Below are 57671 nucleotides of genomic sequence, written 5' to 3'. Positions count from 1 at the left end.
ACAGCCCCGGGCTGACACTTCGCAAAGTCGCTACTTAGGCAGCGAGGGCGAAGGAATCGCGCTTGGTGTTGGCGATTATTGGTTGCGACATATGGTTTACGAGATCATTGCCGCTTCCTCGGCTCGCTTCCCCTGCTTCGACAGCCGCTGTCGAAACCGATCATCCCCATGTTGATTTTTCAATCGTGGTGCCACGCCCTCCGAGGGGCGCAGAGCCATCATAGGTGAACAACGCGCTACGGGGCCACATCATTCCCGCCGGGGCGACGTCCGAGGTCAGAGTCGGCCGCGCTCGCGGCGGCGGGCCGCCGAGATCGCCCGTTCGGCCTCGCGGCGGTCCTGCTTCTCGCGGAGGGTCTGGCGCTTGTCGTAGTCCTTCTTGCCCTTGGCGAGCGCGACCTCGACCTTGGCGCGGCCGTCCTTGAAGTACAGGGACAGCGGCACGATGGTGTGGCCGGTCTCCTGGGTCTTGTGGAGCAGCTTGTCGATCTCGGCCCGGTGCAGCAGCAGCTTGCGGCGGCGGCGCGCCGAGTGATTGGTCCACGTCCCCTGGCTGTACTCGGGGATGTGGACGTTGTGCAGCCACGCCTCGCCGTTGTCGAGCTGCGCGAAGCCGTCGGCGAGCGAGGCGCGCCCCTGGCGCAGCGACTTCACCTCCGTGCCGGTCAGCACCAGACCGCACTCGTAGGTGTCGAGGATGTGGTAGTCGTGCCGCGCCTTCTTGTTCTGCGCGATCAGTTTGCGACCCGTCTCTTTAGCCATAGCGAGGTCATTCTCGCACTAGGACCCGCCCCCGAGGCCACTCAATACCGTCCGGGCGCGTGCCTCGGCGCTCGCCCCGTCGTCGCCGTGGACCTTGAGGTCGGGGGTGATGCCCTGCCCTTCGACGGTGCGGCCGGCGGGGGTGCGGTAGTGGCCGACGGTCAGTTCGGCGACCGAGCCGTCGGAGAGGGTGCTGGGCATCTGCACCGAGCCCTTGCCGAAGGTGCGGGTGCCGACGACGATGGCGCGGCCGCGGTCCTGGAGGGCGCCGGTGAGCAGTTCGGCGGCGCTCATGGTGCCGCCGTCGACGAGGACGACCAGCGGGGTGCGGGTGTCGCCGCCGGAGCGGGCGTCCAGGACGCGCTGCTCGCCCCGTACGTCGTACGTGGCGACCAGGCCGCCGTCGAGGAAGGAGGAGGCGGCGGTGACGGCCTCGGTGACCAGGCCACCGGAGTTGCCGCGTAGATCGAGGAGGATGCCGTCGCCTGGGGGTACGTCCCGCACCGCGCGGCGCACCTCCTCGCCGGACCCCTTGGTGAAGGAGTCGACCTTGATGCGGACGGCGCCCGGTCTGCGGTCGCCGACGCGGTCGACGGTGACCGGCTCGGTGGCCAGCCGCGCCCGGTGCAGGGACTGCCGCCACCGGTGGCCGTCGCGCTCCAGGCCGAGCGCCACCGGGGTGCCCGCCGAGCGGCCGGTGTGTCCGCGCAGCCGGGAGACGACCTCGGTGACGGGGCGGCCGGTGGCCTTCATGTCGTCGACGGACAGCAGCCGGTCGCCGGCCCGGAGCCCGGCGCGGTCGGCGGGGCTGCCGGACTGGACGTGGTCCACTTCGATCCGGCCGCCGGTTCCGACCCGCGCGGAGACCCCGATGCCGACGTAGGCGCCGTCGAGGTGCTGGCGGAATCCTTCGTACTCGCGGGCGCTGTAGACCGCGCCCCATCGGTCGCCGCTGCGGCTCACCACGTCACGGGCGGCCTGCGAACCGGACTTCCCGTCCTCCTCGGCCTTGGCCGCGGCCGCCTCGACCTGGTCGCTCCCGACGGAGCCGGCGGCGACCGGGCGGATCGGTATCCGCGCGGTCGACGAGCCCCGGTCGGCGGCCCGGGCGGGGCCTTCGGCCCCCCACGAACCGGTGGCGGCGCCGGTGGCGAGCACGCTCACGAAGACCAATGTCAGGGCGGCCCCGTGGCGAATGCGGCGGGGATGGACGAACAAACACGGGCCCGACATGCCGGTGAGTGTAGGGCAAGCCCAGGCGCCGTACGGCTCGTTGTGAGGTACGGCGCCCCAGGCGAATGTCACACCTTGAGGTACTTGCGGAGCGCGAAGAAGGCCGCGAGGGCGGGCATGAGCAGCCCGATCGCCAGCACGAGCGGCAGCTTGGCCAGCACCGCGTCCCACCCGATGAAATTGATCACGTCGATCTTGCCCGCGAGCCAGTTGTTGACCAGGAAGTACTGGCCGCCGACGAGGAGTACGCAGGCGAAGCCCGCGCCCATCAGCCCCGCGATGGCGGCCTCCATGATGAACGGCATCTGGATATAGAAGCTGGACGCGCCGACGAGCCGCATGATCCCGGTCTCCCGGCGTCGGCTGAACGCCGACACCCGTACCGTGTTGACGATCAGCATCAACGCGACCACCAGCATCAGCGTCATCACGCCGAGCGCCGCGTAGTTCATGCCGTTGAGCAGATTGAAGAGATCGTCGACCAGGGCCTTTTGGTCCTGGACCTCCTGCACCCCGGGCCGGGCGGCGAAGGCGGTGGAGATGACGTCGTACCGAGTCGGGTCCTTCAGCTTGATGCGGAAGGACTCCTGCATCTGGTCCGGGGTCAGCGAATCGGCGAGCGGCGAATCGCCGAACTGCTCCTTGTAGTGCTTGTACGCCTGCTCGCTGGTCTCGAACTGAACCGAGTCGACGATGTTCATCTGGTTCAGTTCGGAGCGGATCTCCTTTTTCTGGACCTCGGTGGCGGCACCCTTCGCGCAGTTGGCCGAGGACTCCTTGTCGTTCTTGTTGCAGAGGAAGATCGAGACGTTGACCTTGTCGTACCAATAGCCCTTCATCGTGCTCACCTGCTGGCTCATGAGCAGGGACCCGCCGAACAGGGCGAGGGAGAGGGCTACGGAGACGATCACCGCGAAGGTCATCGTGAGATTGCGGCGGAGACCGACGCCGATCTCCGACAGGACGAACTGGGCGCGCATGGCGTCCTTTCAGTGCTGGTAGCCGTAGACGCCGCGGGACTGGTCGCGGACGAGACGGCCCTTCTCAAGTTCGATCACGCGCTTGCGCATCTGGTCCACGATCTGCTGGTCGTGCGTGGCCATGACGACCGTGGTGCCGGTCCGGTTGATCCGGTCCAGCAGCTTCATGATCCCAACGGAGGTCTGCGGGTCCAGGTTGCCCGTCGGCTCGTCGGCGATCAGCAGCATCGGACGGTTCACGAACGCGCGCGCGATGGCCACGCGCTGCTGCTCACCACCGGACAGCTCGCCGGGCATCCGGTCGTCCTTGCCGCCCAGGCCCACCAGGTCGAGCACCTCGGGCACGGTCTTGCGGATCGCGCCGCGCGGCTTGCCGATCACCTCGAGCGCGAAGGCGACGTTCTCCCCGACGGTCTTGTTGGGGAGCAGCCGGAAGTCCTGGAACACCGTGCCCAGCTGGCGGCGCATCTGCGGCACCTTCCAGTTGGACAGCCGCGCGAGATCCTTGCCCAGCACATGGACCGCGCCGTGGCTCGCCCGCTCCTCGCGGAGCAGCAGCCGGAGGAAAGTGGACTTGCCCGACCCCGAGGAGCCCACCAGGAAGACGAACTCGCCCTTTTCGATCTCGAGCGAGACATCCCGGAGTGCGGGACGGGTCTGCTTGGGGTAAGTCTTGGATACGTTGTCGAATCGGATCACTGATGCACCACGGTCGACCTGGGTAGCGGTACGGGTCGCAGCCGGAGCGGCTCCCGTCGGTGAGCGTGACCATACGCGAAGCGCGCGCGGGCGCGCAGCGCCCATCCGGCTTGGTGCGTTTATTCACGGCACTATTGGGGGCAAACGGTTGACAAAGCGGCCGACGAGCCGTCCAAAACGGCCACAGAACCGGTACGGATGCGGCACGGAATCGTGCGGGGCGCGCCGAACCGGGCGGAAGCTGGCACAGTGGAAGGGGAACCAACCCATTTCCCTGAGCGTTGGCCCCATATCTACTGCGGCACCGCCGCGCGGGAGGAGAAAGCGCATGACGTACGACAGGCTCGTCTGCGCCAACTGCGCGAGCCCGGTCAGCGAGGGCCGCTGCCCGGTCTGCCGGGCCAGCAGGGAGCGCCTCCAGCAGCAGGACGGCCTCTTCGGCGGGCTGACCCCGGCCGCCCTGATAGCGCTCCTGGTGGCGCTGATCGCGGTGGCCGTGCTCGCTCACGAGATGGCGGCCGCGGCGTAACGCAGCGTAATCACACGATCGGTACAGACGCCCGAGGGGCCCGGAGCTCTGCAGCGCTCCGGGCCCCTCGACGTGCGATGCGGCGTATGAATCAGGCCACGTTGTTGTTGCGGTTCGCGAGACGCGGCACGACGCGGAAGCCGATGCCACCCGCGATCATGGTCGCGGCACCGATCAGCAGGAAGGTGGTCTCGGAGGAGGCACCGGTCTCGGCCAGCTCTTCCTTGGCCTTGCCCTGCTCGACCGGCTTGGAGCCGACGCTGTCGGTGTCCGTGTTGTCGTCGCAGTTCGTGGAGTCGAGGTCCACGGTGCAGGTGGAGTCGTCGCCGCCCGCGCCGCCGCCCTGGCTGGGCGAGGAGCTGGGCTGGCCGGAGGGCTCGTCGGTCGGCTGGTCCGTGGGCTGGCCGGTCGGCTGGTCCGTCGGCTCGTCCGTCGGCTCGTCCGTGGGCTCGTCGGTCGGCTCGTCCGTCGGGAGCGTCGGCAGCCCGGTGGGCAGGCCCGTCGGCTCGTCCGTCGGCTCGTCGGTGGGCTCGTCGGTCGGCTCACCGGTGGGAATCTCGGTCGGCTCATCGGTGGGGTTGTCGGGCTTGCCGACGCCGACACCGACGTCCAGGCCCTTCTCGTCCGCCTTGACCGAGGCGTCGACGCCACCGATCCCGACGTCGATCCCCACGGCCGATGCGGCGCCGGCGGCGGTCAGCGACGCCCCGGCGGCTATCACCGCGGCAGCCGCTACGCGCGCGACACGCAGCCGCGTCTTCTTCGTCATCTGCCTGCTACCCCCAGTAGCTGTACTCGTAGTGGAGAGCAGCTATGCACGGGGCCACGGCCGTCAGGGAAGAAATCTCCGCGGGCTCTGCCTGTTCAGGCGATCCGCCGGTCCCCGTTCACACGCGCCCCAGTCATACGCATGCCGCGCGTCAGCCTTCCCAGTTTTCATGACACCGTCAAGCGTCTTAGGGGGCGAGATGTCCGCTATGAAGGCGCTTGTGTGACGCATGGGTACAGGACTGTGACCAAAAAACGTCCTTGAGGGACCACTTGGCGATCGCTGGACCGGGCACAAGGGAGCCCCGGCCGGTGCTCAGCTCCCCTGTTCGCGCTGCTTGCGCCAGCGGATTCCGGCCTCCAGGCTGGGCTTGTCGTTCCTCTCGCAGGGGATCCGCACGGCCGAGTTACTTCTCCTGCTTCTTGCGCCAGCGGATCCCCGCTTCGAGGAAACCGTCGAGCTCGCCGTCGAGCACGGCCTGCGGGTTGCCGACCTCGAACTCGGTGCGCAGGTCCTTGACCATCTGGTACGGGTGCAGGACGTACGAACGCATCTGGTTGCCCCAGGAATTGCCGCCGTCGCCCTTGAGCGCGTCCATCTTGGCCTGCTCCTCCTGGCGGCGGCGCTCGAGCAGCTTCGCCTGGAGGACGTTCATCGCGGTCGCCCTGTTCTGGATCTGCGAGCGCTCGTTCTGACAGGAGACCACGATGCCGGTCGGGATGTGGGTCAACCGCACCGCGGAGTCGGTGGTGTTGACGCCCTGCCCGCCGGGGCCCGACGAACGGTAGACGTCGACCCGCAGCTCGGACTCGTCGATCTCGATGTGGTCGGTCTGCTCGACCACCGGCAGCACCTCGACCCCCGCGAAGGAGGTCTGACGGCGGCCCTGGTTGTCGAACGGCGAGATGCGCACCAGGCGGTGGGTGCCCTGCTCGACGGAGAGCGTGCCGTACGCGTACGGCGTCTGCACGGCGAAGGTGGTCGACTTGATGCCGGCCTCCTCCGCGTACGAGGTCTCGTAGATCTCCGTCTTGTAGCCGTGCCGCTCGGCCCAGCGCAGATACATCCGCTGGAGCTGCTCGGCGAAGTCTGCGGCGTCGACGCCGCCCGCCTCGGCGCGGATGTTGACGACCGCCTCACGGGCGTCGTACTCGCCGGACAGGAGGGTGCGCACCTCCATCTCGTCGACGGCCTTGCGCACGGCCTCCAGCTCGGCCTCGGCCTCGGCGCGCGCGTCGTCGTCGCCCTCGTCGGCGGCCAGCTCGAACAGCACCTCGAGGTCGTCGATCCGGCCGCGCAGCTCCTCGGCCCGGCGCAGGTGCCCCTGGAGATAGGAGAGCTTGCTGGTGACCTTCTGCGCGTTCTCCGGGTCGTCCCACAGGGACGGGGCCGCCGCCTGCTCCTCGAGCACGGCGATGTCGGCCCGCATCTTGTCGAGGTCCAGGACGGCCTCGATCGACCCCATGGTCGAGGAGAGGGACTTCAGCTCTTCGGATACATCGACGACTGCCACGTGCACCAGCCTAACCGCTATAGAAGGATCTCCGGCCCGTCGGTCCCCGGCCGGGACAGCGGGCCCTCAGGGCGTCACTGGGGGCCTGCCCGGCGTCACCGTCCTGAGTCCCCCTGTCCCGCGTCACTGTCCCGGATCACTGTCCCGAGTTCTGCGACGACGAATGCTCGCCGCCCTTGGGCGCATCGCCACCGTCGTCGCCGCCCGCGACCAGCCATCCGCCGACGCCCACGACGACCAGCGCCGCCACCGTCGCCGCGGCGACCTTGAGCCGACGGCGGCGCAGGGCCCCCGAGACCGCGGGATGGCGCGCCGAGCCCGCCCGGCGCTCACCGTGGACGCGGGGGGCGCGGGCGGTGCCGTGTGCGCCGCCCGCCAGCTCGTCCGCGCTGGGCACGCGCATGCTGGTGTGCGTCTCACGGCTGCCGTCCGGCACCGCGCCGGGGACCAGCGGCACCGCGCCGCGCCGCCGCTGCTGGTGCGGCCCGCCGTGCCCGTACCCTTGGCCGTAGGCCTGGCCCGGGCCCGGTCCGGCGGGGGCGGGCCGGTGTCCGCCCTCGGGGGCCTCGCCCTCGCCCTGCTCCTCGGCCTCGTCCGGCTCGTCGATGTCCAGCGGCGGATAACCGGCCAGGGTGGGCAGGATCTCGCGCAGCCGCGCGGCCAGCTCGGAGGCGCGCAGCCGGGAGGCGGGCGCCTTGGCGAGGCACTGGAGCAGCAGCTGCCACAGCTCGTCGGGGATGCCGGGCAGCGGGGCGACGGTCTCCGTCACGTGGCGGCGCAGGATCGCGCCGGGGTGGCCGCCGCCGAACGGGGTGAAGCCCGCCAGCAGCTCGTACAACACCGTGGCCAGCGCGTACACATCCACGCTGGCACGCGGCGGCAGCCCCTCGATGATCTCCGGCGCGAGGTAGTCGGGGGTGCCGATGACGCTGCGCGGGTTGGGCGAGCGGCCCTGGGAGGGCGCCTGCCCGCGGGACGGGCGGCCGCCGCGGGCCCGGCCCGGCTCGTCGACCAGGCGCGCGATGCCGAAGTCGGTCAGCAGGGCGGGGTGGGAGCGGCCGGGGCCGAGCGGTCCCTGCATGTCCAGCAGGACGTTCTCCGGTTTGACGTCCCGGTGCACGATTCCGGCGGCGTGCGCCGCGGCCAGCCCGTCGGCGACGTCCGCGGCGATCGCGACCGCGGCCTCCGGGGACAGCCGCCGCTCGCGGTCGAGCCGGGTGCGCAGATCGGTACCGCGGATCAGGTCCATGACGAGCGCCAGGTCGTTGCCGTCGACCACGAGATCGCGCACGCCGACCACCCGGGGGTGGTCGAGGCTGAGCAGCGCGGTGCGCTCCTGTACGAAACGGCCCACGAGCTCCTGGTCGGAGGCGAGGTCCTCGCGCAGGAGCTTGATGGCGACCGGGCCCTCGGGACCCTCGCCCAGCCACACCGTGCCGGCGCTGCCGCGTCCCAGGACCTGGTGCGCGGTGTACCGGCTGCCGATCTTCCGTGACAAGACTGCTCCGAATCCTCCGACAGGGGCACGTTGGCGACAAAGCTACGCGGCTACTGGCGCGTTGGGGGCACCAGGCAGCGCCAACTGTCACTTCTGAGCGGAAAACACCCCTTGGATGTCGACAAATCACCTGACTCGGCGCATCCGTCGGGGTGTTGAGGGGGTGCCGAAGGGCTCGGCGGATCCTGGCGGATTCAGTCGGGCGTCAGCTCGGGCCGCCGAGGGCGGAGATCCAGTCCTTGACCTCGGTGACCCAGGTCGAGACCGCGTCCCAGTAGCTCTTGCCCTGGGCGACCCAGTCCTTGAGCGGGGTCAGCTCCCAGACCAGCCACGAACCCACGACCAGGATCAGGATCACGAACAGGCAGCCCTTGAGGCAGCCGAGCCCGGGGATCTTCATCTTGTTGGGGTTGGACCCGCGCTGCCGGGGCTCGCGCCGCGGCTCCGGCTGCTGCGGCGGCGGCGCGTAGCGCTGCGGCTGCGGCTGCTGGGGTTGGGGGGCGTACTGCTGCGGCTGCTGCTGTTGCTGACGGCGCTGCTGACGGCGCGACGGCGGCTGCTGCGGGGGCTGCTGCGGCTGCTGGTACGGCTGCTGTTGCTGCTGCTGGTACTGCTGTTGCTGATACTGCTGCTGGTACTGCCCCGGCGGCGGCGCGGGGCGGTGGGGACGGCGGCGCAGCGGGTCCTCGCTCGGGTCGAGGTACTGGACCTGGGTCTGCTCGTTGCGGTCGCGGGCCGCGCGCATCTGGTTCTGCCAGGGGTGCTGATCGTCCTGGCCGGGCGCGCCGCCGGGCGGCACCGGGGGCATGGCCCGGGTGGGATCCGCCCCGGGGGCGCCCGGGCCGTTCGTGGGCAGCGCCTGGGTGGGATCGGCGTTGGGGCCCGTGGTGGGGAGCACGTTGGTGGCGGCGGCCGGGTCGTACTGGTTGCCCGGGGCGTTCGTCGGCAGCACCTGGGTCGCGTCGCCCGGGTCCGCCGGAGCGGTGTCCGGGACCGGGGCCGGCGCCGGGTCCGGCGCGAGCAGCGCGGCGACGCCGAGCGCGGCCTCCGCCTGCGCGGCCGAGGCGTGCACGCCGATACCGGCGGCGACCACGCGCAGGCCGCGGGCCAGGCTCTCGGCGCTCGGACGTTCGTCCGGGTTCTTGCGCAGGCAGCGCTCTATGACCGTCCACAGCGGCTCGGGCACGGTGGTGGGGCGGCGCGGCTCCTCGCTGAGGTGCCGGTGCAGCACCTCCAGCGCGGTGTTGCCCGCGAACGGCGGACGGCCGGTGACCAGTTCGTACAGCATGATGCCCGCGCCGTAGATGTCCACCGCGGACGTCTGCGGACGGCCCTCGGCGGACTCCGGCGCCACGTAGGCGGGGGTGCCGACGAACTCCTGGGTCCGCGTCAGGCCGGGCGAGTCGGCGAGTCGCGCGATGCCGAAGTCGGTCAGCATCGGGTGCATCTCCTCGCCCTCGCCGGTGCCCGCGAGGAGCACGTTGGCGGGCTTGAGGTCGCGGTGCACGATGCCGTCGGCGTGGCTGGCGGCGAGCGCGTCGGCGATCTGCGCGGTGAGGAGGGACGCGGCGACGGGGGTGAACGGGCCGTTGGCGCGCAGGTAGTTGTGGAGATCCGGACCGTCGATCAGGTCCATGACGAGGGCGAGCAGATCGCCCTCGACGACGAGATCGCGGGTGCGGACGATGTTGGGGTGGGTGAGACGGAGCAGTACGGAACGCTCGCGGAGAAAACGCATGACGATGTCCGCGTCGTTCGCCAGCTCCTCCTTGAGGACCTTGATCGCGACCGTCTCGCCGGGCTGCCCGGCCACGGCCGCCTCGGCGCCCGCCGTCTCCCGCTGGCTGGCCCGCCAGACGGTGCCCGTGGCTCCGCGTCCGAGCGGCTCCTCGAGCAGGTACTTGCTGCCTACCGGCCGCACGTCATGCGCTCCCTGGTCGTGGTCATATCACTTGCATCGCTTGCTGCATCGCTTGTACTGCCTGCCGTACTCGTCCGCCCACTGTAATGGGGACGCACAAGGCGCCCGTACCGATCGCCGCTGATCACCGCGGATCACCGCCCGCGCGGGGCACGGCGGCCCGGGCGGGGCCCCGCCGGCGGGTCCGCCACAGGACCGCGGCGGGGTCTGCCGCGGAACCCGGGGGAAAGACGCGTGATCCGGGGAGTCGGTTGCCCACTCCCGTCCTCCTGACACAGGCGATCGGCCCTCACTCACGCAGCGGATCCGGTCGCAATCAGCCAGTTTCGGCCGACTAGCCGACCAATCAAGATCATGTCGCGCCGGGCGGCGGGCGAAGTGTCAGCGGCAGGTGCGAGGATGCACGCAGCACGGAAGCGCCGAGCGGCGGGGGGCTCACGCTCCGTGACCCGTACGACCCCGTACGGACCTGTACGTGCCGAAGCGCCTGGGGGCGAGACGGTGGGGTTGGCACCCCCGCCCGGCTCCCCGGACAGAAGGGACCGTTGACGGCGATGCAGATTCGGCTGACCGTCCTCGGGCCGCGCAGCGCCCACCCGGGCCGCCCCGGCCATCCTGCGCCCGCGCCGCCGCCGCACGCCCTCGCGGGCGCGGTGGACGTGCTCGTGACCGCTCCCGTCGGCACCGCCCTCGCCTCCGTGACGAGCGGCCTCGCCGCCGCCGTCGCCGCGGCCGGGCACGACGCCGGGGGTGGCACCGGTGCGGTCGTGGTGTACGCGGGCTCGGAGCGGCTCGACCCGCAGCGCTGCGCGCTCGGCGAACCACCGATCGTCGACGGCGCGGTGCTCTCCCTCCACGCCCCCGCCGACCCCGACCACTACCCCGGCTACCCGGGGTATCCGGGCTTGCCCGAGGCGGCGGTGTCCGACGCCACGGTCCACCTGGACGTGATCGCCGGGCCCGACGCGGGCGGCGTCCACCTGCTGCACGGCGGCCAGGTCCGCATCGGCCGCTCCGCCGACGCCGACGTCCCCCTGGACGACCCCGACGTCTCCCGGCTGCACTGCGCCGTGACGGTCACCGAGGACGGCCGGGTGACCATCGCCGACCTCGGCTCGACGAACGGCACCGCCGCCGACGGTGCCCCGGTCGGCCGCGACCCCGTACCGCTCGCGCCGGGCGCCCTGCTCCGGATCGGCGAGTCCGCGCTGCGGCTGCGCGCCCCCGGTGCGGCCCCGTCCTCCCCCGCCCGCCTCCCCGCCCACCCGGACGGCGAGGGCCACCTGAGGGTCACCCCCCGCGCGGACGGCGTGGCCCACGCCACGGGCCCCTGGACCGGCGCCCCGCCCACCCGCCACCCCGGCCGCGGCTGGACCCCGGTCGACGCCGCCACCGCCCACCCCGGAGCCCCCACCACCCACGGCACGGGCACCCAGCCCCACGCGGCGGCGGGCGCCCCGGCGGCGGACCCCGGAGCGCGCCCCTGGGCCGATGGCCCGGCGGGCGGCAGCGCGCCGTACGGCGGCCCGGCCGACAGCGGGCGGGCCCCCGGCGGACCGTCGGCAGCCCCGGCGCGCGGCACGCAAGAGCCGTGGCCGGGCGACGGCAGGCACCCCGCGGACGGCGGCGCGGCCGCCGGGCCAGGGCGCGGCGGCCCGGCGGGCGGCAGCGCGTCGCACGGCGCCACCGGCCGACGCCCGGCCGACGACCGTGGACTCCCGGGACCGTCGGGCACCCCGGCCCCCGGAGACACCGCCGCGGACGGCAACGCGCACTACGGCAATCCCACGGGGAGCAGCCGGGGCGGACGGTCGGGAGCCCCCGCGCACGGCGCGCAGGAGCCTCGGCCGGGCGACGGCAGGCACCCCGCGGGCGGCAGCCGCTCGCCGCACGCCGACCCGGCCGACGCCGGGGCGCGCGGCGCCACCGACCGGCGCCCGGGCGACGACCGCACGATCCCCGGACAGCCTCGCGGGGGCAGGCACCCCGCAGACCACCGCGGCACGCCCGGCAACACGGGCCACCCCGGCGGAACCGACCACGACTCGGCCGGGCAGCGGAGCGGTCCGGCGGGCGGCAGCGCGTCCTACGGCGCCCAGCCCGGCAGCGGACCGCGCGGCACAGCCGACCGGCATCCGGGCGCACACGACCGCGGCCCCACCGGACAGCCCGGCGCGGCCGGTGGCCCGGCCGCGGACGGCGGCGCGTCGTACGGCAGCCAGGGGCCCGACGGTCGGTCCGGAGCCCCCACGCACGGCGGGCAGGAGCGGTGGCCGGGCGCGGGCACGACCCCCGCGGACCGTCGAGGCGGGGCCGGAGGTGCCACCGCGGGTGGCGGGACGCCGTACGGCGGTCCGGTGCCGACCGGACCGCCGTACGGCGCAGCCGACCGGCGTCCCGGCGGGCAGCCGGGTGCAGCAGCGCGTCCCGAAGCGCCGTACACCGACGCGACAGAGCCCGGCCAGCGCGACGGGGGCGGCTGGGGCCCCAGCGGGCAACCGGGCGCAGCAGCGCGCGACGGTGCGCCCGAGGGCTCCGCGGCCGTCGCCAGGACGCCATACGGCGACCGGCGTCCCGAAGCGCCGTACCCCGACGCGCCAGGACCCGGCCACCGTGACAGGGGCGACTGGGGCCCCGACGGGCAACCGGGCGCCACAGCCCGCGACGGCGGGACGCCGTACGGCCGGCGTGATGGCGCAGCCGACCGGCGTCCCGGCGCGTCGGACGCCCGGGCCGCCGACCGGGGTGGGACGCCGTTGCGGGGGACCACCGTGCCGCGGGGGCTTGGCGAGGCGGCGGCGTACGCGTACGACGCTCCCGGGGCGCAGGTCCGGCGGCGGGGGATAGGGGCCTGGGTGCGGCAGTTGACCGGGGGCCGGGGGGCGGACGCGCGGGACGCGGACGAGGCCGCGGGCGCCGAGGAGGCGGCGGCGCGGGCGGCCGAGGAGGCCGCCGCGCTGCACCGGCGGTGGCCGGACCCCGCCGCCGTGCTGATGACGGCGCTGGGGCCGGGGCCGCGGCTGTGGGAGCGCGGGCCGGGCCACCCGGACGCGCTCACCGTGCGGCTCGGCTCCGCCGACCGGCTCTCGGGCGCGGGCGGACTGCTGCCCGCCGCGCCGGTGACGGTGGATCTGCGGCAGGCGGGTTCGCTGGGGCTCGCGGGGCCGCGCGGGCGGCTGGCCGGGCTCGCCCGGTCCGTCGTGGCGCAGCTCGCGGCGCTGCACTCCCCCGGCACGCTGGAGATCGTGCTGCTCAGCACCGAGGACCGGCCCGCCGAGTGGTCCTGGCTGGGCTGGCTGCCGCAGCTTCAGCCGTTGCGCGGGCAGGACTGCCGCCTGCTGCTGGCGTACGACGCCGAGCAGGTGACGGCCCGTACGGCGGAGCTGACCCGGCGGCTGGACGACATCGCCGCGGGCGCCGCGGCGGGCCCGGCCGGGCCGTACACCGTGGTGATCGTGGACGGCGATCCGGGCCCGCCCGCGCTGCGCGAGACGCTCGCGCGGCTGGCGGTCGGCGGTCCGGGGGCCGGGATCCATCTGCTGTGTCTGGCCGAGGCCCCGGCCGCGTCGCCCGCGTCGCCGCTGTCGGTGAGTTACGAGACGGCGTGCGCGGCCTCCGCGTCGTTCGCGTCGTGCGAGGTGGCGGCGCTGCTGAGCGGCGACGTGGCCACCGGGTTGCAGATCGTGCGCCGGGATGCCGCCACGGGCGGCGCGGGCGTCCCCATGTGGGTGGCCGGGGCCACCACGGCGGCCACCGTGGACGCGGTGTCGGGGGCGTGGGCCGAGCGGTTCGCGCGGGCGCTCGCGCCCCTGCGCCCGGCCGCTTCCGGCCACGGCGACGAGGGCGGCCCGGGGCGCCAGTTGTCGGCCCCGCTGCCCGACTCGGCCCGCCTACTGGACGAGTTGGGGCTCGCCCGGGCCACCCCCGCGTCGCTGATGGCGCGTTGGGCGGCCGCCGCGGACGAGGTTCCGGCGGGCGGCCGGGCGCTCGCGGTGCTGGGCGCCGGGCCGCGCGGACCGGTCGCCGTCGATCTGGCCGCCGACGGCCCGCATCTGCTGATCGACGGCGGGCCGGGCGCCGGAAAGACGGAGCTGCTGCGGTCGCTGGCCGCCTCGCTCGCGGCCGCCGAACGACCCGACCGGCTGGAGCTGGTGCTCCTCGACGGCGCGGGGGCGGGCGGCGGCGCGGAGCGTGGCGAGGGGCTGCGGGTGTGCACGGATCTGCCGCACGTGTCGACGTATCTGGCGGCCTCCGACCCGGTGCGGATGCGGGAGTTCGCGCAGGCGCTCAGCTCGGAGCTGAAGCGCCGGGCCGAGCTGCTGGGCCGACTGGACTTCGTCACCTGGCACACCCGGCTCCGGGAGGGCGTGCCCGGCGGCGCTCCCCCGCGGGTGGTCGCGCCCCGCTCCCCCGGCGACATCGACCCGCCGCCCAGTACGACGCTGAGGCTGCGCCCCCGGCGCGGTCACGACGACCAGCACGACACGGAACCGACCGCACCGCGCCCCTTCCCCCGCCTCGTCGTCCTCGTCGACGACTTCGACGCGCTGGTGGCCCCGGCCCTCGGCAGCCCCGGCCGCCCGGCGGCCGGTTCGGTGGTGCGCGCGCTGGAGGCGATCGCCCGGGACGGCGCCCATCTGGGCGTCCATCTGGTGGCGGCGTCCGGCCGCCCGGACCGTACGGCGGATACGGCGGCGGTCGAGCGGGCCGGGCTGCGGATCGTCCTGGAGCCCCGTCCGCTGGGCCCCGCCTCGTCCGAGCGGCCGGAGGCGGAGCCCCACAGCTCGGACGCGTCCGCCGAGTCCGGCGGTGAGCACGCTCCCGGCCGCGGCCGTCTGCTGCGGCCCGACGACGCCGCGGCGACCCCGTTCCAGGCGGGCCGGGTCACCGGGCGGATACCGCGCACCGCGACCCAGCGGCCGACGGTCGTACCGCTGGAGTGGGAGCGGATGGGCGATCCCCCGGCCCGCCGCCCGCTGCGCGAGCTGGGCAACGGGCCGACGGATCTGGCGCTGCTCGCCAGCGCGCTCCAGCGCGCCGCGCAGTCGGCGGACGCGCCGACCGCGCCCGCGCTGATCTGACCGCTGATCCGACCGTCGTACGGACGACCGGGGCGGGCGGGCCGCACCACGGCCCGCCCCGCGCCACGGCCCGCCCCGCGCCACGGCCCGCCCGTATCACCCGCCCCATCCGCCCCACGACTTCATTGACGCTTTAACCGATTACGGATCTGTCCGTTCCGCTCCCCCTTTGCGTTCAGGTGTTCATCACGGCCCGGTCACGACCGTGAGTGAACGCCGATAAGAGTATTGCCACGTTGGGTGACCGGGCGTAGGACTGTCGCACGGGACACGGCCGCGCGCGAGGCGGTCGGCATCGGAGGGAAACGGGGATGCAGAAATCGCTTCGCAGGAACAGGAAACGGAAGAAGCGAACCGCACGAGCCGCGCTGGCCGCGGCATCGGCGGGAGCGCTCATGGTCACCGCCGCGGGCTGCGGCAGCGACGACGGGGACACGGTCAGCGGCGGCCCGGTACCGGTCACCGTGAAGCTGCCCAGCCTCAAGGGCCAGAAGCTCCAGGTCACCGCCGTCTGGACGGGCACCGAGCAGGAGAACTTCACCAAGGTGCTGAAGGAGTTCGAGAAGCGCACCGGCGCCAAGGTCTCCTTCGTGCCCAGCGGTGACGACATGGCGGGCTTCGTCGGCTCGAAGATCGCGGGCGGCTCGCCGCCGGACGTGGCGATGGTCGGCCAGGTCGGGGTCATGCGCGAATTCGCGCAGAAGGGCTGGGCGAAACCGCTCGACGCCGCCGCCAAGGCGGAGGTGAACAAGAACTTCGCCAAGGGCTGGCAGGATCTCGGCTCGTACGACGGCAAGCAGTACGGGGTGTATTTCAAGGCCAGCAACAAGTCCTTGATCTGGTACAACACCTCGGCCTTCGATTACGCGGGTGCGAAGGAGCCGAAGACCTGGAAGGAATTGCTGACCCAGGCCCAGCTGATCTCGGATTCCGGCACCGACGCGGTCGCGGTCGGCGGCCAGGACGGCTGGACGCTGACCGACTGGTTCGAGAACGTCTATCTCTCCCAGGCCGGGCCGAAGAAGTACGACCAGCTCGCCCAGCACAAAATCAAGTGGACCGACCCGTCCGTCAAGAAGGCGCTCGAAACGCTCGCCCAGCTGTGGGGCACCAAGGGCCTGGTCGCGGGCGGCCGGAGCGGCGCGCTCCAGACCGCGTTCCCGGATTCGGTCACCAAGGCGTTCGGCAATGCCGCCGAGCCCGACGCGGGCATGGTCTTCGAGGCCGACTTCGTCGCCGCCAACGTCTCGGACGCGGGCGCGGAACTCGGCGGGGACGCGAAGGTGTTCCCGTTCCCGGCGGTGGGCGCCAAGCCCCCGGTGGTGACCGGGGGCGACGTGGGCGTGGCGCTGAAGAACAGCAAGGCCGCGCAGGCGCTGCTGACGTTCCTGGCCTCGCCCGACGCCGCGACCATCTGGGCCCAGTCCGGCGGGTTCATCTCGGCCAACAAGAACGTCAAATTCAGCGCGTATCCCAATGACCCGATGCGCGACATCGCCAAGGCGCTCATCGCAGCGGGCAATGACTTCCGGTTCGACATGTCCGACCAGGCCCCGGCCTCCTTCGGCGGAAAGCCCGCCCAGGGCGAATGGAAAGCGCTCCAGGACTTCCTCAAGAACCCGAGGAACGTGGAAAAAATCCAGCGCCAGTTGGAAGCCGATGCCGCCAAGGCGTACAAGAACTGACGACTCGACCGGGAGATCCACAACATGTCGACCGCGACTGCGGGCGGCGCGGCCACACCTGGCCGGGCGTCGTCCTCCCCACCCGCCACACCACGCATCGCCAAGAAGAGGAAGAGCGTCCTGGGCACCCGGCCCTGGCTGGCGGCGGTGTTCCTGCTGCCCGCGCTGGCGTTGCTCGGCGCGCTCGTCGTCTACCCGATCGGCTACTCCGTCTACCGCAGCTTCTTCGACGCCAGCGGCAACGGCTTCGTCGGCCTGGACAACTACACGGAGATGTTCTCCGACGACGCCACCAAGACGGCGATCAAGAACAACATCATCTGGCTGATCCTGGCGCCGACCGTCTCCACCGCGCTCGGCCTGATCTTCGCCGTGCTCACCGAGCGGGTGCGCTGGGCCACCGCGTTCAAGCTGATCGTCTTCATGCCGATGGCGATCTCGATGCTGGCCGCGGGCATCATCTTCCGGCTGGTGTACGAACAGGACCCGGACAAGGGCGTGGCCAACGCCATGTGGGTGGGCGTGCATGACTCGTTCAGCGCCTCGCCGCCCTTCCCCGGCGCCCATCCGCGCCCGACCGCCGGGCTGACGGAGTCCGGAGGCGGCTCCTTCACCACCCAGGACACCGTCCGCGCCGGGTCCCCCGCCTCGATTCCGCTGGTCGCCGCCAAGCGCGACGACATCGGCGGCGCGCAGGACGCCCGGGCCGCACGGCCCGAGCCCGGGAAGGTCACCGGCACCGTCTGGTTCGACTTCACCAAGGGCGGTCTGGGCAAGGAAGGCTCCATCGACAAGGGCGAGAAGGCGATGGCCGACCTCAAGATCGAGGCGGTCAAGGACGGCAAGGTCGTCGCGAAGACGACCTCGGCCGCGGACGGTACGTACACCCTCCCCGCCAAGGCCGAGGGCGCCCAGCTGCGGCTGCCCGCCTGGAACTTCTCCGCGCCGTACAACGGCATCGACTGGCTCGGCCCGTCCCTCGTCACCCCCGCCATCATCGGTTCGTACGTGTGGATCTGGGCGGGCTTCGCGATGGTGCTCATCGCGGCGGGGCTCGCGGGCGTACCGCGTGAGCTGATGGAGGCCGCGCGGATGGACGGCGCCAACGAGTGGCAGGTCTTCCGGCGGGTCACCGTGCCGCTGCTGGCGCCGGTGCTCTCGGTCGTCGTCGTCACGCTGATGATCAACGTGATGAAGATCTTCGACCTGGTCTACATCATCGCGCCGGGCCCCTCGCAGGACGACGCCAACGTCCTCGCGCTCCAGCTCTTCCAGTCGTCCTTCGGGACCGACGTCAACCAGGGCCTCGGCAGCGCGATCGCCGTGCTGCTGCTGTTGCTGGTGCTGCCCGTCATGTTCTTCAACCTCCGCCGGATCCGAAGGGAGAGCCGCCGATGACCAGCGCGGACACGGTCGTACAGGCGAAGCGGTCCCTGATCGGACGGATCGCGGAACGGGCCGGGGGCGGGGTGGTGCAGGTCGCCCTCGTCCTCATCGGGCTCTTCTGGCTGATGCCGACGGCGGGGCTGCTGCTGTCCTCCCTGCGCGACCCCTCTCAGGTGGACATCTCGGGGTGGTGGAAGGTCTTCAGCGACCCGTCGCAGCTGTCCTTCGACGCGTACGACAAGCTCCTGAGCAACCAGCAGATCACCGACTCGCTGTGGACCACCCTCGCCATCACCGTCCCGGCGACCCTCCTGGTGGTCATCTTCGGCGCGCTGGCCGGGTACGCCTTCGCCTGGATGGACTTCCCCGGCCGCGACTGGTGGTTCCTGATCGTCGTCAGCCTGCTGGTCGTCCCGGTCCAGGTCGCCCTGATCCCGGTCGCCAAGCTCTTCGGCGAGATCGGCATCTTCCAGACCACGACCGGTGTGGTGCTCTTCCACACCGCCTTCGGCATGCCCTTCGCGATCTTCCTGCTGCGGAACTTCTTCGCCGAGATCCCCCGGGAGCTGCTGGAGGCGGCCCGCCTGGACGGCGCGGGCGAGCTGCGGCTGTTCTTCCGCGTCGTCATGCCGCTGGGCGCCCCGGCGATCGCCTCGCTCGGCATCTTCCAGTTCCTCTGGGTCTGGAACGACATGCTGGTCGCCCTGATCTTCGCCGACAGCGGCAACCCGCCGATCACGGTGGCGCTCCAGCAGCAGGTCCGGCAGTTCGGCAACAACATCGACATCCTGGGCCCCGGCGCGTTCGTCTCGATGATCATCCCGCTGGCCGTCTTCTTCGCCTTCCAGCGGCAGTTCGTGGCAGGCGTGATGGCGGGCGCGGTGAAGTAGCCCACCCGAAGACCCCACCAACCCGGCTGCGGCCCGGCACCCCCTTCGGGCGCCGGGCCGCAGCCATCCCGCCGACGGACCCGCTGGGCCGAACGGGGGCACTTTGGGGGGTGGCCCGCCATGGCGCCGCGGCATCCGGGAGGCGTTCAGATGATGGTGTGAGGAACCACCCGTCCCGCGCCGCCCGTCCCAGGACGCACGATGCCCCTCACCGCACCGCCCGCCGCCCCCCGCCCCCCGTGGCTCGCCGATCCGCCCCTGGTGCGCGGCTACCGGCGTACGGTCCCGCTGCGGATCCGGCGCGCGGTCATCGCCATGACCGGCGTCGAGCTGCGCCGCGCGGCCCTGCACGGGCTGGGGCGGCTGTCCCTCACCTCCGGTGCGCTACGGCTGCGCTGGGCGCGGCGGCGGCTGGGGCGGCTGGTGCGTACGGGGCTGCTGTCCGCACCGGACCGGATGGTGATCGCCGACGACCGCGGCACCCGGATCGCGACCGTCGTCCGCACGCCCACCCCCCTGTTCGCGCGCGCCGAGAACCTGCGGCTGGTGTGCGAGGCGCTGGACCGGGCGCGGCTCGACCACTTCGTCGTCCGCTGCTACAGCAACGTCGCCTCCGCCGTGGGCGTACGGGCGGACCAGCGGGCCGCGGTGGTGACCGCGCTCGGCGAGCTGTGCGAACGCGAGGCGGGCTACGTCTCGCTGCCCCCGCGCCGCAAGGGCGGGGCGGCCCCGCTGCGCCTCGGCGCCACGGCCCGCGCCTGGCGCGCCCTGGCCGCCGCGCCCGTCATCCGCTTCACCCGCTTCCACACCACCCCGCGCGGGGACCTGGTCCTGGGCTCGTCGCACGGCTGCGACATCGAGTTCTGGGACCGCGCCCCGGCGGACGGCCCGGCGAAAGCCCCAGCGGAAGCCCCGGCCGAGACCCTCCACGCCCCGCGCCCCAACCGCACGACCGCCTCCGTACCGCTCACGGGCGACGCCGTCCGCGCACCGGACCACATGTTCACCCGGCTCGCCCCGGCCGAGGGCTGGTCCCCGGGCCCCCTCGTCCGTACGCGCCCCGAGTTCACCACCCGGCTGCCGGACGAGGTCCGCTTCCCCATCGACGTCGTCTACACCTGGGTCGACGGCTCGGACCCGCAGTGGCAGCGGCGGCGCGCCGCCGTGACCGGCACGGAGGAGACCGCGGGCTACCACGAGCAGGCCGCCAACGCCGCCCGCTACGCCAACCGCGACGAGCTGCGCTACTCCCTGCGCTCGCTCCACCTGTACGCCCCCTGGGTGCGCCACATCTACCTCGTGACGGACCGCCAGGTGCCCGACTGGCTCGCGCTCGACCACCCCGGCATCACCGTCGTCGACCACCAGGAGATCTTCGACGACCCGACCGTGCTGCCCACCTTCAACTCGCACGCCATCGAGACCCGGCTGCACCACATCAAGGGCCTCGCCGAACACTTCCTCTACTTCAACGACGACGTCTTCCTGGGCTCGCCCGTCACCCCGCAGGACTTCTTCCTCGCCAACGGCGTCACCAAGTTCTTCCCCTCCCGCGCGCTCATCCCGCTGGCCCCCGCCGACCAGCTGGACGTCCCCGTATCGGCGGCGGGCAAGAACAACCGGCGGCTGCTGGAGGGCCGGTTCGGGGCGACCGTCACGCAGAAGATGAAGCACACCCCGCACGCCGTGCGCACCAGCGTCCTCGCCGAGATCGAGCGGGAGTTCCCGGAGCCGATTCGCGCCACCATGGCCAACCGGGTGCGGTCCACCTCGGACATCTCGCTGCCGTCCTCGCTGCACCACTACTACGCGTTCCTCACCGGCCGCGCGATCCCCGCCCAGCTGCGCTACGACTACTTCGACCTCGCCAGGCCCACCACCCCGGGCCGGCTCGCGCGACTGCTGCGGTCCCGCCACTGCCAGGCGTTCTGCCTCAACGACACGGTCTCCTCCGAACACGACCTCGCCGGTCAACAGGCCCTGCTCGGCCCCTTCCTCGACGCCTACTTCCCCGTCCCCAGCCCGCTGGAGCGGGCCGTCACCCGACAGGAGCCGCGGCAGCCATGCCCCTCGCCATCGCCCTCCCGCTGAACCCGGACGTCCTGGCCTCCAGCGGCCCGTACCCCCGCGCGCTCAATGTGCTCAGCCGCAAACAGACCGCGGTCCAGCGGCAGTTGCGCCGCTCCGGCCTGGCGGGCTACGAACCGACCACCCAGGCCACCCTGCTGGCCCTCGCCGGACAGGCCCCGGCGGGCGGCGCGGTGTACGACATCGGGGCACACATCGGGCTGTACTCGGCCCTGGTCGACGCGGTCTACGGGCGGCGCCCCGGCGGCCCGCGCACCATCGCCTTCGAACCCACCCCGGGGACCGCCGCCCTCTGCCGCCGCATCCGCCACTGCAACGCCCTCGACTACGAGGTGCAGCAGACCGCGCTCTCCTCCCGGCCCGGCACCGCGGAGCTGTACTTCTCCCACAAGTCGGAGTCCTCGAACTCCCTCAACCCGGCCCACCGCAAGCACACCGAATCGGTGACCGTGCCGGTCACCACGGTGGACGCCTTCACCGAGGACCGCGGCCTCGTGCCCCACCTCATCAAGGTCGACGTCGAGACCTACGAGGCGGACGTCCTGACCGGCGCCCTCGCCACCATCCGCCGCCACCGCCCCTGGATCATCTGCGAACTCCTCCCCAGCGCCGACCACGGCACCCTCCGCACCGCCCTGGCCCCCCTCACCGCCATGGACTACGGCCTGCACCCGATCACCCCGGAGTCCCCCTGGCAGCGCTACGACGAGACCACCTACCAGCAGGCGGTCAGCCCCCAGTCCCGCGACTGGCTCCTGGCCCCCCGCCCCCTCACCCCCGCCTTCCACCGCGCCGTACGCCGCTGGCTGATCGCGATCCTGGCCTGCGACGAGACGACGAACCTCCTCGCCCCCGACAAGGCGTCCTTCCCCTACGCCTGGAACGCCCCGTACCGCCCCCGCGCCCTCCGCCCCGCCCTCAGTCCCGCCGGGCCCGCGACGCCTGGCACGCACGCTCGCTGCGTTGTCGGGCCCGTCCAAGTAGGCCCGCCCCCGGACTCCGTCCGGGAGGTGCCCCCCTGAGGACGACCCTCCGCCTTGCGACCGCACGCGCCCCCAGCTTCCGCTGGGAGGTGCCCCCTGACGCCGCGGGCTGATCCGACGCGACTGTGCGGACACCCCCTGGCCCGCCGCGCCTTCCCCTCGGCCGCCCAGCCCCTTACGCCGACGCGCTGACCGCCCGCGACACGTCACGGAGCAGGCTCTCCACACCGGCACCCCAGCGGGAGCTGATGACCAGGTCCCGGGCCGGGTCGACCCACAGCAGGTGGCCGCCCCCGTTGCCGCGGGCGCAGCGCCCGGTCGCCGGGGCGGTCGGCCATACCGTGCGGTGGTCGTTGAGCCACCAGGACAGCCCGTAGTTCGGCTTGACCCGGCACGGCGTCCACATCTGCTCGATCCAGCGGGCGGAGACGACTTGCGTGTGTTCCCAGCGGCCGCCGCGCAGGCACAGCTGCCCGAGGCGGGCCAGGTCGAGCGCGTTGATCCACAGCCCGCCGCCCCAGTGGGCGCCGCCGGAGACCACCGGCACCCGGCTGCCGTCGAGGTCCAGATACGCGTCGGCGTAACCGTGCCAGGACCAGGACGACGACGCCCCGATCGGCGCCATGACACGCTCCCGCAGCACGTCCGGCAACGCGCGGCGGAACAGCACCGTGAGCGCGAGGGCGGTCAGATTCACCCGTACGTCGTTGTACGCCCACCCCTCACCGGGCGGCCCGCCCGCCGACTCGGTCCCCTCCCGCGTGCTCTGCGCGTCCACCGACGTCGGCTTGCCCCACAGCTCGCCCTCCCACTGGCTCGTCTGGTCCAGCAGATGCCGCCAGGTGACGGCCCGCCCCTGGGCCCCGTCGAACTGCGGCAGCCCGACCCGCGCACGGACCGGCTCGTCCAGCTCCAGCAACCCGTCGTCATGGGCGATGCCCGCCACCAACGCCAGCACGCTCTTCGTCGCGCTGTACGCCATCTCCACCCGCGCCGGATCCCCCCACGACGCGATCACCGCACCCCGCCGCGCGACGACCCCACTCGCGCCCCCGCCGTCCAGCAGCGGCCCGATGACCTCCCGATGGGAGGCGTCGGCGACCTGCGCATCGAGGTACGCCGCCATGTCCCCCACCCCCGGCACCGACCGCTCCCCCTGCCGCCGAGCAGCCTCCGCCACACCCCCGGCGTCCACGCCCTCCCAGGGATCCCCGAACCCGCCCGCCTCGTCCATATCCCCGCTCCCCGTAGCCGTCGATTACTGGAAGTTGAGCCGGTGGGGGTGTGCGGGGTCAATGGGGCACGTGAAGATGCGCATCTGACCGCGCCCGACGTATACGCCGGTGGGGTCGTTCGCCCCCATCACGTCCACGATTTCCCGGTCCTCCAGAGGCACCCACGTCAGTGAACCTCCGTTCCATTCCTGGTCGCTGACGGTCAGCAGAGGACGCATGGGCGCGCCGCAGGAGCAGTCGATCCGGGCCGGGCCGGTGAGCCCCCACCGGGCGAAGCCGCCGACCTTCCAGCCCGGCGCGATGGACAGGTCGTGCGTATAGGTGAGTTCGTACTCATCCTCCGCGGCCGCGTCCATGAGGTCCTCCTCCCAGGCATCGATCTTCTCCTGCACGTCCTCGCTCAACAGTTCGGGCCACTCGTACTCGACGACCTGCTCCGGGTCGAGCACGCACGTATTCGGGACGCATTCCGCCCGTCCCACGACGACCGGCTCCGGGTTGTCCGTGAGGACGTCCCCCACGTCCTGCGACCGCCGCCACTTCAGCCGTACGTCCATCGTCCGGTCCGGGCCGTGGCCCTCGAACGGACACCAGAAGACCTGGAGCAGATCGCATCCCTCGGGGCCGGTCAGGTCCGGGATGTCCCGGGTGAAGAGCTGGGCCGCGGCGAGCAGGGGTATCGGTTCGTCGTCCCGCACCCCGCGGCCCTTCTCGTGGACGGCCTCGCACAGGGGCCACGGCTCGTCGGCGGGCCAGAGGAACGGCCCCGCCACCGAACTCTCATGCTGCCCCGGGGAGCCCGGCCGGGGGTGCAGCCGGGTCGTCGTCCTGCGGTGTTCGGCGAGTTCCGGAAACATCGCCTCGATATCGACCGGCCGCTCGGGCGTCGTGCGCGTCATGCGGACAGAGCCTCCCACGGGGGCGGCATCGGCGCGGGCCGGGGGCTGCGCACGCACTCCTTCGGGTGCGACAAAAGGGCGCATATACGGCGTGTCGCCTAGGGTTCAGTGCGTACGACGTATCCGCCGCGAAGGGCAACGCGCCATGAATCGCCTCGGTGTCCGGAGGTCCCGCGGTCTCGCGGCGTTCGCCGTGATGGCCGGGGGGATGGGGGTGATGGCGGGGACCGCCGTCACCGGCGTGGGTGGGGTGTTCGTGGGGGCGGGGGTGGTGGGGGTCGGGGGTGATCTGGTGTTGCAGCGCAGTGCGCCGGGGTTGATGGGGCGTCTGGGGCGGCTGCATGTCGGGGAGACGCTGCGTTTCGAGTTGCGGTGTGTGCTGCTGCTTCTGCTGCTGGGGCGGATGCACGTGACCGGTCCGGTCGGACTGGCGTCGGCGATGGCGCTGGTGCTGTGTCTGCTGGGCGGTCAGGCGCTGCATGCCGCGATATGCACGCTGATCGGCCGTCGGCGGCGGCTCGCGGTCGCGGCGCGCCATATCGATCTTCGGCGGCTGGGCATCAGCGACCGGCCGCCGCGGCGGCTGACCGAGTGGCCGGGGCTGCGGATGCTGGCGTACGAGGTGGCGGCGCTGGGCGGGCTGGGGGCGACGCTGGTCACCGGGGACGCCCGCTGGGTGGTGGCGGGGCTGACCGCGGCGGCCGGGGGGTGTGCGGTGACGGTGCTGGCGCTGCTGCCGTACCTCGTGGGGGCGCTCCGGCTGCCGGGACCGACGCGGGTGCTGGGCGCGGTGAACGCCTGGCTGGTCCGGCACCGGCCGGAGACGGTGCTGTACTTCTCGGGGCCGCGGACGTCCGCGTACCAGGTCGGCATGTGGCTGGAGACGGTGGCGGCGCTGCGCGCCCCGGCGCTGGTGATCGTGCGGGAGCGGCATCTGCTGGAGGTGCTGGCGCCGACCGCGCTGCCGGTGCTGTGCGTGCCGGACGGGACGCATCTGCGGAGGCTGGATCTCGGCAGCGTGCGGGTCGCGCTCTATCCGGCGAACGTCGGCGAGAACATCCATCTGCTGCGCATCCCCACCATGCAGCACGTGTTCCTGGACCATGGCGACGGTCATGGCGACGGCGAGTCGGCCGCCGGGGTCGATCCGTACAGCAAGGTCTACGACCAGGTATGGGTCGCGGGCCGGGCCGGGCGGCAGCGGTACGCGGAGGCGGCGGTCGGCGTCGAGGACGCGGACATCGTGGAGGTGGGGCGGCCCCAGCTGGACGGCCTCCAGGTCCAGGAGGAGGACCGCGCCCCCATACCCCTCCCCACCGTGCTGTACGCGCCCGGCCCCACCTCGCTGACGGCCGAAGGCGAGACGCTCGTACGGCGGCTGCTGGAGAGCGAGCCACCGGTCCGGGTCCTCTACCGGCCGCACCCCGCCACCGACCGCCGGTCCGCCGCGCACCGGCGCATCGTCGCCCTGATCGGCGCGGCGAACGAGCGGCGGGCCGGGCAGGGGACGGACGAGCCCGAGGAGGCCGGGGCGCTGCGCGCCGAGGCCGCCCGCTGCCGGGCCGAGCTGACACGACGTATCGCCGCGCTGCACGCACGGCTGCGACCGGCCTACGCCGACGAGGCCATGCTCACCCGCGACAGCGCCGCCCCCGATCCGGCGGCGGTGGCCGAGGCCGGGGAGCTGGGAGAGCAGTGGCACCGGGCGCACTGGGCGGCCTCGCCGCCCTGGCTGCACCAGGTGGTGGAGGCGGACACTCCGGCGCTCCATTCCTGTTTCGACCAGGCGGATCTGCTGATCGGTGACCTCTCCGGCGTGGTCGCGGACTTCATCGCCACCCTCAAGCCGTACGCCCTCATCGATGCGGCGGGGGTCGGCGCGGCGGAGTTCCGGCGGCAGCACACCGTGGCCCGCGCCGCCTATCCGCTCGGCCCGGAGGCCACCGGGCTGGACGACCTCATACGGCTGTTGTTCGAGCCCGACCGGGACACGTTGCGCGCCGCCCGCCACGAGCTGAGGGCGTATCTGCTCGGCCCCACCGCCCCGCCGGCCATCCAGCGCTTCAACGAGGCGGTCGACGCGCTCGCCGCGAAGGGCGAGGCGCTCATCCGGCTGCGCGAACTCCAGACGATCCGCGAGGGAGCTGAGGGAGCACTCGATGAGCCTCCGGCGACCGCACCGTGCCCGTGCACTCCTTCCGCTCCGCCGCCCGCGAAGTGAACGGGTCCGGCGTGCCGTACGTCGAACCGGGGCACCCCGGACGCTGGTCCGTCACCCGCCGGCCGTACGACCCACACCTGTCCCTCACCCCCGGCCCCGACCATGAGCAGCCATCCAGGACTCAGGAGCGATCATGGGAACGCAGCACGTCATAGCCGTCGGCCTCACCAAGGCGCCCTCCGACGGCAGATGGGCCGCGGACGCACGGGCGGCCGACCGCACCCGTGACGGCCACGGCGGCCCCCGCCGCACCCGCCCGTCCGCACCCCCCGGCGACGCCGCCTGAGCCCATCTCACCCACCGGAGCCCGCATGTTGCCGCGTACCCCTCGCCCCGGCCCGCGCCCCCGCGTCAGCGTGATCGTCCCCGCCCGCAACGCCATGCCCGCCCTGACCCGCGCCCTCACCTCCGCCATGGAGCAGACGATAGGCATCGCCCGGCTGGAGATCATCGCGATCGACGCCGGGTCGACCGACGGCACCGCCGCGGAGCTGGACCGGCTGGCCGCCGACTGCCCCGCGCTCAAGGTCGTCCACCAGGAGCCCGGCGGCGGCCCGGGCAGGCCCCGCAACACCGGACTCGACCTCGCCCGCGGCGAGTACGTGTTCTTCCTCGACGCCGACGGCTACCTGGGCCCCGACGCGCTGCGCCGCATGGTCGCCATGGCCGACCAGAACGGCACCGACGTCGTCCTCGGCAGGATGGCCTCCCCCACTGGGCGCGGCGTCCCCCGGGCGGTGTTCCGCCACAACCAGCTGCGCACCGATGTCGTCGACTCGCACGCCTACTCCACGCTCGGCCCCTGGAAGCTGTTCCGCCGCTCCCTCATCGAACGGTTCCACCTGCGGTTCCCGGAGGACTGCCGCACCGACGAGGACCAGCCCTTCACCGCGGCCGCCTACCTCAACGCCTCCGCCATCTCCGTCGTCGCCGACTACGACTGCTACCACCTCACCCGCCACGGGACGGCCGCCCGCACCGGCCTCACCGACCGCATCGACGCCATCCGGCTGCTGTTCCAGACCGCCGCCCGATACACCCAGCCCGGTCCGCGCCGCGACCATGTGATGCGGCGCCACATCCGCCGGGAGCTGTGCGGCGCGCTGCGCGCCCTGCCCCGCGAGGACGAGACCGAGGCGCGGACGCGGTTCCTCCCCGAGCTGCGCCGCTGGGCGACCGACCACTGCTCGGACGCGCTCTTCCGCACCCTCACCGCGCCCGAACGGCTGATGGTCCACCTGCTGCGCACCGGCCGCTTCGACGATCTGCTGACGGTCGTCCGCGCCGCCAAGGAGGACGCGGGCCGCGGCCGTCTGGTCGAGAAGGGGCGCGTGTACTGGCTGCACCCCTTCTTCCGCGACCCGGCGGCCGACGTCCCCGACGACTGCTTCGACGTCACCGACCGGCTGCCGGTCCGCCACCACCTCACCGGCGCGGCCTGGCACGGCGGCTCCACCCTGCGGATCCGCGGCCGGGCCGAGGTCACGGGGCTGGACGCCGGTCCCGAGGACCGCACCGAACTGGTGCTGCGCCACCGCGATGCCAAGGACGAACTGTGCGTGCCGGTCACGGCGGTGGACGAGGAGGCAACAGCCACCGGAACGGTCAACCGGGACTTCGCGGCGGACATCGACATCGCCACCGCCGACGACGGCGCCCCGCTGCGCCCCGGCGTCTGGGACGTGTTCCTCGACGTCCGCGCCCAGGGCGTCAGCCGCACCATACGCTTCGGTAACCGCCACGACGAGGGGCTCGACATCGGCACCGCGCGCCGCGTGGTGGCCGCGGGCCCCGGTCGGCGGGCCCGCGTCACGCCGTACTTCACCACCCCGTACGGCAATCTCTCGCTCGACATCGGCCCGGCCCCGCGCGGCGCGCCCTGCGAGGTGACCGAGGCGCTGTGGCACCCGTCCGACAAGGGCACGCTGGTCGTCGCCGGGCGGCTGCTGCCGCCGGGTACGCCGCCCCGCAACCGGGTGCTGCGGCTGCGGGCCGAGCACACCGACGGCCGCGTCCTGGACCACCCCGTGCGGTACGCGGCGGGCGACCCGGCGGGCGCGTTCACCGCCCGGCTGCCGGTGCGCGACCTGGGCCGGGGCCGCTGGACGGTGACGCTCGTGCTCGTCGGCCGCGGCGACGGCCCGCCGCGCGCCGCGCCCGTACCGCCGCCCGCGCGGCTGCCCGGCACGCGCTGGCTGCGCCGGGGCCGTCCGTACTACGCCAAGCCGCTCACCGGTCGCGGGGAGACGACCCTGGAGCTGCGCGTCGCCCCCGTGCGTCTCCTCGCCGCCGTCCGCAACCGCCTCGGCGGCCGCATCTGACCGGCCCTCGGCAGGCGTACCTGACCGGCCCTCACCCGCCGACAGCCCCGCCGATACGGGCCCGGGCCCGCCGCAACCGGCGCCGCACCCCCGCGGCGACCTTGAGGGGCGCCACCTCCAGGGCGAGGGCCGGGGCCGCCCGCCGGGTGAGCGGTTTGGCGTAGTACGGACGGCCGAAGCGGAACCAGCGGATCCCGGTCAGCCGCCCCAGGCAGGGCACGACGATGGTGCGGCCCTCCAGGACCAGCGTCAGGGTCCAGCGGCCCGCCGCCAGCCGTCCGACGGGCAGCCGGGCGGTGAAGGCGCCGGACCCACCGCCCGGTTCGAACCGCGCCGCGACCTCGCGCACCGCGCCCGTCCCGCTCTCGGCGCGCAGCCGCAGCGTCCCGCCGCCGCGGGAGCGGGCGGCGGCCTCGCCGGTCAGCCGCCCGCCGACGATCAGGACGCCCTTCCGGGCGCCGTGCCAGGCGGTCCGGGTCACCCGGCACGGGGCCTCGCGGGAGGGGGCGTGGGCGACCTCGCCGACGTCGAGCGAGAGATTGCCGTACGGGGTGATGTACGGGACCACCACCACGGGTTCGCCCCGCGGGGGCATGACGGCGCGCCGGGGCGGGCAGTCCTGCGCTCCCTCCGCGCGGTGGCTGCCGAACCGCACGACGCGGCTGACGCCCTGGGCGCGGACGTCGAGGTAGAGGTTCCACAGCCCGCGTGCCAGCGGTGCGCCGTCGTCGGCGGTGGCCGGGTCGATGTCGGCGGTGAAACCGGACGGGTGGGGCGTGGCGGGCACCCGGACCTCGGGGTGGTCGGACTCGTACGCGCGCAGGATGACGTCGGTGCCCGCATCGATCGCGTCGATGCCTTCGATGGCGGCGTCGCCGGTCAGCCGCAGCACCCCGCCGTGCCAGCGCGCCGTATCGAGGCGATGGCGGACCGGCAGCCGGTCCGTGATGTCGAAGCAGTCGTCGGGGACGTCGGCGGTGTGGTCGCGGAAGAAGGGGTGTTGCCAGTAGACGCGGCCCTTGTCGACCAGATGGCCGCGGCCCGCGTCCTCCTTGGCATTGCGCGCGACGGTCAGGACGTCCTCGAAGCGGTCGGTGCGCAGCAGATGGACCAGGAGCCGGTCCGGGGCGTCGATCCGCTGGAAGATGGTGTCGGTCACCCAGGTGCGCGCCACGTCCCGGAACGCGGGGAAGAAGCGCTCGCGCGCGTCCCGTTCGCTCTCGCGGGGCAGCAGCCCCCGCAGCGGGCCGCACAGCTCCCACTCGACGTGACGGCGCATGATCTGGTCCCGGCGGGGACCGGGTTCGAGGTAGCGGGCCACGGTCTCGAAGCACAGCCGGATGCCGTCCATGCGGTGGGCGAGGTCGGACGCGGTGAGGGTGAGGTTGCTGCGGTTCTCGCGGTAGCGGACGTAGTAGCAGTCGTAGTCGGCGACGACGGAGATGCCGGAGGCGTTGAGGTAGGCGGCCGCGGTGAACGGCTTGTCCTCGCAGTTGCGGTAGGGCGGGAAGCGCAGCCGCAGCCGCTCGATGAGGGAGCGCCGGAAGAGTTTCCAGGGGCCCAGGGTCAGATAGGCGTGGGAGGAGAAGATGTCGGTGCGCGGCTGGTTGTGCGAGAAGACGGCCCGGGGCACGGCGCGTCCGCCCACCGAGGCGATCCTGCCGAGCACGATGTCGGTGCCGTTGTCGTCGGCCATGGCGACCATGCGGCGCAGCGCGTCCGGCCCCAGGTAGTCGTCGGAGTCGAGGAAGAACACGAAGTCGCCCCGCGCGCGGTCCAGTCCGGTGTTGCGGGGGATGCCCGCACAGCCGGAGTTCTCCTGGTGGACGACGTGCAGCGCGGGGCACGCGCGGGCGAGCCGCTCCAGCTCCTCGCCGGTTCCGTCGGTCGAGCCGTCGTCCACCGCGATGATCTCGATCCGGTCCGGGCCGAGGGTCTGCTCCATCGCGGAGGTGACGGAGCGGGTCAGCTCCGGCATGGCGTTGTAGGCGGGAATGATCACGCTGACGCGCGGCGGGCACACTGCGGACGCAGACATGGCGGTTCTCCGGGATCGACGGCCGACGGGATCGTTCGCGGTCGGGGGATCAGTCGCGGTCGGGAGCGTGGTCGGGGGCGCGGTCGGGAAAGGCGCGGGTGGGCTCCACGGCGTGCGGGGGCAGCCCGCCGCCGTGCCCGGGGGCGAGGTGCCGCGACGGCACCGTACGGCTGTCCGGCCGCCGCTGCGCGACGGGCGGCAGGGGCTGCACGGTGACGTCCTCGCCCAGCATGAGGGTCCGTACGACGCGCTCCGCCGCGTGCCCGTCGTCGTACGGGCAGAAGCGGCCCCGGAACGCGGCGCGCAGCGCGGCCGCCTCGGCATCGCACCAGCGCCCCTCGCGGAACACGGCGATCAGTTCGTCCAGGGTGCGGGCCACCGGGCCCGGGGTCTCGCCGGGGCGGCCCGACAGCAGGTCGAAGTAGACGCCGCGCGAGGCCCGGTAGGTGTCCCAGTCGTCCGCGTAGATCACGATGGGCCGGTCGAGCACGGCGTAGTCGAACATGATCGACGAATAGTCGGTGATCAGCGCGTCGGCGGCCAGGCACAGCTCCTCGACCGACGGATGGCGCGACACGTCCCGCACCAGCCCCGCCTCGTCCAGTTCGCGCAGCGCCGCCGACGGCCGGTACGAGTAGTGCGCTCGCACCAGGAGCGTGAAGCCCGGGCCCAGGGCGCGGCTGACCCGCTCCAGATCCAGCCGGGGGACGAACCCCTTCTGGTAGTCGCGGATCGTGGGGGTGTAGAGGACGGCGGTGTGGCCCTCGGGAACGCCGAGCCCGGCGCGGACGCGCCGCACGTCGTCCGCGGAGGCCGAGACCAGCACGTCGTTGCGCGGATATCCGTATTCCAGCAGCCGGTAGGAGGCGGGGTAGACCCGTTCCCACACCTCGCTGGAATGCGGATTGGAGGAAAGGGCGACGTCCCAGCGGTCGATGCGCTTGAGGAGATTCCCGAAGCTCATCCCCGCCGCCGCGGCCGGATAGTGCTGCTGGTCCAGGCCCATGCATTTGAGCGGTGTGCCGTGGAAGGTCTGGAGATGCACCGTGCCGGGCCGCTTGACGACGTCGTTGGGGAAATTGACGTTGTTGATGAGATAGGCGGCGCGGGCCACCGTCCGGTAGAAGTCCCGGGTTCCGGTGACGACGTAGTCGACGCCCTCCGGAAGCGAGGCGATCTCCGACTTCTTGACCACCCACACCCCGCGGATGTGCGGCGCCAGTTCCCGGGCCTTGTAGTAGATCGCCGCCGGGTTGCACAGCACTCCGCGGCCCCAGTACGCGCTGTAGACGGCCAGGTTGGGGTCGACCGGGCGCTGCCGGTGGGCCCGGTACAGGGCCCGTTTGCCCCGTACGGCCAGCGCCGCGCGGGCGATCCGCTTGGCCTTGCGGGCCCCCGACACGGCCCGCGTCGCCATCTCGTGCTCCCGGTAGCGGGCGAACGAGCCTCGGGCCAGCGCCGCGAAGCGCCACTCGGCCCCGGCGGGCGGCGTGAAGCCGTCGGGGAGGTGGGTGCGGTACCAGGCGGCGGCCCGGCGGAAGAAGCGCGGCCGGTCGGCCGTCGCCACCCGGGAACGGCGGTCCAGGCAGAACAGGAAGTGGGAGACGGCCCGTTCGAAGAGCAGGCACCGCAGCGGATTCAGATGGGGATGTTCGTCGAGGAAGGCGAAGAGCCGGGCGTACTGGTCGAATATGACGAAGTGTTTCTCGCCGGGGCTTCCCGTGCTGGCCCCGACCCGGCGCTGGCGGTATTCCAGGCCGACCAGGTCCACGCAGGCGATGCGCCGCGCCGTCAGCATCGTCAGATACGACAGCAGCGCGTCCTCGTAGATTCCCTCGCTGAACGCGAATCCGTGGCCGGTGTAGAAGGCGCGGCGGTAGACGCGGTTGGACGACATCGCGAAGATGCGCAGGAATTCGGGGCGCTCCAGGACGGAGAACACGTCGGTGCCCGCGGAGTTCAGCAGTTCCCCGAAGACGCTGGGTGCGCTGCGCCCGGACCAGTAGGTGCGCACGTGGTTGAAGTAGAGGATGTCCGGGTCCTCGTTGAGGGCGAGCCGTTCGGCGAGGCCCTCCAGGGTGCCCGGCGCGAGGGTGTCGTCCCCGTCGAGGAACAGCAGATAGTCGCCGGTGGCGTGGTCGACACCGGTGTTACGGGCCTGGCCGGGGCCGGAGTTGACGGGCTGGTGCACGGGCACCACCCGGCTGTCGCGGGCCGCGCAGGCGTCGATGATGGCGCCGCAGTGGTCCGGCGAGCAGTCGTCGACGGCCACCACCTCCAGGTCGTGGAACGACTGCGTCAGCACGGAGTCCAGGCAGGCCTGGAGAAAGCCCTGCACACGGTAGGCGGCGATGACGATGCTGAAGCGGGGCATGCGGCTCCTCGGGACGCGACGGCGGGTCGAGGCGCGAAGCGCTCACTGACTCACCACCGTAGGGTCGTACGTCCTGATATGCCCGATAAGCCCATGGAGGGGCGGCCAAGCGGGTGAAACCGGGAATCGCTGCGAAGTCATGAACACGGCATCTGTACGATCTTCCTCCCAGCCGCACCACCCCGACCAGGCCGAAAAGACCCCGGGCCCGAAGGCGTCGGCCCCCTCATCCGATGCCCCCGCGCCCCGGACCGCCTACACCCCGATCTACCAGAACAAGACCCTGCAACTGCGGGCGCCCGACCACTTCGGCCCGACCACCGACTTCGACCTCGATCAGCCCAAGGTGGACATCGCCGGGGGCCTCGCCTCCGACGTGCAGGACATCTCCATGTTCGTCAACGAGTTCCGGGCCGGGGAGGCGATGGCCAAGAGCTCCGGCACCACCCCGAAGGAGTGCGAGGAGGCGGTGACGACGGACCCGCTGGAAGGCACCCTGGGCCCGAGCGATCTGGTCGATGAACAGCTCATCGCCAAGGGCGACCGGCTGTGCATGGTCACGTCCAGCGGCAATCTCGCGATGCTGAAGATCACCGCCGTCATCCCGCCCGAGGACGACGCCGACATCCCCAGCTACAGCACCTCGGTGACGCTCTGGAAGCGCGCCTCCTAGCCAACGCACCGCACGCCGAAGGGGCGGTCGGTGGCCATCGGCCACCGACCGCCCCTTCGCGGTGTCTCAGCTGTGCGTACGCAGCAGGGTGCGCATCGTCCGCATCGCCACCGACAGGTTCGCCAGGTCGAACGTCTCGGACGACTGGATCTCGTCCAGGGTGGTCCGCGCCCGCTGGAGGATCGCGGCGTTCTTCTGCTCCCAGGCCTTGAACCGCTGCTCCGGCGTCGAACCGCCGTTGCCCACCGACAGGACGTCGGAGGTGAGGGCGGCCTGGGCCGCGTACAGGTCCTCGCGGATGGAGACGCGGGCCATGGACTGCCAGCGGTCGGCCCGCGGCAGTTCGATGATGCGGTCCATCAGCTGGCTGATCGACAGCCGGTCGGCCAGGTCGTAGTAGACCTCGGCGACGGCGAGGGGATCCTTGCCGGTGCGGTCCGCGATGGCGACGATGTCCAGTGTCGGGAAGGCGGACGAGAAGCCCGCCACCCGGGTGGCCAGGTCGTCGGGGACACCGGCGGCGGTCAGCTCGTCGTGGATGCGCTGGTACCACTCGATGTCGCTGCCGCGCAGCAGCTTGGGCAGCTGCGCCCGCACCGCGGCGACCCGCTCCGCGAAGAAGTCGATCGTCCCGGCCAGCTCCAGCGGCTGCGGCCGGTTGTTGAGCAGCCAGCGGGTGCCGCGCTCGACGAGCCGCCGCGAGTGCAGCCGCATCCGGGTCTGGAACTCGGCCGCGACGACCGTGTCCAGCGCCTCGACCTCGTCCCAGATCTCCCCCAGCTCGAAGATCGCCCGGGCCGCGGTTTGGGCGCGCACGACCTCCTCGGTGGAGGCCCCGCTCTCCTCCCGCATGCGATGCAGAAAGGTCGAACCGGCGGTGTTGACGGTGTCGTTGACCAGCACCGTGGTGATGATCTCGCGGCGCAGCGCATGCCCGTCGACGTACTCGGGGAACCTCTGGCTCAGCGCCTGTGGGAAGTAGGCGTGCAGCAGCCGCTGAAGGTACGGGTCGTCGGGCAGCTCGGTGCCGATCAGCTCGTCCGCCACGGTGATCTTGACGTAGGCGAGCAGCACAGCCAGCTCGGGCTGGGTCAGTCCGCGTCCGGCGGTCAGCCGCTCGCGGATCTGCCGGTCGGCGGGCAGGAACTCCAGCCCGCGGTCCAGCCGTCCCTCGCGCGACAGGCGGCGCATCAGCCGCTGGTGGGCGTGGAGGAGGCTGGGGGCCTGGGCGCCGGAGATGGCGAGGGCCACGTTCTGCGCGTAGTTGTTGCGCAGCACCAGCGCGCCGACCTCGTCGGTCATCTCGGCCAGCAGCTTGTTGCGCTGCTTGACCGTCATGTCGCCCTCGGTGACCAGCGCGTTGAGCAGGATCTTGATGTTCACCTCGTGGTCGGAGGTGTCCACCCCGGCGCTGTTGTCGATCGCGTCGGTGTTGATCCGGCCGCCGTTGGTGGCGAACTCGATGCGGCCGAGCTGGGTCAGGCCCAGGTTGCCGCCCTCGCCGACGACCTTGGCCCGCAGGTCCTGGCCGTCCACCCGGATCGCGTCGTTGGCCTTGTCGCCGACGTCGGCGTGCGATTCGGTGGACGCCTTGACGTACGTACCGATGCCGCCGTTCCACAGCAGGTCGACCGGGGCCTTGAGGATGGCCTTCATCAGGTCGGCCGGGGTCATCTTGGCGACCTTGGTCTCGATGCCGAGCGCGGCCCGCACCTGCGGGGTGATCTGGATGGCCTTGGCCGTACGGGGGTGGATGCCGCCGCCCGCCGAGATCAGCTCGGTGTCGTAGTCCTCCCAGGACGAGCGCGGCAGCTCGAACAGCCGGCGGCGCTCGGCGTACGAGGTGGCCGCGTCCGGGTTGGGGTCGATGAAGATGTGCCGGTGGTCGAAGGCGGCGACCAGCCGGATGTGCTCGCTCAGCAGCATGCCGTTGCCGAACACGTCACCGGACATGTCGCCGACGCCGACGACCGTGAAGTCCTCGCTCTGGGTGTCGTGGTCCAGCTCGCGGAAGTGCCGCTTGACGGACTCCCAGGCGCCGCGCGCGGTGATGCCCATGCCCTTGTGGTCGTACCCCGCGGAACCGCCGGAGGCGAAGGCGTCGCCGAGCCAGAAGCCGTAGGACTGGGCGACCTCGTTGGCGATGTCGGAGAAGGTCGCGGTGCCCTTGTCGGCGGCGACGACCAGGTAGGTGTCCTCCCCGTCGTGCCGGACGACGTCCTTCGGCGGCTCGACCTGGCCGCCGACCATGTTGTCGGTGATGTCGAGCAGACCGGAGATGAAGGTCTTGTAGCAGCCGATGCCCTCGGCCAGCCAGGCGTCCCGGTCCACCGACGGGTCCGGCAGCCGCTTGCCGACGAATCCGCCCTTGGCACCGACCGGCACGATGACCGTGTTCTTCACCATCTGCGCCTTGACCAGGCCCAGGATCTCGGTACGGAAGTCCTCACGCCGGTCGGACCAGCGCAGGCCACCGCGCGCGACCTTGCCGAAGCGCAGGTGCACGCCCTCGACGCGCGGCGAGTACACCCAGATCTCGTACGCCGGGCGGGGCGCGGGCAGATCGGGCACGGCCTGCGGGTCGAGCTTGACCGACAGGTAGTCGTGCGGCTCGCCCTCCCCGTTCTTCTGGAAGTGGTTGGTGCGCAGGGTGGCCTTGATGAGGGTGAGGAACGAGCGCAGGATGCGGTCCTCGTCGAGCGAGGCCACCTGGTCCAGCGCCGCGTCCAGCTCCTCCATCAGGGCATCGGTCAGCTCCAGCCCCGCCCGCTGCCGCTCGGGCGACATCCGGGCCTCGAAGAGGGAGACCAGCAGCCGGGTCGTGTGGACGTTGTTACGGAGGGTGTCCTCCATGTACGACTGGCTGAAGGTGGAACCGGCCTGCCGCAGGTACTTGGCATACGCGCGCAGCACCATGGCCTGCCGCCAGTCGAGACCGGCGCCCAGCACCAGCTGGTTGAAGTTGTCGCTCTCGGCCTGGCCGGTCCACACCGCGGCGAACGCGTTCTGGAAGCGCTCACGGGCGTCGTCGGCGAGGGCCTCGCCCTCGCGCAGCGGCAGCCGCAGCCCGAAGTCGTAGATCCAGGCGGTGGTCTTGTCCGCGCAGCGCAGCTCGTACGGGCGCTCGTCGACCACCTCGACGCCCAGCGTGTTGAGCACCGGCAGCACGGCCGACAGCGACACCTGGCCGCCCGCCCGGTAGATCTTGAAGCGGCGCTCGGCGTGGGCCGCGCCGACCGGCTCGTACAGGCTGAGCGCGAAATCCTGCTTGCTGTCCTCGGCGGTCAGCCGCTCCACGTGCTGGAGGTCGGCGACGGCGCCGCGCGGCGTGTGGTCGGCCTTGTAGCCCTCGGGGAAGGCGTGCTGATAGCGGCGCAGCAGCTCGGCGGCGCGCTCCTCGCCCACCTCCGACACCAGGGCCTCGGAGAACCCGTCGGCCCACGAGCGGGCGGCGTCGACCAGCCGGTTCTCGATGCGCTCGACATCGGCGTCGGTCAGGTCGGGCAGCTCCGTACCGGGCTGGACGCGGACCACGAAGTGCAGCCGCGACAGCACCGACTCGGTGTGCAGGGCGGTGAAGTCCACCGGCGGGCGGCCGCTCAGCTCCTCCAGCAGGATGTCGGTCAGCCGCAGCCGCACATCGGTGGTGAAGCGGTCCCGGGGCAGGTAGACCAGCGCCGAGTAGTAGCGCCCGTACTCGTCCTGCCGCAGGAACATCCGCAGCCGGCGCCGCTCCTGGAGGTAGAGCACGCTGGTGACGATCGAGCGGAGCTGGTCGACCGGGGTCTGGAACAGCTCGTCGCGCGGGTAGGTCTCCAGGATCTGGAGCAGGTCACGGCCGTCGTGGCTGTTGGGCCCGAACCCGGCGCCCGCCAGCACCTCGTCCACCTTGCGCCGGATGACCGGGACCCGGCGCACCGACTCGGTGTACGCGGCGGACGAGAACAGCCCCAGGAAGCGGCGCTCGCCGATCACATTGCCCTCGGCGTCGAACTTCTTCACACCGATGTAGTCGAGGTACGACGGCCGGTGGACGGTGGCGCGGCTGTTGGCCTTGGTGAGGACCAGCAGCTTGTGCTCGCGGGCCTTGGCGCGGGCGTCGGCCGGCAGCCGGTTGAACGACGGGGACACCGGGGCGGCCCCGGCGTGGGCGCTCTCGTCGGTGTCCTGATGGGCCGGATCGGACCGCAGGATGCCGAGGCCGGTGCCGGGCACCGCGCTCAGCACGTCCTCCTCGCCACCGGCCTCGGTGGGCGCCTGGGTCAGCTCGTACTCGCGGTAGCCGATGAAGGTGAAGTGGTCGTCGGAAAGCCAGCGCAGCAGCTCACGGGCCTCCTCGACCTCCTGCTCGCGCACCTCGGCGGCCTTGGGCTCCGCGGGCAGCTCCTCGGCGAGCCGCAGCGCCGACTGGCGCATCTTGTCCCAGTCCTCGACGGCCTCGCGGACGTCGGACAGGACGCGCAGCAGGTCGGCGGTGATCTGCTTGAGGTCGCCGCGGTCGGTCTCCCGGTCGATCTCGACGTGGATCCAGGACTCGACGACGGCGTCGTGCGGCAGGTTCTCGCGGGCCTTGCGGTCGTACGAGGCGTCCAGCAGCTCGATCAGCTTGCCGGTGATGTCGCGCCGCACGACCACCTGCGGGTGGATCACCACATGGATGCCGCGGCCCGCGCGGGTCAGCTCATTGGTCACCGAGTCGACCAGGAACGGCATGTCGTCGGTGACCACCTCGACCACCGAATGGCTGCACGTCCAGCCGTGCTGCTCGACGGTCGGCGTGTGCACCCGAACGTTCGCCGTGCCCTGGGGGCGCGCCTCGGCAAGCCGGTAGTGCGAGAGCGCCGCACCGAAGACGTCGACCGGGTCACGGTCCGCGAGGTCCTCGGGTGGCGTGTGCAGGTAGTAGTGCTGGAGGTATGCGGTCAGGGTCTCCGGGCCCGGGCCCTGTACCGGTGGTTGCCCCCCGGCAGGGCTGTTCTCAGCGACCCGGGCGGCCCGTGCGAGCAGCTCGGCCTTGGCTTCGTCCAGCTTGGTCTGCATGTCCTCTGGCTCCTGTCGCGCGCCGTTGCGTGACATAGGTGGCGGTGGCATGACGCCGCGACTCGGGGTATCCGGTCACGTACGACGGTATGCCGGATCGGGAGAAGGCCGCGGCGTACTCGGCCGTAAGTGACCAAGACCCCACGCGGCGTCGACCAGCGGCAGCGGCTCCGGCCCGGAGGCCCCCCGGGCTGGGAGCGAGGGCCTCCTTGCCCCCGTGGACTATCGCGCTGATCACGCAGTAAGGCTATCGCTCCACCCCAGGGGCTCGTCATGAGCCGTTCGTGTACAAAACCCGACCCCGATGTTTGACGACACCGGACAGCCGGGGAGCGTGCGGCGCCACCCGATGCGCTCTTGGCAAACCTCTGGTGCGGAGGCAGGGTGAGATCGTCGGTGGTAAGCGTGGAAACGTGGAGGTGGGCGGCATGAGCAGCACTGCTGCGACTGCGAAGATCCTGCTGGTGACCGGGGACGCGGCCGAGTCCCTGGAGGTGCTCTACCCGTACCAGCGCCTGCGCGAGGAAGGCTACGACGTACACATCGCGGCCCCCTCCCGCAAAACGCTGCGCTTCGTGGTGCACGACTTCGAGGAGGGCTACGACACCTACACCGAGAAGCCCGGCTACAGCTTCCCCGCCGACCTCGCCTTCTCCGACGTCGACCCGGGGCAGTACGCCGCCCTGGTGATCCCGGGCGGCCGGGCCCCGGAATACCTCCGCAACGACCCGGAGCTGCGCAAGATCTGCAAAGCGTTCTTCGACGCCGACAAGCCGGTGGCGCAGCTCTGCCACGGCCCGCTGCTGACGGCGGCGGTCGGCGCGCTGACCGGGCGGCGGGTGACCGCGTATCCGGCGCTGGAACTGGACATGCAGGCGGCGGGGGCGACGTTCCAGGACGCGGAGGTCGTGGTGGACGGCACGCTGGTGTCGTCGCGGGCGTGGCCGGACCATCCGGTGTGGATGCGGGAGTTCCTGGCGGTGCTGCGGACGAAGGCACCGATCAGCTGACAGATTTCGCCATCTGTCAGCTGATAGCTGTTACCTCTCAAGCGTCAGCTGCTATCTGATATCCGCTACCCGTCAGCTGGCGTCTGTCACCTGTCACCTGTCACCTGTCACCTCTCAGCTGTCAGCTGTCAGCTGTCAGCTGTCAGCTGTCAGCTGTCAGCCAGCGCCTCGGCCTCCCGTACGGCCTCCTCCAGGGTGTCGACCACCGGCACCCCGGCGGAGAGCAGACTGGTCCGGCTGTGCGAGCCGCCCGTGTAGAGCACCGCCCGCGCCCCCACGTGCTGGGCCGCCACCGCGTCGTCCACCGCATCGCCGATCACCACGATCCGCTGCGGCGGCACCCTCTCCAGCGCGGCGAGGTGCCGCACCATCTGCTCGGCCTTGCCGGTGGTGCTCTGACCGGTGCGGCCGTCCACGCGGACGAAGTGGCGCTCGATGCCGTGCGTACGCACCAGGGGCATCAGGTTCTCGTGCGGCGCCAGCGAGCACAGCGACTGGGTGAGCCCCGCAGACTGCCACTCCGTGAGCAGCTCCCGGGCGCCGAGCGCCAGCCCCGCGCTCTCGGCCAGCGCCCAGTAGTGCCGGTGGAAGGCCTCGTCCATGACCTCCCACTCCTCGTCGGTGGGCAGCCGCCCCATCAGCCGCTCGTAGAAGAGCGGGACCGGTACGCAGTACAGCTCCCGGTAGCGCTCCAGCGTGATCGGCGGCAGGCCGATCTCCCCGAACGAGGCGTTCGTCGCCTGGATCACGACGTCGATGTCATGGAAGAGCGTGCCGTTCCAGTCCCACACGATGTGCGTCACGCGGTTCGTCCCCATCCCTCGACGGTACGGCCTACTCGATGAGATTGGGGATCTCCTGGGTGGCGTACCACATCAGCTCGTGGTCCTCCGCACCGTCCACCGTGAACTGCGCGTCGTCGTCCCCGAGGTCCGCCGCGCCCAGCGCGTCGGCCGCCGCGGCGACGTCCCGCTCGGCGTCGTCGGCGTCCAGGTGCACCGCCGCGGCCTCGGACAGCCGTACGGCGGCGGCGATCCGCACCTCCCCCAGCGCGGACTGGTCCAGCCCCCGGTCCGGGTCGGGGACCGCCTGCCCGTCGGGCACGTCCACGGCCACCACCACGCGCCGCCGCGGCACCTGCCGGTCCACGGCGAGCAGCCGCAGGGATGCCTGCGCGGCCCGGCTGAGGGCGGCGTACTCCAGCTCCTCGATGTCGTCCGACACGTACCACTCGCGCAGCGCGGGCGTCACGGCATACGCGGTCAGCGGCCCCGGCCCCAGTTCTCCCGTCTTGTGCGCCTCGGCGAGACCGGAGAGGGTCAGGGGGACGTAGACGCGCATGGGCCGCCACTTTCACGAGACATCAGGTCCCGCCAGCATACGTTCGACGCCCCCGCTTTGAGTGCTGGGTTTTTCCCCAGCTGCCGCGGGGAGGTGCCCCCGTCGGGGCGGCGGCGTGGAGCACCTTCAGCTCGAACCGTGGGGCCGGTCGGTCGGGGCTGCCGGTCCCCGTTCGGGGGATTCCCGGGGGCCGCGGGCCCCGGGCTCGTCCGCTGTCCCATATGCCGCCACCAGTCCTTCCACCGGATCGATTCCCCCGGATAGGTGAACGGCCCGGCCGGGTCCGGGGGCCCGGTGACGGGCGTTGCGGGTGGCGGAAACGCGTCGGTAGAAGTCTCCCCGACAGAAAGCTACTGCCCGGTATTTCCCGGGCCCGGCAGAGACGGCGGGACGCATGCACGAGATCACCCGGACCACGACGCGGACCGACCGGGGCGCGGCGGGCACCGCCGCGCGGCGCCGGAGCGGTGGGGCCGGGGGCCGTGGCGGGCCGCCGGGGCGCCGCGATTCCCGGCGGCCGGGCGGCGCCACCGTACGGCGACCGGACGGCGCACCCGGCGGCGCGACCGGAAGCGCGACCGCACTACGGCCCGGCCCCCACACCGCGACGCGGCCAATCGGCGGCGGCCCCGCCCGGCGCACCGCGGCCGTCTCGCGTACGGCCGCCCTCGCCGCCGTACAGCGCGAGCGGGACCGGCTGCCCCACTACTGGTTCGCGCACCGGCTGCTGCTCACCCTCAGCGGCCAGCGGCCGGTCCACACCCTGCTCGGGCACACCCTCCCGGACGCCTACGACCAGCTGATCGTGCTCGCGCCCCGCGCACCGCTGCGCCCCGCCGCCGGATGCGCCGTACCCGTCGTACGGCGCTGCGGGGAGTACCGGCCGCGGCACGGGGTGATCGAGGCGTTCGCCCGGATCGCCTCGGCCGACCGGCTCAGCGCGCTCGCGTTCCGGCTGGAGCTGGGCGCCGACGCCCGCTGGCGCTGCGCCGCCGTCGACCTCGGCCCGCTGGTCACATCGGCGGGGCCGTGAGAAGGCCGGGGCACCGTGCGTAGTCGCACGGTGCCCCGGCCTCTCGCGCCATTCCGCTACGCGCTACTTCTTACGGCGGCGGCCACCCTTGTTGGCCTTGCGCCGCTCCGCGCGGGTCAGCCCGTCGGCCTCGGAGCGCGGCGCGGGCGGGATCTCACCGTTGGTGAAGTCGCCTTCCACGATGCCGCCCTCGCCGTCGACCGTCGGGGCCGAGAAGTGCAGCCGGTCCGGCCGCTGCGGGGCGTCCAGGCCCTTGGCGTGGATCTCGGGACGACCCGTCGAGGGTGCGCCCGCGCCCGCCGGGACCGCGTCCTGCACGTCCTTGTCCAGCGTGGCCTTGGCCTCCGCATCCTCGACCGGGACCTCCTCGACCTGCTGCTCGACCTGGACCTCCAGGTTGAACAGGTAGCCGACCGACTCCTCCTTGATGCCCTCCATCATGGCCTGGAACATGTCGAAGCCCTCGCGCTGGTACTCGACCAGCGGGTCCTTCTGGGCCATCGCGCGCAGCCCGATGCCCTCCTGGAGGTAGTCCATCTCGTAGAGGTGCTCGCGCCACTTGCGGTCCAGCACGGACAGCACGACGCGCCGCTCCAGCTCACGCATGATCTCGGAGCCGAGCTGCTCCTCGCGGGCCGCGTACTGCCGGTGGATGTCGTCCTTGATGGCCTCGCCGATGAACTCGGCGGTGATCCCGGCGCGGTCGCCGGTCTCCTCCTCCAGCTCGTCGACGGTCACCTCGACCGGGTAGAGCTGCTTGAACGCGCCCCACAGCCGGTCCAGGTCCCACTCCTCGGCGAAGCCCTCGACGGTCTCCGCCTGGATGTACGCGTCGATCGTGTCGTCCATGAAGTGGCCGACCTGCTCCTGGAGGTCCTCGCCCTCCAGGACGCGGCGGCGCTCGCCGTAGATGACCTCGCGCTGCCGGTTGAGGACCTCGTCGTACTTCAGGACGTTCTTACGGGTCTCGAAGTTCTGCTGCTCGACCTGCGACTGGGCGGAGGCGATGGCGCGGGTGACCATCTTGTTCTCGATCGGCACATCGTCGGGAACGTTGGCCATGGCCATGACGCGCTCGACCATCTGCGCCTTGAACAGCCGCATCAGGTCGTCACCGAGCGAGAGGTAGAAGCGGGACTCGCCGGGGTCGCCCTGACGGCCGGAACGACCGCGCAGCTGGTTGTCGATACGGCGCGACTCATGGCGCTCGGTGCCCAGCACATACAGCCCGCCGAGGTCCTTGACCTCCTCGAACTCGGCCTTGACCGCGGCCTCGGCCTTCTCCAGGGCGGCGGGCAGCGCGGCCGCCCACTCCTCGGAGTGCTCCACCGGGTCCAAGCCGCGCTGGCGCAGCTCGGCCTCGGCGAGGTCGTCGGGGTTGCCGCCGAGCTTGATGTCCGTACCTCGCCCGGCCATGTTCGTCGCGACCGTGACGGCGCCCTTGCGGCCCGCCTGGGCGACGATCGTCGCCTCCCGGTCGTGCTGCTTGGCGTTGAGCACCTCGTGCGGCACACCGCGCTTGGCGAGCTGCTGCGACAGGTACTCGGACTTCTCCACGGAGGTGGTGCCGACCAGGACCGGCTGGCCCTTCTCGTGCTTCTCGACGATGTCGTCGACGACCGCGTCGAATTTGGCCACCTCGGTACGGTAGATCAGGTCGGACTGGTCGACCCGGGCGAGGGGGCGGTGGGTCGGGATCGGGACCACACCGAGCTTGTAGATCTGGTGGAACTCGGCGGCCTCGGTCATCGCCGTACCGGTCATGCCGGAGAGCTTGTCGTAGAGGCGGAAGAAGTTCTGGAGGGTGATCGTGGCGAGGGTCTGGTTCTCGTCCTTGATCTCGACCGCTTCCTTGGCCTCGATCGCCTGGTGCATGCCCTCGTTGTAGCGGCGGCCGGCGAGGATACGGCCGGTGTGCTCGTCGACGATCATGACTTCGCCGTCGATGACGACGTAGTCCTTGTCCTTCTTGAACAGCTCCTTGGCCTTGATGGCGTTGTTCAGGTAGCCGACCAGCGGGGTGTTCACCGACTCGTACAGGTTGTCGATGCCCAGCCAGTCCTCGACCTTGGTGACACCGGACTCGTGGATGCCGACGGTGCGCTTCTTCTCGTCGACCTCGTAGTCCCCGGTCTCCTCCACGCCCTTCTGCGGATTCGCCGCCTCGCCGCGGGTCAGCCGGGTGACCAGCTTGGCGAAGTCCCCGTACCACTTGGTGGCCTGGTCGGCCGGGCCCGAGATGATCAGCGGCGTACGGGCCTCGTCCACCAGGATCGAGTCGACCTCGTCGACGATCGCGAAGTTGTGGCCGCGCTGCACCAGCTCCTCCTGCGACCACGCCATGTTGTCGCGCAGATAGTCGAAGCCGAACTCGTTGTTGGTGCCGTAGGTGATGTCGCACGCGTACTGCTCGCGGCGCTGCGCCGGGGTCATGTTGGCGAGGATGCAGCCGACCTCGAGGCCGAGGAACCTGTGCACCCGGCCCATCCACTCGGAGTCACGCTCGGCCAGGTAGTCGTTGACCGTGATCAGGTGGACGCCCTTGCCGGACAGCGCGTTCAGATACGCCGGCAGGGTGCCCACCAGGGTCTTGCCCTCACCGGTCTTCATCTCGGCGACGTACCCGAGGTGCAGCGCGGCACCGCCCATCAGCTGGACGTCGTAGTGACGCTGGCCGAGCACCCGCTTGGCCGCCTCGCGCACGGTCGCGAACGCCTCCGGCATCAGGTCGTCGAGGCTTTCGCCGTCGGCGTACCGCTCCTTGTACTCGTCGGTGAGGGCACGCAGCTCGGCGTCGGAGAGCGACAGGAAGTCCTCTTCGATGGAATTGACCTGGTCCGCAATGCGGTGCAGCTTGCGCAGGATCTTTCCTTCGCCTGCACGCATGAGCTTGTTGAAGACGGACACGTAGGCTGGCTCCTTGCCGGTCGGGCCTGGCACGGTTGTGGGGTGCGCTGGCGCGGCATTGTCAAGGGGCACAAGCCCCGCCGCAACGGCCATCGTAAGACAGACCCCGCCTGGCCGGGAGGTCCGTCACCACGCGGGCCGGGTGTCACCACACCGTGTCAACGCGTGAGAGGTCGCCGGGGTGCCCCCGAATTCGCCAAAACCAGTCGCGGACCCGCGCGGCAGCAGCCCAGACTCTCGCCATGGAGCCCGTCACCCTTACCACCGAGCGACTCGTCCTGCGCCCCTTCCGGCCGTCCGACGCCCCGGCGGTCCACGCCGCCTGTCAGGACCCGGACATCCTGCGCTGGACCACCGTGCCCGCTCCGTACGAACGCGCCCACGCCGAGGACTTCGTCCGGCGGACCTGCCCGGAGGGCTGGCGGGACGACCGTACCTATAACTTCGCGCTGGTCACCAAGGGTGAGGAAACGCTCATCGGGGCCATGGGCCTGGTACGGCTGGCCCGGCTGCACGGCCCCGAGCGCCAGGCCGAACTGGGCTACTGGACGGTACGAGAGCACCGGCGGCGCGGCTACACGGGCGAGGCGGCGCGGGCTGTGGCCGAGTGGGCGTTCACCGGGCTGGGCGTGGAGCGGCTGGAGTGGTGCACGGAGGCCGGGAACGAGGCGTCGCGGGCGGTCGCGCTCGCCGTGGGCTTCCGGATGGAGGGGACGGACCGGGCGCGGATCGTCCGCGAGGGCACCCGGCGGGACGCCTGGCGGGGCGCGCTGCTGCCCTCCGACTTCGGGCTGCCCTCGACCACGCCGTATCTCCCGGCCCCCGCCGCGAACCGGATCTGACCGCGTGCCCCCACGGGTCGGGGGCGTTGTCAGTGGTCGCCACTACGGTGGCGCGCATGACGAATCCCGCCTCCGGGTCCGGGGCCACCGTGAGCGTGCCTCGGCGCGCTGCGCCGGCTGGACTGAGGAGCCGCGCAGCGACGAAGGAGCGAGCAGTGACGAAGGAAGCCGGTGCAGCGGAGCGCGCCGAGGCTGAGCGGGAGGCGCAGCACCACAAGCCCGAGGTCAGTCTGTCCGCCGACGAGGCGCGCCGGATCGCGCTGCGCGCCCAGGGGCTCCTGGGGGCGCCCGACCGGCGCGGTGGAGTGCGCGGCGTCCTGCGCCATCTGGGCGCGGTGCAGCTGGACACGATCTCGGTGCTGGCGCGCTCGCACGAGCTGATTCCGTACGCGCGCCTGGGCGCGGTCGGCCGCACGGCGGTCGAATCGGCGTACTGGAGCGACACCCACGCCTTCGAGTACTGGTCGCACGCGGCGTGCGTGCTGCCGATCGAGGAGTGGCCGCACTTCGCGTTCCGCCGCCGCGCCTACCGCGCCCGCCCGCACTGGCACCACGAGCTGCCGCCGGGCGCGTACGAGAAGGTCGTGGCGCAGCTGCACGCCGAGGGCCCGCTGACGGCGACCGAGCTGGGCGGCGCCAAGAACGGCGGCCTGTGGTGGGACTGGTCGGCGACGAAGGTCGCGGTCGAGCGCGCGCTGATGTACGGCGAGGTGGTGTGCGTGGAGCGGCGCGGCTGGAAGCGGGTGTACGACCTGGCGGAGCGCGCGGTGCCGGAGGCGCTGCTGCACGACGACCTGGACGACGCGGAGTGCCTGCGGCGGCTGGTGCGGCTCGCGGGGCAGTCCCTCGGCGTGGGCACCCGGGCGGATCTCGCGGACTACCACCGGCTCAAGGGGGAGCAGGTCAACGCGGTGATCGCGGACTCGGGGCTGGTGCCGGTGAAGGTCGCGGGCTGGGACAAGGCCGCCTGGGCGGACCCCGAGGCGCTGGCCACCACCCCGCGCGGACGGCACCGCACGACCCTGCTGTCGCCCTTCGACTCCTTGATATGGGACCGGGCGCGCACCGAGCGGATCTTCGGCTTCAGCCATCGGCTGGAGGCGTACGTGCCCCGGCCCAAGCGGGTGTACGGCTACTTCGCCATGCCGCTGCTGTCGGGCGGGCGGCTGCTCGGCCGGGTCGACCCGGCCCGTGAGGGGACCACGCTGGTGGCCCGGCAGGTGTCGCTGGACACCCCGAAGGCCGTGGCGCCGATGGCCGATGCGCTCCGCGAGGCGGCCGGGTGGGTGGGCTGCGACGCGGTGCGGATCGAGCGGGTCAACCGCCCGGAGCTGGCCGCACCGCTGGCGGCCGCGGTCCGCTGACCGCGGCCCGGCTCACCTGCCGCTCATCCGCTGCCGCTCACCTGATTTCGAGGATCTTCTCCCGCATCGCGTAGACCACGGCCTCCATCCGGGAGTGCAGCTGAAGCTTCTCCAGGATGTTCCGGACGTGGTTCTTCACGGTGTTCTCGCTGATGAACAGCTCCTTGGCGATGTCGCGGTTGTTCATGCCGGTGGCCACCAGCTTCAGCACCTCCAGCTCACGGTCGGTGAGCCGGGGCGCCGGCACCAGCCGCCGCTCGTCGGTGCGCTGGATCATCGACTTGAACTCGGTGAGGAGCTTGGCCGCCATCGACGGGCTGATCTGCGACTGGCCGTCGGCCACCGCGCGAATCGCGGTCGACACCTCGTCGGTCGAGATCTCCTTGAGCAGATAGCCGGTGGCGCCCGCCTTGATCGCGTCGTAGAGGTCGGCCTCCTCGTCGCTGATCGTCAGCATGATGATCTTGGCGCTGGGGGCCACTTCCTTGATCGACGTGCAGGCCTCGATCCCCCCGCGCTTGGGCATGCGCACATCCATCAGGACGATGTCCGGCAGCAGATCCGCCGCCTTGTCCACGGCCTCGGCGCCGTCCCCGGCCTCACCGACGACCTGAATGTCCTCCTCCTGGGCCAGGACGATCTCCAACCCACGCCGGAAGAGAGCGTGGTCGTCCACTACGAGGACCCGAATCGGCTCCTTGCGCGGCTCGCCCCTGTCCGGCCCCAGGCGTTGGTCATCGCCTTCGTCGGACACGGGCCCGAAGCTGTCCGCCATCGTTCCTCCCCCTGAAGGCCATGGCCCTTGCGGTCTGCACTCTGCGGTGCACGGTGCTGTACGGCGTCAACCAGTCGTTTCCCCATGCCGGTTGGCCGTCGAGCCATGATTTCATGCCCGGACCGGCCACGGGACCGCGCGGCGCATACGCCGCGCGATCCCGTTCAGTCTCTGTGCGCCCGCCCAGAAGCGGTCGAGCCTCGGGTGGTCTCAGGCGCCGAGCGCACCGCCGGCGCCACCGGGCTCTTCCCCTGCGAACGCCTCCGGCTGAAGATGAATGACCCCGTAGTCATAGCCGTGCCGCCGGTAGACGACGCTGGGCTGACTGGTGTCGGAGTCGACGAACAGATAGAAATCGTGCCCGACCAGCTCCATCTCGTAGAGAGCCTGATCGAGCGTCATCGGGACCGCGGCGTGGGTCTTCTCACGGACCACGAGGGGGCCTTCACCCTGAACTTCCAGGGGTCCCATCCGGGTGGTCGGAACAGTGTCCGACGGGGCGCGCTGGGCGGCGATCTCACCGTGGCCGTTGATACGTGCCGCATTGGGCACTGTGATGGCCACGTCGCTGGCCGGAATGCGACCGTTGCCACGCCGGGTGTGGCGCTTGTCGTGCTGCTTGCGCATCCGCGCTTCCAGCTTGCCGGCCGCCAGGTCCAGCGCTGCGTACGGATCGGCCGCCGCGGCCTCCGCCCGAATGACCGGGCCGCGGGAGCGAAGGGTGATCTCCACACGGTCGGACCGGTCGGCCTGCCGCGGATTGTGCTCCTTGGACACCTCGACGTCGAGGCTGATCACCTTGCCGTCGAGCTTCTGGAGCTTATCCAGCTTCAGCTTCTCGGCCACGTGCTTCCGGAACCGCTCGGGCACCTCTGTTTTACGGCCCTTGACGACGATGTCCACGCAGAACTCCGTTCCCGGGTCGCTCCGGATGGTCCACCGGAGCTCATCCCTTGTGCACTAGGCTCCGGCGTCTTCCGGAGCCACCGGCTTGGCGGCTTTCACCTCTCCTTCCCACGGGGAACAACTCCACCCCGTTTCGGTTAACGGCTCACGAGAAAGCACGCAAAGCACGCCAAGCGGATTTGCGAGTCATAGCACCTGCCACTCCTCACAACCGAACATAGCTCGCCGGGACGGTTGTCGGCACCCCCTACCGAGCCGTACCTCCGATCAGGTGCTTTGGCGCCTTTACAGCCTGCAACGACACGGCTTCGTATTCAGTTCCGCTTACCGCTCGCGAAGGGTCTGAGACGCCCCGGAGCCGCCGAGTTTCCCCAGGGCGCGGGAGTGGACGCCGGGTTCGGCGGCGCGGCCACCACCGCCCCGCCCACGACCCGGCCGCCCGCCTCCGCCACCGCCCGCGCGGCCTCCGCGAGCGAGGCCCCCGTCGTCATCAGATCGTCCACCAGCACCACCGGGCCCGCCACCAGGAGCCGCCCGCCACCCGGCACGGCCTCCAGCGCCCCCGTCACGTTCGCCCGTCGCTGCCGCGCGCCCAGCCCCGACTGGTCGGTCACCCGCCGCCGCTGCCGCAGCACCGACGGCACCCGCGCGGGACATCCCTCGCGACGCAGCACGCCCGCCGCCGCGCACGCGATGCGCCGGGCCGGATCATGGCCCCGCGCCCCCACCGCACGCCGCGCCGAGGGCACCGGCACCAGCAGCAGGGGCCGGTCCCCCAGGTCCCGGGGCAGGGCCCCGCGGGCCACCGTCCGCACCGCACCGGCCAGCGCCTCGCCCAGCGGCCCCGCCAGCCGCAGCGCTCCCCGCTCCTTGTGCGCGAGCAGCACCGCCCGGGCCTCGTCCACGTAATCCACCGCCGCATGGACCACCGGCAGCCCCGGCGGCACCGGGCTCGGCAGCACCCGACGCGCCCCGGGCCCGCGCAGCGCCCCATGACACCGGTCGCACAGCGGGACACCCGGCCGACCGCATCCCGCGCAGTCGGCCGGCAGCACCAGATCGGCGATCTCCCGCCACCAGCCCCGCATGGCCCCACTGTCCCGTCACACCGGCCGGGCCGCCACCCCCTGTGGAAAACCACGCGCATGTGGACAACTGGCCGCCCCCAGGGGGTGGCGGGCGCCTGGGAGGCCGGACCGGCCTCCCCCGCCCGTACGGCTATCCGGGGTACACCGGCCCGGAACCGTCCTCGTCCACGGTCTTCCAGTCCGTGTTCGGCAGCAGCCGGACGATCCCGTTCTCCCTGGTCTCGGCGATCAGCGGCCGGGTCTGGTCCTCCGAGGCGGCGACCGTCTCCACCCCGTTCGGCCCCGGCACCTCCGGCAGATCCGCCGGTGAGCCGTCCGTCTCCACGTACTTGAGCTGCTGCACGCCGTCCGACTCGCGGCCCGCGACCACCAGACGGCTGTCCCCCGCCCAGGACGCGGTGTCGACGTCCTGGAGCTTCGGCGCGATCGCGTGCAGCGCCCGCACCGACAACTTCGGACGGTCCGCCGTGCCCCGCCGCTCGATCCGGCCCAGCCGCAGCGTCGTATGCCCGTCCTGCTTGACCAGCATCGCGATCCTGGTGCCGTCCGCGGACATCCGCAGCGCCGTGATCCGGCCACCGTCCAGCGTCGGCAGCTCGACCTCGTCCGCCTGGCCGGTGCCGCCCCGCAGCCGCAGCAGCCGCGGCCGCTGCGGGTCCCGGTCGGCCACCCACAGCCCGCCCAGCCCGTCCCAGCTGGGCGCCGTCAGCCCGTGCTCGGGGCTGCCGCCCTGGCTGTGCACCCGCACCCGGCCCCGCTCGGCTCCGGACGCCAGCTCCGTGACGTACAGCGACCGGCCGTCCTCGCTGACCGCCGCCGCGTCCCGCTCGTCGCGCGAGACCGCCACCGTGCCAAGGCCCGCGCCGTCGGCGCCGAACGGCCCCGGCACCGGACGTGGCTTGTCCTCGTCGTCGGACAGCCGGACCATCCGGTGCTGCGCGTCCACGAAGTACTGGTGCTGGGGCCGCCCGATGACCTGGTCGGGGGCGTACGCGCGCGCCGCGTCGCCCGACAGGGCGCACAGCTCGGAGCCGCTCTGCCGCTCCAGCCGCACCCCGCTCACCTCGTCCGATCCCTCCCAGAGGTCCTGCACGGTGAACAGCGTCTGCGCCGCCATCCGGGCACACCGCCCCGGGCTGATCTGCGCCGCCTGATCGCTCAGCCGGACCTTCAGCGAGTTCGAATCGTCCAGCGACAGCTTGCCGGTGTTGCGGCCGAGCGCCGTACCGGCCGGGAAGGCCGTGCTGACCACCGGATCCAGCCAGTCCGTCGGACCGTCCAGCAGCGCCTTGACCGTCGACGTGACCGGATTGATGCGCCGCCGCAGATAGACCGGGTCCGCGACCAGGACCTGGTCCCCCACCCGTGAGTCCGCGGCGTCCGGCCCCAGCTTCGCGAAGTAGTACTTGTTGACCGACCGGTAGATGCGCTGGAAGTCGGACTCGCCGAGCACCAGCCCCGGCGGCGGCCCGTCGATCCGCCACTCCGACCCGCGCAGCGTGAGATGGATGCGCTGCTCGTACCGCTCCTCATCGGGCCGGTAGGCGTGCGCGGCGTCCACCGTGGCGATCCGGTTGCCCGACAGCACGACCGTCTTGCTGTTGCCGTCCCGATCGCCGGGATCGGTCTCCACCCGCACGTCCGGGGCCTGCTCCAGCACCGTGGTCTGCGCGAACGGATCCCAGTCCTTGGACGCGCCCCGGGTCAGATACTCCTTCGCGGTGGCGAAGTTCTCCTCGTCGCTCGTCGTGGCCTCCAGGAAGCCGGAGACCAGCTCGGCGGGCTGCTCGCCCTTGCCCGGGCTCACCCCGTACACCCGGACCTGCGAATCCACATCGGAGCGCGGCGAGGAGTCGACCCGGCGCACATCCCCGCTGTCGGGCATCGAGGCACAGCCGGACAGCAGCAGCACCCCACACGCGAGCAACGGGCCCGTGCCCCGCGCACGGCGACGCGCGCCGGAGCGGGAACGGTGGCGGTCGGCACGGTCAGCGCCCACGGGGGCGGCCCTCCCCTTCGTTCGGTGTCGTTCGCTCCCGGTGCACCGGCTCCGTGGCGCCACGCACCACCCGGGCCCCGTTCCCCGGCAGCGCCGTCGGATCGGCCGGGGGCACCGGGGCCTCGGCGGGCGGCAGCGCGGAGCGGGGCTGCGCGGGCACCGAGGCCAGCCGCTCCGCCGCGGGCTGCGCCTGCCCGCCGTCGGCCGGCTGCCGGTTGCGCCGGGAGTCGTCGGGCTCCAGCGGGATCGGCGAACCGCGCAGCACATCGCCCGCGGCGCGCGGCAGCGTCAGCCGGAACTGCGAACCGCCACCGGGCTCGCCCCACGCCTGGAGCCAGCCGCCGTGCAGCCGCGCGTCCTCCACCGCGATCGACAGCCCGAGACCGGTGCCGCCGGTCGTCCGGGCGCGCGCCGGATCGGCCCGCCAGAAGCGGTTGAACACCCGCGTCGCCTCGCCGGGCTTCAGTCCCACCCCATAGTCCCGCACGGCCACCGCGACCGCGCCGCCCGCCGCCGCGAGCCGCACCACCACGTCCCGGCCCTCGCCGTGCTCCACGGCGTTGACCACGAGATTGCGCAGCACCCGCTCCACCCGGCGGGCGTCCGCCTCAGCGATCACCGGCGCCTCGGCGCCCCGCACCAGGATCCGGGTGCCCTTGGCGTCGGCCAGCGGCTCGGCCCCGTCGACCACCCGGTTCACCACATCGCGCAGATCGATCTGGTCGGCCTCCAGGGCGGCCGCGCCCGCGTCGAACCGGCTGATCTCCAGCAGATCGGAGAGCAGCGACTCGAAGCGGTCGACCTGGCCCCACAGCAGCTCGGCGGAGCGCGCCGTGATCGGATCGAAGTCCTCGCGCCCCTCGTAGATGACGTCCGCCGCCATCCGCACGGTCGTCAGCGGCGTCCGCAGCTCATGGGAGACGTCCGAGACGAACCGCCGCTGCATCCGTGACAGCTCCTCCAGCTGCTGGATCTTGAGCTGGAGGTTCTGGGCCATCTTGTTGAACGCCTCGCCGAGGCGGGCGATGTCGTCCTCCCCGGTGACCTTCATCCGCTCCTGGAGCAGACCGGCCGCCAGCCGCTCGGAGATCCCGGCCGCCATCCGCACCGGCGTGACGACCTGCCGCACCACCACCCAGGCGATGGCTCCGAGCAGCACCACCACGAACACCCCGGCCGTGGCCAGCGTGCCCTTCACCAGGCTCAGCGACTTCTCCTCCTGGGTGAAGGGGAAGAGGTAGTACAGCTGATACGCGTCGCCGTGGTTGTCGTCCAGTCGCTTGCCGATGATCAGCGCGGCCTCGCTGTCGCCGGAGCCGAGGTGCTCGATCCGCCCGTACTGCTCGTACGGGGCCGTCCGGCCCTCGTCCACCCGCTGCCGCAGATCGGCGGGCACGCTGTCCGCCTTGACGTCACCGGAGGCCCGGGGGCCGCGGCTGGCCACATAGGGCGTCTCCCCGGAGTCGGAGCTGAGCGCGACCACCGAGTACGCGCCCTTGCCGCCGCTGGCCAACTGCTCCACCAGCGCGTTCAGCCACGCCCCCGCGTCCTGGGCGCCGCGGTTGCCGGGGCCCGCACCGTCCTGGCCGCCGGTGTCGCTCTTACGGTCGGCCACCTGCTCGGCCACCTCGAACCCGCCGACGGCCTGGCCCTGCGCGGCATGCCGCTTGGCGTCCAGCAGACCGTTGCGCACCTGGCCGATGACGACCAGGCCGAGCAGGATGACCACGCCGAGCGACATCAGCAGCGTGGTGGCCACCACCCGCAGCTGGATGTTCCGCCGCCACAGTCGGGCAGCGGGCAGCAGCGGACGGCGCACCCACCGCCCGAACAGCCGGATCAAGGGGTGGGCCGGTCCGCCGGAGGCACCGTCGGGCAGCAGATGCCCGCCGCTCCACAGCCTCCGGAGCAGCGGAATGTCACCCGCCGGGTCGGGCCGCCCCACTCGGCCGCCCTCCGGCGCCCCGCCTCCCGAACCCTGGGGCCGCGGAGCCGTGCCGCCACCCGTCATCTCAGCTGGGCCCGGCCTTGTAGCCGACGCCGCGCACGGTCACCACGATCTCCGGCCGCTCCGGGTCCTTCTCGACCTTGGAGCGCAGCCGCTGCACATGGACATTGACCAGCCGGGTATCGGCCGCGTGCCGATAGCCCCAGACCTGCTCCAGCAGCACCTCGCGGGTGAACACCTGCCACGGCTTGCGGGCCAGGGCCACCAGTAGATCGAACTCCAGCGGGGTCAGCGCTATCGACTGCCCGTCCCGCTTCACCGAGTGCCCGGCGACGTCGATCACCAGATCGCCGATCGTCAGCTGCTCCGGCGTCGGGTCCTCGGACCGCCGCAGCCGCGCCCGGATCCGGGCCACCAGCTCCTTCGGCTTGAACGGCTTGACGATGTAGTCATCGGCACCGGACTCCAGCCCGACCACCACGTCGACCGTGTCGCTCTTGGCGGTGAGCATGACGATCGGCACCCCGGACTCGGCCCGGATCAGCCGGCAGACCTCGATCCCGTCCCGTCCGGGCAGCATGAGATCGAGCAGCACCAGATCCGGCTTGGCCTCGCGGAAGGCGGCAAGAGCCTTGTCGCCGTCCGAGACGAACGACGGTTCAAAGCCTTCGCCGCGCAGCACGATGCCGAGCATCTCTGCCAGTGCGGTGTCGTCGTCGACGACAAGGACGCGTCCCTTCATGAGGCCATCATCCCATTACCTGATCGTGACCTGTCGCACAGCTCCGCGATACCCCCTTCGGTGACCGGAGCGACCACACCACGCTCGGTGACGATCGCGGTGACCAGCTCCGGCGGGGTGACGTCGAAGGCCGGGTTGAACGCCTGCGTGCCCAGTGGGGCCACCGGTACTCCCAGCGCCGCGTCGGCACCGGGGGCGGCCGGGGCATGCGGCAGTAGGACGTCCGTCACCTCGTGTCCGGGCCGCTGTTCGACCTCGATCGCCGCGCCGTCGGGGGTGTCCGGATCCACCGTGGTGGTCGGGGCCACCACGATGAACGGCACATGGTGGTAGCGGGCCAGCACCGCGAGCGGATAGCTGCCGACCTTGTTGGCCACCGAACCGTCCGCGGCTATCCGGTCCGCGCCTATCACGACCGCGTCCACTTCCCCGGCCGCGAACAGCGATCCGGCCGCGTTGTCGGTGAGCAGCGTGTAGGCCATCCCCGCCCGGGCCGCCTCGTACGCCGTCAGGCGAGACCCCTGGAACAGCGGACGGGTCTCGTCCACCCAGAGCCGCCGCAGCTGCCCGGCCCGGTGCACCGCCTTGACCACGGCCAGGGCGGTGCCCTCACCGCCGGAGACCAGCGCGCCGGAGTTGCAGTGGGTGAGGATGCGGTAGCCCCCCGCGGGCAGCAGCTCATCGAGGAGCGCCCGGCCGTGCTCGGCCATCCGCCCGCTGGCCTCGGCGTCCTCACCGTGCAGGGTGCGGGCCTCGGCGAGCGCGGCCGCGGCGGCCCGCTCGGGGTCGGCCCCGTCCCGGACCGCCGTGTGGAACGCGGCGGCGGCCCGGCGCACGCCATAGCCGAGGTTGACGGCGGTGGGGCGGGCATGGGCGAGCGACTCGGCGGCCTCGTCCACATCGAAACCGCGCACCGCGGCGAGGGCGACCCCATAGGCCCCGGCGATGCCGAGCAGCGGGGCTCCTCGTACCGCGAGCGAGCGGATCGCCTCCACCAGCATCGGCACATCGGTGCACACCAGCTCGACCTCCTCGGCGGGAAGCCGGGTCTGGTCGAGCAGCACCACCACGGGCCCCTCCGGTGGTTCCTCCCAGCGCAGTGCGAAAGCAGTGGGCGCTGCGGCGCCTTCCGGGGACTCCCGGTGCTCATCAGCCATCCGACCAGTCTGCCCCCTGCGGCACCGACTGATGAAGTGGTCAGCCCGCCCCGGCGACCGGTACGAACCACAACACACCGTGGCACGATGGCTACGAAGCGGCCGTCACCGCATCGGCGACCGGCCAACGAACGACCTACGGAGCGACGATGAACGACTCTCCGGGCTGGGCTCCGCCCGGATCGTCCCCTTCCGACGAGCCCGATCACGGCAGTCAGCAGCCGAACGAGCCCGTCGACCACCCCGCGCCGGAGCGGCCCGCGCGGGGCGCCACCTGGGCCAAGCAGCAACCACCCGCCGGGCACTGGACGGCCCCCCACGGCAGCGTCACCCCGCCGCCCCCGCACCCGGCCGGATCGGCGAACGGCGGCGGCTGGGGCGCCGGTTGGCGACAGCCGCCGCCCGCGCCCCGCCCCGGCGTCATCCCGCTGCGGCCGCTCGCCGTGAGCGAGATCCTCGACGGCGCGGTCGCCACCATGCGCGCCCACTGGCGCACGGTCCTCGGCATCTCGCTCGCGGTCTCGGTGGTGACCCAGGGGCTGATCACCGTCGTCACCGGTCTGTGGTTCCGCACCACCTCCGGAACCGGCACCGTCGACGAGCCGGACCCCACGCTCGCGGAGGCCTTGGAAGCCGTTCGCAACGCCCTGGGCAGTAGCTCGGTCACCATGCTCGTCGGCGTGCTGGGCACCATCGTCACCACCGCCCTGCTGACCATGGTCACCGCCCGGGCGGTCCTCGGCCGCCCCGTGTCCACCGGCGAGGCCTGGGGCGGCGCCCGGCCGCGCCTGCTTCAGCTGTGCGGTCTGCTCCTGCTCATCCCCACCATCGCCGCGGCCGTCATCGGCCTGGGCATGGCGCCGGGAATGCTCCTCGCAGCGGTCGGCGTGGGCAGCGAAGGCGCGGCACTCGCCTCGCTCGGAGCGCTCGCCGGAACGGGCGTCGCCATCTGGCTCTGGGTCCGATTCAGCCTCGCCGCCCCCGCCTTGATGCTGGAGAAGCAGGGGATCATCTCCGCCCTGCGCCGCTCCGCCAAGCTCGTGCGCGGCGCGTGGTGGCGCGTCTTCGGCATCCAGCTCCTGTCCATCGTGCTGGTCTTCCTCGTGGCCGCCATCGTCGAGGTGCCGACCAGCGCCGTCGCGATGGCGTTCGGCGGGGACAGCGCCATCGACTACCTGTCCGGCGAGTCCGTCTCCGTCGGCTGGGCCTTTCTGATCGTCGTCGGCATCGGCGGGGTGATCAGCTCGGCCATCACCTTCCCGATCAGCGCCGGTGTGACCGCTCTTCTCTACATGGACCAGCGCATCCGCCGCGAGGCACTCGACCTCGAACTCGCCCGTGCCGCCGACTCCGGCAACTGATGTGGTGACGGCGGCGGACGATGGCGTCAGAGCCGGGCCCATAACGGGCCCTGACGCCACCTCCACCGCCCTCCCGGCCTGCACCCCTCGCAACAGCCCCATGACCATCCCCCCGCTTCTTCTCACCCCTCCTGCTGGCGATTCTGGGCGGTCCCGCACTCGCCACGCCAGGGCCACAGCCCCGTTTCACTCGATCCGGTGATACATCAGTTCGATTGGGAACCTGACACTGAACGCAAAAACGCCTCGGTCCCGAGCATGAAATGCTCGGGACCGAGGCTAAAGATTGTTCGGCGGCGTCCTACTCTCCCACAGGGTCCCCCCTGCAGTACCATCGGCGCTGAAAGGCTTAGCTTCCGGGTTCGGAATGTAACCGGGCG

General features: G+C 72.2%; 39 protein-coding genes, 1 rRNA gene and 1 other RNA gene (1 of these 41 running past the window's edge). 16 read left to right on the top strand and 25 right to left on the bottom strand.

What is annotated here, in order from left to right:
• The 5 genes from ssrA to ftsE form a co-directional block, all read right to left on the bottom strand.
• Positions 1-168, bottom strand: a transfer-messenger RNA (tmRNA) gene (gene ssrA / locus LCH29_RS38485) (it extends 203 nt beyond the left edge of the window).
• A gap of 108 nt (positions 169-276) precedes the next feature.
• Positions 277-762 carry an SsrA-binding protein SmpB gene (gene smpB / locus LCH29_RS38480; RefSeq protein ID WP_446466323.1) on the bottom strand — a complete coding sequence of 162 codons (486 nt, stop codon included), beginning with the start codon at positions 760-762 and terminating at the stop codon, positions 277-279.
• Positions 763-780: 18 nt separating this feature from the next.
• Positions 781-1995 (bottom strand): S41 family peptidase, encoded by a 1215-nt coding sequence (locus tag LCH29_RS38475; RefSeq protein WP_446466322.1) that lies wholly within the window; start codon positions 1993-1995, stop codon positions 781-783.
• A gap of 68 nt (positions 1996-2063) precedes the next feature.
• Positions 2064-2975 carry a permease-like cell division protein FtsX gene (gene ftsX / locus LCH29_RS38470; protein ID WP_446466321.1) on the bottom strand — a complete coding sequence of 304 codons (912 nt, stop codon included), beginning with the start codon at positions 2973-2975 and terminating at the stop codon, positions 2064-2066.
• Positions 2976-2984: 9 nt separating this feature from the next.
• A complete protein-coding gene (gene ftsE, locus LCH29_RS38465) occupies positions 2985-3674 on the bottom strand; it encodes a cell division ATP-binding protein FtsE (RefSeq protein WP_009717451.1) in 690 nt (229 codons plus the stop codon).
• Positions 3675-4002: 328 nt separating this feature from the next.
• On the opposite strand from ftsE, the gene LCH29_RS38460 reads away from it, so the two are divergent.
• The gene (locus LCH29_RS38460) at positions 4003-4203 is read left to right on the top strand and encodes a hypothetical protein (RefSeq protein WP_123108461.1); all 201 of its coding nucleotides are present in this window, start codon (positions 4003-4005) and stop codon (positions 4201-4203) included.
• A gap of 91 nt (positions 4204-4294) precedes the next feature.
• Here the strand turns inward: LCH29_RS38460 and LCH29_RS38455 are convergent, their stop codons facing one another.
• From LCH29_RS38455 to LCH29_RS38440, 4 genes are all read right to left on the bottom strand, one after another.
• Positions 4295-4972 (bottom strand): PT domain-containing protein, encoded by a 678-nt coding sequence (locus LCH29_RS38455; protein WP_446466320.1) that lies wholly within the window; start codon positions 4970-4972, stop codon positions 4295-4297.
• Between the two features lie 406 nt (positions 4973-5378).
• A complete protein-coding gene (prfB, locus tag LCH29_RS38450; RefSeq protein WP_446466319.1) occupies positions 5379-6485 on the bottom strand; it encodes a peptide chain release factor 2 in 1107 nt (368 codons plus the stop codon).
• A gap of 136 nt (positions 6486-6621) precedes the next feature.
• The gene (locus tag LCH29_RS38445) at positions 6622-7983 is read right to left on the bottom strand and encodes a serine/threonine-protein kinase (protein WP_446466318.1); all 1362 of its coding nucleotides are present in this window, start codon (positions 7981-7983) and stop codon (positions 6622-6624) included.
• A gap of 205 nt (positions 7984-8188) precedes the next feature.
• A complete protein-coding gene (locus tag LCH29_RS38440) occupies positions 8189-9904 on the bottom strand; it encodes a serine/threonine-protein kinase (protein WP_446466317.1) in 1716 nt (571 codons plus the stop codon).
• Between the two features lie 554 nt (positions 9905-10458).
• Between LCH29_RS38440 and LCH29_RS38435 the strand changes: the two genes are divergently transcribed.
• The 6 genes from LCH29_RS38435 to LCH29_RS38410 all read left to right on the top strand — a co-directional run bounded on the left by LCH29_RS38435 (position 10459) and on the right by LCH29_RS38410 (position 22056).
• Positions 10459-14985: an FHA domain-containing protein gene (locus LCH29_RS38435; protein ID WP_446466316.1), complete on the top strand. Its 4527-nt coding sequence runs from the start codon at positions 10459-10461 to the stop codon at positions 14983-14985.
• Between the two features lie 311 nt (positions 14986-15296).
• Complete coding sequence (locus LCH29_RS38430; protein WP_446466315.1) at positions 15297-16670, top strand: ABC transporter substrate-binding protein; 1374 nt, start codon at positions 15297-15299, stop codon at positions 16668-16670.
• A gap of 24 nt (positions 16671-16694) precedes the next feature.
• Entirely contained in the window at positions 16695-18068 is a 1374-nt protein-coding gene (locus LCH29_RS38425; RefSeq protein WP_446466314.1) for a carbohydrate ABC transporter permease, read from the top strand.
• Positions 18065-18946, top strand: coding sequence for a carbohydrate ABC transporter permease (locus LCH29_RS38420; protein ID WP_063735142.1), 882 nt, complete (start codon positions 18065-18067; stop codon positions 18944-18946). The genes LCH29_RS38425 and LCH29_RS38420 overlap by 4 nt, the downstream gene beginning before the upstream one ends.
• 201 nt (positions 18947-19147) lie before the next feature.
• The gene (locus LCH29_RS38415) at positions 19148-21037 is read left to right on the top strand and encodes a stealth family protein (protein WP_446466313.1); all 1890 of its coding nucleotides are present in this window, start codon (positions 19148-19150) and stop codon (positions 21035-21037) included.
• The gene (locus tag LCH29_RS38410) at positions 21010-22056 is read left to right on the top strand and encodes an FkbM family methyltransferase (protein ID WP_446466312.1); all 1047 of its coding nucleotides are present in this window, start codon (positions 21010-21012) and stop codon (positions 22054-22056) included. Before LCH29_RS38415 ends, LCH29_RS38410 begins: the two co-directional genes overlap by 28 nt.
• Before the next feature lie 136 nt (positions 22057-22192).
• On the opposite strand, the gene LCH29_RS38405 is transcribed toward LCH29_RS38410, so the two are convergent.
• Positions 22193-23251, bottom strand: a complete 1059-nt coding sequence (locus LCH29_RS38405; protein ID WP_446466311.1) for a serine hydrolase domain-containing protein — start codon at positions 23249-23251, stop codon at positions 22193-22195.
• Between the two features lie 24 nt (positions 23252-23275).
• Positions 23276-24151: a hypothetical protein gene (locus LCH29_RS38400; RefSeq protein WP_446466310.1), complete on the bottom strand. Its 876-nt coding sequence runs from the start codon at positions 24149-24151 to the stop codon at positions 23276-23278.
• Between the two features lie 217 nt (positions 24152-24368).
• On the opposite strand from LCH29_RS38400, the gene LCH29_RS38395 reads away from it, so the two are divergent.
• The 3 genes from LCH29_RS38395 to LCH29_RS38385 all read left to right on the top strand — a co-directional run bounded on the left by LCH29_RS38395 (position 24369) and on the right by LCH29_RS38385 (position 28693).
• Positions 24369-26372 (top strand): hypothetical protein, encoded by a 2004-nt coding sequence (locus LCH29_RS38395; RefSeq protein WP_446466309.1) that lies wholly within the window; start codon positions 24369-24371, stop codon positions 26370-26372.
• Positions 26373-26505: 133 nt separating this feature from the next.
• Complete coding sequence (locus tag LCH29_RS38390) at positions 26506-26658, top strand: hypothetical protein (protein WP_446466308.1); 153 nt, start codon at positions 26506-26508, stop codon at positions 26656-26658.
• 25 nt (positions 26659-26683) lie between these two features.
• Positions 26684-28693, top strand: a complete 2010-nt coding sequence (locus LCH29_RS38385) for a glycosyltransferase (protein WP_446466307.1) — start codon at positions 26684-26686, stop codon at positions 28691-28693.
• 31 nt (positions 28694-28724) lie between these two features.
• Here the strand turns inward: LCH29_RS38385 and LCH29_RS38380 are convergent, their stop codons facing one another.
• Together LCH29_RS38380 and LCH29_RS38375 are read right to left on the bottom strand one after the other, a co-directional pair.
• On the bottom strand, positions 28725-30731 hold the full coding sequence (locus LCH29_RS38380; RefSeq protein ID WP_446466306.1) for a glycosyltransferase family 2 protein: 2007 nt from the start codon (positions 30729-30731) through the stop codon (positions 28725-28727).
• 49 nt (positions 30732-30780) lie between these two features.
• Entirely contained in the window at positions 30781-33105 is a 2325-nt protein-coding gene (locus LCH29_RS38375) for a bifunctional glycosyltransferase/CDP-glycerol:glycerophosphate glycerophosphotransferase (protein WP_446466305.1), read from the bottom strand.
• Between the two features lie 139 nt (positions 33106-33244).
• Here LCH29_RS38375 and LCH29_RS38370 point away from each other — a divergent pair, with 139 nt between their 5' ends.
• A complete protein-coding gene (locus tag LCH29_RS38370; protein ID WP_446466304.1) occupies positions 33245-33778 on the top strand; it encodes a hypothetical protein in 534 nt (177 codons plus the stop codon).
• 66 nt (positions 33779-33844) lie between these two features.
• On the opposite strand, the gene LCH29_RS38365 is transcribed toward LCH29_RS38370, so the two are convergent.
• Complete coding sequence (locus LCH29_RS38365; protein ID WP_446466303.1) at positions 33845-38818, bottom strand: NAD-glutamate dehydrogenase; 4974 nt, start codon at positions 38816-38818, stop codon at positions 33845-33847.
• A 428-nt stretch (positions 38819-39246) separates the two neighbouring features.
• Between LCH29_RS38365 and LCH29_RS38360 the strand changes: the two genes are divergently transcribed.
• Positions 39247-39828 carry a DJ-1/PfpI family protein gene (locus tag LCH29_RS38360; protein WP_446466302.1) on the top strand — a complete coding sequence of 194 codons (582 nt, stop codon included), beginning with the start codon at positions 39247-39249 and terminating at the stop codon, positions 39826-39828.
• 149 nt (positions 39829-39977) lie between these two features.
• Here LCH29_RS38360 and LCH29_RS38355 read toward each other — a convergent pair whose 3' ends face one another.
• Both LCH29_RS38355 and LCH29_RS38350 read right to left on the bottom strand, forming a co-directional pair.
• Positions 39978-40646, bottom strand: a complete 669-nt coding sequence (locus LCH29_RS38355; RefSeq protein ID WP_446466301.1) for an HAD family hydrolase — start codon at positions 40644-40646, stop codon at positions 39978-39980.
• Positions 40647-40662: 16 nt separating this feature from the next.
• Entirely contained in the window at positions 40663-41169 is a 507-nt protein-coding gene (locus LCH29_RS38350; RefSeq protein WP_446466300.1) for a DUF6912 family protein, read from the bottom strand.
• A 394-nt stretch (positions 41170-41563) separates the two neighbouring features.
• Here LCH29_RS38350 and LCH29_RS38345 point away from each other — a divergent pair, with 394 nt between their 5' ends.
• Positions 41564-42202 (top strand): Rv3235 family protein, encoded by a 639-nt coding sequence (locus tag LCH29_RS38345; RefSeq protein ID WP_446466299.1) that lies wholly within the window; start codon positions 41564-41566, stop codon positions 42200-42202.
• A 63-nt stretch (positions 42203-42265) separates the two neighbouring features.
• Here the strand turns inward: LCH29_RS38345 and secA are convergent, their stop codons facing one another.
• Positions 42266-45109: a preprotein translocase subunit SecA gene (secA, locus tag LCH29_RS38340; RefSeq protein WP_446466298.1), complete on the bottom strand. Its 2844-nt coding sequence runs from the start codon at positions 45107-45109 to the stop codon at positions 42266-42268.
• 242 nt (positions 45110-45351) lie between these two features.
• Between secA and LCH29_RS38335 the strand changes: the two genes are divergently transcribed.
• Positions 45352-45951, top strand: coding sequence for a GNAT family N-acetyltransferase (locus LCH29_RS38335; protein ID WP_446466297.1), 600 nt, complete (start codon positions 45352-45354; stop codon positions 45949-45951).
• Between the two features lie 230 nt (positions 45952-46181).
• Entirely contained in the window at positions 46182-47315 is a 1134-nt protein-coding gene (locus LCH29_RS38330; protein WP_446466345.1) for a winged helix-turn-helix domain-containing protein, read from the top strand.
• 37 nt (positions 47316-47352) lie between these two features.
• Here the strand turns inward: LCH29_RS38330 and LCH29_RS38325 are convergent, their stop codons facing one another.
• The 7 genes from LCH29_RS38325 to mtnA all read right to left on the bottom strand — a co-directional run bounded on the left by LCH29_RS38325 (position 47353) and on the right by mtnA (position 55930).
• Positions 47353-48090: a response regulator gene (locus LCH29_RS38325; protein ID WP_446466296.1), complete on the bottom strand. Its 738-nt coding sequence runs from the start codon at positions 48088-48090 to the stop codon at positions 47353-47355.
• Between the two features lie 210 nt (positions 48091-48300).
• The gene (gene hpf / locus LCH29_RS38320; protein WP_446466295.1) at positions 48301-48993 is read right to left on the bottom strand and encodes a ribosome hibernation-promoting factor, HPF/YfiA family; all 693 of its coding nucleotides are present in this window, start codon (positions 48991-48993) and stop codon (positions 48301-48303) included.
• 317 nt (positions 48994-49310) lie between these two features.
• Positions 49311-50084 (bottom strand): ComF family protein, encoded by a 774-nt coding sequence (locus LCH29_RS38315; protein ID WP_446466294.1) that lies wholly within the window; start codon positions 50082-50084, stop codon positions 49311-49313.
• 130 nt (positions 50085-50214) lie between these two features.
• Positions 50215-52083 (bottom strand): LpqB family beta-propeller domain-containing protein, encoded by a 1869-nt coding sequence (locus LCH29_RS38310; protein WP_446466293.1) that lies wholly within the window; start codon positions 52081-52083, stop codon positions 50215-50217.
• The gene (gene mtrB / locus LCH29_RS38305; RefSeq protein WP_446466292.1) at positions 52073-54094 is read right to left on the bottom strand and encodes an MtrAB system histidine kinase MtrB; all 2022 of its coding nucleotides are present in this window, start codon (positions 54092-54094) and stop codon (positions 52073-52075) included. Before mtrB ends, LCH29_RS38310 begins: the two co-directional genes overlap by 11 nt.
• 1 nt (position 54095) lies before the next feature.
• On the bottom strand, positions 54096-54773 hold the full coding sequence (gene mtrA, locus LCH29_RS38300) for a two-component system response regulator MtrA (protein ID WP_009717421.1): 678 nt from the start codon (positions 54771-54773) through the stop codon (positions 54096-54098).
• A complete protein-coding gene (gene mtnA / locus LCH29_RS38295) occupies positions 54770-55930 on the bottom strand; it encodes an S-methyl-5-thioribose-1-phosphate isomerase (protein WP_446466291.1) in 1161 nt (386 codons plus the stop codon). The genes mtrA and mtnA overlap by 4 nt, the downstream gene beginning before the upstream one ends.
• A 149-nt stretch (positions 55931-56079) precedes the next feature.
• Here mtnA and LCH29_RS38290 point away from each other — a divergent pair, with 149 nt between their 5' ends.
• Positions 56080-57291, top strand: a complete 1212-nt coding sequence (locus tag LCH29_RS38290; protein WP_446466290.1) for a hypothetical protein — start codon at positions 56080-56082, stop codon at positions 57289-57291.
• A 288-nt stretch (positions 57292-57579) separates the two neighbouring features.
• Here LCH29_RS38290 and rrf read toward each other — a convergent pair.
• Positions 57580-57671 (bottom strand): 5S ribosomal RNA (rrf, locus tag LCH29_RS38285); the annotation flags it as partial.

It is taken from the genome of Streptomyces sp. BRA346 (assembly GCF_052851135.1).
Note: the sequence above shows the minus strand (reverse complement) of the source record. Positions and strands in the feature narration are given on the sequence as shown.

Excerpts from the sequence above, each read along its gene's own strand:
- LCH29_RS38290 (WP_446466290.1), top strand. The coding sequence starts at position 56,080 with ATGAACGACTCTCCGGGCTGGGCTCCGCCCGGATCGTCCCCTTCCGAC.
- mtrA (WP_009717421.1), bottom strand. The coding sequence starts at position 54,773 with ATGAAGGGACGCGTCCTTGTCGTCGACGACGACACCGCACTGGCAGAG.
- LCH29_RS38345 (WP_446466299.1), top strand. The coding sequence starts at position 41,564 with ATGCACGAGATCACCCGGACCACGACGCGGACCGACCGGGGCGCGGCG.
- LCH29_RS38410 (WP_446466312.1), top strand. The coding sequence starts at position 21,010 with ATGCCCCTCGCCATCGCCCTCCCGCTGAACCCGGACGTCCTGGCCTCC.
- LCH29_RS38315 (WP_446466294.1), bottom strand. The coding sequence starts at position 50,084 with ATGCGGGGCTGGTGGCGGGAGATCGCCGATCTGGTGCTGCCGGCCGAC.
- LCH29_RS38380 (WP_446466306.1), bottom strand. The coding sequence starts at position 30,731 with ATGTCTGCGTCCGCAGTGTGCCCGCCGCGCGTCAGCGTGATCATTCCC.
- LCH29_RS38370 (WP_446466304.1), top strand. The coding sequence starts at position 33,245 with ATGAACACGGCATCTGTACGATCTTCCTCCCAGCCGCACCACCCCGAC.
- LCH29_RS38405 (WP_446466311.1), bottom strand. The coding sequence starts at position 23,251 with ATGGACGAGGCGGGCGGGTTCGGGGATCCCTGGGAGGGCGTGGACGCC.
- mtnA (WP_446466291.1), bottom strand. The coding sequence starts at position 55,930 with ATGGCTGATGAGCACCGGGAGTCCCCGGAAGGCGCCGCAGCGCCCACT.
- LCH29_RS38430 (WP_446466315.1), top strand. The coding sequence starts at position 15,297 with ATGCAGAAATCGCTTCGCAGGAACAGGAAACGGAAGAAGCGAACCGCA.
- LCH29_RS38435 (WP_446466316.1), top strand. The coding sequence starts at position 10,459 with ATGCAGATTCGGCTGACCGTCCTCGGGCCGCGCAGCGCCCACCCGGGC.
- LCH29_RS38395 (WP_446466309.1), top strand. The coding sequence starts at position 24,369 with ATGGCGGGGACCGCCGTCACCGGCGTGGGTGGGGTGTTCGTGGGGGCG.
- LCH29_RS38420 (WP_063735142.1), top strand. The coding sequence starts at position 18,065 with ATGACCAGCGCGGACACGGTCGTACAGGCGAAGCGGTCCCTGATCGGA.
- LCH29_RS38475 (WP_446466322.1), bottom strand. The coding sequence starts at position 1,995 with ATGTCGGGCCCGTGTTTGTTCGTCCATCCCCGCCGCATTCGCCACGGG.
- smpB (WP_446466323.1), bottom strand. The coding sequence starts at position 762 with ATGGCTAAAGAGACGGGTCGCAAACTGATCGCGCAGAACAAGAAGGCG.
- LCH29_RS38415 (WP_446466313.1), top strand. The coding sequence starts at position 19,148 with ATGCCCCTCACCGCACCGCCCGCCGCCCCCCGCCCCCCGTGGCTCGCC.
- mtrB (WP_446466292.1), bottom strand. The coding sequence starts at position 54,094 with ATGACGGGTGGCGGCACGGCTCCGCGGCCCCAGGGTTCGGGAGGCGGG.
- LCH29_RS38355 (WP_446466301.1), bottom strand. The coding sequence starts at position 40,646 with ATGGGGACGAACCGCGTGACGCACATCGTGTGGGACTGGAACGGCACG.
- LCH29_RS38390 (WP_446466308.1), top strand. The coding sequence starts at position 26,506 with ATGGGAACGCAGCACGTCATAGCCGTCGGCCTCACCAAGGCGCCCTCC.
- LCH29_RS38455 (WP_446466320.1), bottom strand. The coding sequence starts at position 4,972 with ATGACGAAGAAGACGCGGCTGCGTGTCGCGCGCGTAGCGGCTGCCGCG.
- LCH29_RS38385 (WP_446466307.1), top strand. The coding sequence starts at position 26,684 with ATGTTGCCGCGTACCCCTCGCCCCGGCCCGCGCCCCCGCGTCAGCGTG.
- LCH29_RS38375 (WP_446466305.1), bottom strand. The coding sequence starts at position 33,105 with ATGCCCCGCTTCAGCATCGTCATCGCCGCCTACCGTGTGCAGGGCTTT.
- LCH29_RS38460 (WP_123108461.1), top strand. The coding sequence starts at position 4,003 with ATGACGTACGACAGGCTCGTCTGCGCCAACTGCGCGAGCCCGGTCAGC.
- LCH29_RS38360 (WP_446466302.1), top strand. The coding sequence starts at position 39,247 with ATGAGCAGCACTGCTGCGACTGCGAAGATCCTGCTGGTGACCGGGGAC.
- LCH29_RS38350 (WP_446466300.1), bottom strand. The coding sequence starts at position 41,169 with ATGCGCGTCTACGTCCCCCTGACCCTCTCCGGTCTCGCCGAGGCGCAC.
- LCH29_RS38425 (WP_446466314.1), top strand. The coding sequence starts at position 16,695 with ATGTCGACCGCGACTGCGGGCGGCGCGGCCACACCTGGCCGGGCGTCG.
- LCH29_RS38400 (WP_446466310.1), bottom strand. The coding sequence starts at position 24,151 with ATGACGCGCACGACGCCCGAGCGGCCGGTCGATATCGAGGCGATGTTT.
- LCH29_RS38325 (WP_446466296.1), bottom strand. The coding sequence starts at position 48,090 with ATGGCGGACAGCTTCGGGCCCGTGTCCGACGAAGGCGATGACCAACGC.
- ftsX (WP_446466321.1), bottom strand. The coding sequence starts at position 2,975 with ATGCGCGCCCAGTTCGTCCTGTCGGAGATCGGCGTCGGTCTCCGCCGC.
- LCH29_RS38335 (WP_446466297.1), top strand. The coding sequence starts at position 45,352 with ATGGAGCCCGTCACCCTTACCACCGAGCGACTCGTCCTGCGCCCCTTC.
- LCH29_RS38365 (WP_446466303.1), bottom strand. The coding sequence starts at position 38,818 with ATGCAGACCAAGCTGGACGAAGCCAAGGCCGAGCTGCTCGCACGGGCC.